This is a genomic window from Streptomyces sp. NBC_00009, assembly GCF_045040855.1.
Classification (GTDB): domain Bacteria; phylum Actinomycetota; class Actinomycetes; order Streptomycetales; family Streptomycetaceae; genus Streptomyces; species Streptomyces aureus.
Genome location: NZ_CP108312.1, coordinates 6,562,790 through 6,618,820, shown reverse-complemented (window position 1 = coordinate 6,618,820; position 56,031 = coordinate 6,562,790). Strand labels below are relative to the sequence as shown.

Here is a 56,031-nt window from a genome sequence, read left to right as displayed (position 1 = left end):
CCGGCTGTCCCGAGGCGACGTGGGCCTGGATGTGGCGGGCCACGGCGGCGCCGATGTCGACGGGCTGGCGGCGCACTTCGAGGCGGCCGGAGTCGATGCGGGAGATGTCGAGGAGCTCGGCGATGAGCCGCGTGACGCGGTTCGCGTCGGCGTCCACGGTCTCCAGCATCAGCTTCTTCTGGTCGTCGGTGAACCGCTCCCACTTCGCCAGCAAGGTCGCGGTGAAACCCTTCACCGACGTGAGGGGCGAGCGCAGCTCGTGCGCGACGGTCGCGATCAGCTCGGCGTGGCTGCGCTCGGTGCGGCGGCGGGCCTCGGTGTCACGGATGGAGACGACGACGCGGCTGACGGGGCCGGTGGGCGCGGTGCGGACATAGCGCGCGGAGACGAGGACCTCTCGCCCTCCGGGCAGCAGCAGATTGCGCTCGGGCTGTGCGAAGCGGGTGGCGAGGCCGCCGTACGGGTCGGTCAGCTGCCACCAGCGGCGGCCTTCGAGGTCCTCTAAGGGGAGCGCGCGCTCCAGGGGGTGGCCGAGGGCGTCGGCGGCGGGGACGGCGGTGATGCGGACGGCCGCCGCGTTGAAGCAGATGACGTGCCCGGTCTCGTCGGCGACGACGAGACCGTCGGGCAGGTCGTCCGGGTGGAGGCCGCTGTCGGCGAGGGTGGTGAGGTCGTCGGGGCCGCATCGGGGCGCGGGCCGACGCAGGGTGTCCCGTGCCCCCGGTGCTCTGCTCGTGCCGACGCTCATATCCCCGTATCCCGCCTCTCGGAAGGGCGCTGTGGCCTCCGAGCTCGCCACACTACTAGCTGGGGGTGACGGAGCGGCACCCTCCGGGGGCTCGCTGTGCGCGCGCGGATGCGTACAGGCAGACGGCGGCGGCCGTGGCGAGGTTCAGGCTCTCGGCCTTGCCGTGGATCGGGACCCGCACGACGGCGTCGGCCAGCTCGCGGGTCTCCTCGGGGAGCCCCCAGGCCTCGTTGCCGAAGATCCAGGCGGTGGGGGTGCCCATGGTGCCGCGGTCGAGCTCGGTGTCGAGGTCGTGCTCCCCCGCGCCGTCGGCGGCGAGGATGCGTACGCCCGCGTCCTTGAGCCCCTGTACGGCCCGCTCCACGGGTACGCCGACCGCGACCGGCAGGTGGAACAGCGAACCGACGGACGCCCGCACGGACTTGGGGTTGTACAGGTCGACGGACGCGTCGGTCAGGACGACGGCGTCGGCGCCCGCGGCGTCGGCGCAGCGCAGGACGGTGCCGGCGTTGCCGGGGTCGCGGACGTTGGCGAGGACCGCGACGAGCTTGGGGCGGGCGGCGAGGACGTCCTCGAACGGGGTGTCCAGGAAGCGGCAGACCCCGACGAGGCCCTGCGGGGTGACGGTCGTCGAGATGTCGGCGATGACGTCCTCGTCGGCGAGGTGCACCCGGGCGCCGGCGTCGCGCGCCTCCGCGACGATGTCGGTGTAGCGCTCGGCGGCGTCGAGGGTGGCGAACAGCTCGACGAGGGTGCCCGCGTGCCCGGCGGCCTCCCGCACGGCCTGCGGCCCCTCGGCCAGGAACAGCCGCTCCTTGCCCCGGAAGTTCCGCTTGGCAAGCCGCCGCGCGCCACTGACGCGGGACGACTTGGGGGAGATCAACTCGGGGCCGACCATGAACTCACCTTCGGGGGGCAGAAGTTGAACAGGGGCGGGGCGACGCGCCCCGAAAGGGGCGCGGGGAACTGCGCGAACAACCCCCACCACCCCGAAGCCGACAACGGACGCACTCGGACCCGCAAACCAAGTGGCTTGCGGGTCCGAGACATCCAGCTAAAAGCGGAGCGTCACGCAGCCTTGGGCGCGTTCACGTCGGCCGGAAGGGCCTTCTGCGCAACCTCGACGAGCGCGGCGAACGCGTTCGGGTCGTTGACGGCCAGCTCGGCGAGGATCTTGCGGTCCACCTCGATGTTGGCGGCGTTCAGACCCTGGATGAGGCGGTTGTACGTCATGCCGTTCTCGCGGGCAGCGGCGTTGATGCGCTGGATCCACAGACGGCGGAAGTCGCCCTTGCGCTTCTTGCGGTCGTTGTAGTTGTAGACCAGGGAGTGGGTGACCTGCTCCTTGGCCTTGCGGTACAGGCGCGAGCGCTGACCGCGGTAACCCTTGGCGGCCTCGAGGACTGCCCTGCGCTTCTTGTGGGCGTTCACTGCCCGCTTGACGCGTGCCACTTGTTAACTCCTTGTAGCGGGGCCGTGGTTGGACTCACACGACCCGAAAACGAATTGGTCCCGGTCCGAGCTCCGGCGCGCTGGTGCGCGCCTGAACTCACTTGCCGAGAAGCTTCTTGATCTTCTTGGCGTCGCCCGGGGCCAGCTCGACCGTGCCGGTGAGGCGGCGCGTCACGCGGGACGACTTGTGCTCGAGCAGGTGGCGCTTGCCGGCGCGCTCACGGAGCACCTTGCCGGAGCCGGTGATCTTGAAGCGCTTGCTGGCACCGCTGTGCGTCTTGTTCTTCGGCATAGCGCCGTTCTCTCCTCGTCAGTGGCGTTCCCTGCCGGTCCGGGGTGCGGACCGGCATGCGGAACGTCCAGATGTATCGGTTGGCATCCGGTCCGTACGGGCTGTACGTGGCCGGATCAGGCCTCGGCGGAAGCCTCGGCCGTGGCCTCGTCGGCAGGGGCTTCGTCGGTCGCCTCGGCCGGGGCCTCGGACTCCGGCTCCGCGGCGTCGTCGCTCGCCCGCTGCGTGCGGCCGTGCGTCGGCAGCGCCTTCTGCTCGGCCTTGCGGGCCTCCTGGGCCTCACGAGCCTCGGCCATGGCCTCGGTCTTCTTCTTGTGAGGACCAAGAACCATGATCATGTTGCGGCCGTCCTGCTTCGGGTTCGACTCGATGAACCCGAGGTCCTCGACGTCCGAAGCAAGACGCTGCAGCAGTCGGAAACCCAGCTCGGGGCGGGACTGCTCGCGACCACGGAACATGATCGTGATCTTGACCTTGTCGCCCGCCTTGAGGAACCGGACGACATGACCCTTCTTGGTGTCATAGTCGTGCGGGTCGATCTTCGGCCGGAGCTTCATCTCCTTGATGACCGTGTGCGCCTGGTTCTTGCGCGCCTCACGGGCCTTCATGGCCGACTCGTACTTGAACTTGCCGTAGTCCATGAGCTTGCAGACGGGCGGACGGGCTGTCGCCGCCACCTCGACGAGGTCGAGGTCGTACTCCTGAGCAAGCTCAAGGGCCTTGGCAAGCGGAACAATCCCGACCTGCTCGCCGCTGGGACCGACAAGTCGCACTTCGGGAACGCGAATCCGGTCGTTGATGCGGGGCTCGGCGCTGATGGATCCTCCTCGGTAGCACCACACGACGGTCTGGCGGACCGCCGCGTAACGTCTGTTTCGTAGTACCAACCGCGCCGAAACACAAAAAATGCCCCGGACGGTACACAGGCGGGGCTCCAAGGACTACCGGAGCACCGTCGCGTATGACCGCGGGGCGCACATCGGACGGCTCCATCGTCCGTACGGAACGATGGGGGCCATCTGACCGGTGACCCGCCGCCCCTGAGGAGCAGCAAGGTGGGAGATCGGAGCCTCCACTTGTGGGCCGGTCACTCAAGCCAGTGGCAAGCGTGTCCGGCCGGTCGTTACACAAGGTTAGCAGCTCTCGGGGGGTGGGCCCAACCGAGTGTGCGGGCGGCATATCGTGGGGCACATGAATGACGCCACCCCCGCTGCCGAAAACGCCGAAAACACTGATTACGACGCCCTGACCCGGGACATCGCCGAGGTCCCCGCCGTCGAGGTGATCGTGACGGTCGCGGTCAACCTGATGAGCGCCGCCGCGGTGAAGCTCGGCCTCACCGAGGAGGGCGACGCCCACAAGGACCTCGACGAGGCCCGCAAGCTCGTGCACGCCCTCGCCGGTCTGCTCGACGCGAGCACGACCGAGATCAGCTCGTTCCACGCGGCGCCGCTGCGCGACGGTCTGAAGTCACTGCAGCTGGCGTTCCGCGAGGCGTCCTTCGTGCCGGACGAGCCGGGCCAGGGCCCCGGCGAGAAGTACACGGGCCCGGTCTACGGCTGATCGTCCCGGTAGTTCACGCGCGTACGTAGAGGGGCTCGCCGGGTGGCGTGGTCCCGGCCGGCAGGAGTGCCAGGTCGAGACCCCGCACCAGGCGGGCCCTCAGTGTTTCGTCGGCGGCGATGCGCCCGGCGACGGCGCGGGCGGTCTCGGCCGGGGCGGCCGACGGGTCGAGGACGAGCGCGAGGATGCCGTCGGCGCTGCCCGGGCCCAGGTGGGCGCGCAGGACGCCGGGCTCGGCGGCGACGGCGGCGCGGATCGCCTCCGTGACGGCCGGGTCGGCGAGGGGGTCGGCGCTGGTGCGGCCCTCGTTCGCGGCGCGCAGGGCGGCGCCGCTGAGCTCGTAGGCGACCGGACCCGCGAGGTCGATGACGACGGTGTCGGCCTGCTCGTGCGCGGCGGCCTGGAGCGCCTGGTGCAGGGGTACGGCGACGGGGCGTGCCTCGGGGTCCCACAGCGCAAGGGCCGCGGTGGAGGTGAACGCGGGCAGGGCCTTGCGGTCGCCTGCCTTGAGGGTGGGCACGGCCATGTCGCTGGTCTTCTCGCGGCGCAGCCCGTTCTCGTCCTCCTCCACCTCGCCGAGTACGGCGACGACGGGGACGAGGAGCCGGGCTTCCTTGAGTGCCGCGAGGACCGGGCCGTGCGCCGTGCGGTCCTCGGCCCAGGCCGCGAGGGCCGCACTCAGCCGCGGGTCCGCGGAGCCGTCGTCGTCGGAGAAGCCGGGGTCGGGAATGTTCTTGTTCGCCACGTTCACCGACCCTACCGACCCGGCGGCGCGATCTTCTCAGCGGACCCAGAGCCTGGTCTCACGGTGCGCACAGGACGGGCGCCGAGCATCCGGGCATGCACCGGAACGGACTCGCGGCGTGGGCCGCCCTTCTCACGGGAACGCTCGTGGGGACCCTCATAGGCTGCTCGCCGGGCGGGGCGGGGCAGGCGGTTCCGGTCGCCGCCACGGCGTCGGCGGCCTCTTCCGGGGAGGCGTCCGCATCCGCACCCGACGAGGAGGTCTCCGTGGACCGTGACGACGCGCTCGCCAACGCGCTGAAGCCCCTGCTTCCGGATGGTGACGCGCGGGTCTCCGTGGCGGTGGCCGCGCTGGACGGGGCGACGGACCGCGCCGTGTACGACGGCACGTCCGCGTTCGACACCGCGAGCATCGTCAAGGTCGACATCCTCGCGGCGCTGCTGCTGCGGGCGCAGGACGCGGGGCGGGCGCTGACCTCGCAGGAGCGCGCGTACGCGACGGCGATGATCGAGAACAGTGACAACGCGTCCGCGACGGCCCTGTGGGAGGCGATCGGCGGCGCGGACGGGCTCGACGCGGCGAACCTGACGCTGGGGCTGACCGGGACGAGGGCGGGCGCGGGCGGCGAGTGGGGCCTGACGCAGACGACGGCGGCGGATCAACTGACCTTGCTGCGGGCCGTGTTCGGCACGGAGGGCGCGGAGAGTACGGAGAGCGCGGACTCGGGGCTGAGCGAGGCGTCGCGCGCGTACGTCGCCGGGCTGATGGGGCGGATCGCGTCGGATCAGCGGTGGGGTGTGTCAGCGGCGGCCGACTCCGCGTCCGTGTGTGCGCTGAAGAACGGGTGGCTGCCGCGCAGCGCGACCGGGCTGTGGGACATCAACAGCGTCGGGCGGGTGTCCGTGGGCGGGAAGCGGTATCTGGTCTCGGTGCTCTCCGACGGCAATCCGACCAAGGAGGCGGGGGTGGCACTGGTGGAGGGGATCGCGAAGGCGGCCGTCTCCGTGCTCACCGGCTGAGGCTCAGCAGGTCAGCGGAGCGTGCGACGCCCGCGCCACAGATGGACGGCGGCCGCGAGGAGCACGACGCCGAGGCCTCCCGCGACGGGGCCCGCCCAGCCGGTCGAGGCGTCGCCGTCGGGGATGTCGGGTCCCGTGCCGAAGAACTTCTCCGAGTACGTGGTCGAGCGCAGGCCCTCGGGCTTGAGGGAATCGCCCTTGCGGATCGCGGCCGCCGGGTCGACGAAGCCGAAGCCGAGGGAGTCGTCGCGGCCGCCCGAGGGGGTGTCGCGGGCGGTGTCCTCAAGGAGCTGCTTGATCTGCGCGGGCGTGAGCCCCGGGTGGGCGGCGCGGACCAGCGCGACGGCGCCGGAGACGAACGCGGAGGCGGCACTGGTGCCCCAGCCCGAGTAGTACGTGCGGTCGGGGTCGGCGATCGCGATGGCGTTGCCGGGGGCGCTGACGGTGGCGTACCAGCGGCGGGTGGAGAAGGGGGCGCGGTGGAGGTAGCGGTCGACGGCGGTGGCCGTGATCACTCCGGGGTACGCGGCCGGGTAGGAGATGTGGTCGCCCTTCTTGCCGCCGTTGCCCGCGGAGGCGACGACGACGGAGCCCTTCTTCAGGGCGTACTGGACGGCGGCGTCCTCGGTGGCTTCCGGGTGGGCGGTGGCGGAGTCGTCGCCGAGGGAGAGGTTGATGACGTCGGCGCCGTGGTCGGCGGCCCAGCGGATGCCGTCGGCGAGTGCGCTGCCCCGGCTGGAGCGGGCTTCCTTGCGGGCCGGGTCTCCGTCCTCGAGGATCACGCGGACGGGCAGGATCTTCGCCTCGGGTGCGATGCCGAGTACGCCGTCGTCGCCGCCGGGGCCGTGGCCGTGACCGGCGATGATCCCGGCCATGGCGGTGCCGTGCCGGGCCCAGGAGCGGTCGCCCCGCTTGGCTCCGAAGCCGACGAAGTCCTTGGCGGGCAGGACGTTGCCCTTGAGGTCGGGGTGGGTGTCGTCCACGCCGGTGTCGAGGACGGCGACCGTGATGCCCTTGCCCTTGGTCGTGCGCCAGGCCTCCTCGGTGTGCATGGCGTCCAGGCCCCACTGCTGGGCGCGGATGGAGTCGGCGTGGGCGGTGGTCGACGGGAGCAGCGCGAGGGCCGCGGCGGCCGTCAGCGCGGTGGCGGCGTTCCGCCAGGCGGCGGCCGTGGGGGTCAAGACGGCTCCTCGGTGGCCTTGGCGACGGCGGCGCGCAGGCTTCGTTCGACGCGGTCGGCGATGCCCTGTGCCTCGTGGCCGAGGCCGGCCTGCGCGGGGGTCGTGACGCTGCCGGACTTCATGGCCTCGGCGGCGGGCTGCGGGTCGGTGACGGTACGGGCGTCGGCGAAGCCGGAGACGGCGTAGGCGACGACGGGGGCGTCGGTGAGGACGGAGATCGTCCAGGAGGCGCGCTGGGCGTCGCCGAACCCGGCGGCGAGGGTGCCCTTGACCGCGTACGGGTGGGGCATGAGGTCGTTCCTGCGGTCGAGGCCGTCCTCGGTGAACCGGGTGCGCAGCGCCTTCATGGCCTCGGTGTCCGCCTTGGTGAACAGCAGGCCGACGGTGGTGACATGGCTGCGGGTGGCGTCGGTGTAGGTGGCGCGCAGGAGGCGCAGGCACCCGGCGGGCCTGAGCGCCCTCTGCAGCAGCGGGTCGAAGGCGTTCTCGCAGGTGCTGTCCGGGGCGACGGCGATGCGTGTCCAGGTGCGGTCGGCGCCGCCGGGTCCCGCTCCGTCGCCCTTGATGACGGGCGGGAAGAGCCGGTCGACGGGGACGCTGTGCCAGAGGGTTCCGGCGGCGGCGTACGAGCTCGGCGAGCCGAGGCTGCCGCCGCTGTCCCCGGTCAGCCAACTCCCGGTCGCCGCACCGCCGATGAGGCCGAGGCCGAGCACGGCGCACGCCGCGGCGGCCGCGACGCGGGGCCGTATCCGGGAGCCGATGGGGCGCAGGCGGGTGGTGCTGTCGTCGTACGAGGCGGGGCGGGCGGAGAACACGAAGGGGCGGCCGGCGCCGGGTCCCGGGGTGAGGTCGACGGCTCCGACCGGGCGCCTTCCGACGGGGGGCTCGCCCGGGATGCGCGGGGGCGCGGCGGGGCGGGGGACGGTGGCGTGCGGTTCGCCGGGGGCGCGCGGCGGCGTGGCGGGGCGGCCCGGGGCGGCTGCCGCGGGGGGTGTGGCGGGGCGGGGCGGGGGCGGGCCGTCGGCGCTCTGCGCGGCGGTGTCCCTGATCGGGCGCAGCCGGGTCGTGGTCTCCGTCGGGCGCTCGGGCGGCAGGGGGCCGGCTCCGGGGCGCGTGGCGGGCGCCGGCCGGTCGGACGCGGGGGCCGCAGGCGCGCCCGGCACGGGCGGGGTGTCCGGGAAGCGGGCCGAGGCCGGGGGCGGCGGAGGCGTGTGGTCCGGCGCCGGGGTGTGCGCGGGGCGCGGGGGTATCGACGCGTCCGGGCCGGCGGAGGCATCGGCCAACTCGTCACGCGGCGTGGGCGGCTGGGAGGGGCGCGGCGGGATCGGCGCGCGGCGCGCTTGCGTGCTCATGCCTCCCCGTTTCCGTCCCGTTCTCGTCCTGCGTCCGCGTCACTCTACGGGCTGACGCGGCCTCGCAGGGACCCCGTACCGCAGGTCAGGACGATCTGCCCGGATCCTCCCCCTACCCCGCGGTAATCGTGTCTGGCAGGCTTCGGTCATGACACCCCGCGCAGCCGACAGGGCCCGCTACGACCGGGCCACCGCTCATCTCGACGCCCCGGTCGCGATCGTCGATCTGGACGCGTTCGACGCCAACGCGGACGACCTGGTGAGGCGGGCGGCCGGAAAGCCGATCCGTGTCGCGAGCAAGTCGGTGCGCTGCCGGGCCCTTCTCGAACGGGTCCTGGCCAGGGACGGTTTCGCCGGGATCATGTCGTTCACGCTCGCGGAGTCCCTGTGGCTGGCGCGGTCCGGTTTCGAGGACGTGCTGCTCGCGTATCCGTCGGCGGACCGGGCCGCTTTCGCGGAGCTCGCGCACGACCCGAAGCTTGCGGCGGCGGTCACGGTGATGGTCGACGACCCGGCCCAGCTGCGGCTGATCGACGACGCGCGGGACGGCGGGCGCGAGGAGATCAGGGTCTGTCTGGAACTGGACACCTCGTGGCAGGTGCTCGGCGGCCGCGTACGGGTCGGCGCCCGCCGCTCCCCGCTCCACTCCCCCGCCCAAGTCGCCGACATGGCACGCTCCGTGGCCCGGCGGCCGGGGTTCCGGCTCGTGGGTCTGATGGCGTACGAGGGTCATGTCGCGGGTGTCGGGGACGCGGTCGCGGGGCGGCCGGTGCGGTCGCGGGCGATCCGGCTGATGCAGGCGGCGGCCCGCAAGGAGCTGGCGGTCAGGCGGGCCGAAGTGGTGCGCGCGGTGCGGACGGTGGCGCCGGACCTGGAGTTCGTGAACGGCGGCGGCACGGGCAGTGTGCAGCACACCGCGGCCGAGCGCGCGGTGACCGAGATCGCGGCGGGGTCGGGTCTCTATGTGCCGCGCCTGTTCGACAACTACACGTCGTTCACGGGCCGGCCCGCCGCCCTGTTCGCGCAGCCCGTGGTGCGCAGGCCGGGCGTCGGGATCGTGACCGTGCTCGGCGGCGGTTATCCGGCGTCGGGCGCCGCGGGAGCCGACCGGCTGCCGGTGCCGTATCTCCCGGAGGGCCTGCGCTACGACCCGCAGGAGGGCCCGGGCGAGGTGCAGACGCCGCTGCTCGGGGCGCCCGCCGACGATCTGCTGATCGGCGACAAGGTGTGGTTCCGGCACGCGAAGGCCGGCGAGCTGTGCGAGCGGTTCGACGTGCTGCGCCTGGTGGAGGGCGACGCGGTGACGGCGACCGTGCCGACGTACCGCGGCGAGGGCTACACGTTCCTCTGACCTCTGAGGACCCTGAAGACGCTATGGCGTGACGGTGGGGCCGATGCTGCTGCCCACGCCGCCGTCCGACCCGCTGTCGCCGACCGCCTTGATGCCCTTGACGATGCGGTCCATGTCGGAGAGCGGCGGTGCCTCCTTGCCTGCGTCGACGGTGATGCGGACGGTCACCAGGGACTCGGAGCCGACGCTGGAGGGGAAGACGACGGACTGGACGTAACCGCCGGGCCCCTTGGCGGTCTTCACCTTCCAACGGACGAGATAGCCGGCGCGCCCGGCGACGGCGGTCTGGCGGGCGGCGATCTGCTGGTGCGACTCGATGCCGCCGAAGGGCTGCTGGTTGATGCCGTTCTCGTCGTACGAGGCGTTCGCGGCGTCCTTGATGTCCCGTTTGGCGATGGCTTCGGGTGAGGTCTCGTCGGTCCCGGTGACGGTGCGGGAGACGACGGTGCCGTGCCGGCACAGGCCCGAGTCGCCGGGGCAGTCGTAGGTGCGCGGGGTGGTGATCAGCATGTCGTCGTCGACGACGTTCTCGGCCTTCTGCCAGCCGTCGAGGACGGGGAGCGTGATGCCGTTGAGCTGGTCGACGGCGGTGGACGCGTCCTCGGTGGGGGTGGGCTCGGCGCTGCTCGCGTTGGCGGTCGGGTCCGTGGGCGTGGGGGCGCTCGTGGTGGGTGCCGTGCGGGTCTTGGAGTCGTCGTCGCCGCGGCCGAGGAGTACGGCGCCGGTGGCGATGGAGGCGACGAGCACGATCCCGGCGGCGGCCAGGGCGATGGTCCTGGCGCGGCGGCCCGGTGCGGCAGGCGGGCGCTGCGGGCCCGTGGCCGGGAGCGGGGGCTCGACGGGCGGCCCGAAAGCCTGTGGGGCGGCCGGGGTGTTCTGCGGCTGCCGCCGGTGCTCGGTCCACGCGGCCCCGTCCCACCAGCGCTCGGTGGGCGGGGCCGTGGGGTCCGGGTACCAGCCGGGCGGGGGCGTCATGCTCATCCCGGCACTCTAAATTGCGCGGGGAAGGTCAGTACACCGAGTCCGCCTGGTCGGGCACGACGGAGCCGTCCGGGCGCAGGACCGGGCCGAAGCCGCCCTCGGGCTTGTTGTACGCGGCCGTGGAGCAGGGGTAGCTGCCGGACTTGCGCGGGAGCGGTTCGATGAACATGGGGTTCACGACCCAGCGCCCGTCGGCGTTGTCGTAGGCGCGGCACATCACCTCGTTCTTGTTGCGGTTGAGCACGAGGTGCGCGCCGGTGGCGTCGCCGACGAAGGTGACGTCGGTGTCGGCGTCTCCGCCGCCGAGGGCGATGCGCTTGCTCCAACGCTGCTTCTCCCAGGCAGACTTGCCCTTGATGTGGAAGAGGTCCTGGTTGATCCAGCAGCGCTTGCCGTCGATGTACGGGATGGCCTCGCCCTGGGTGCGTCCGACCCCGCCGCAGCCTTCGTTGTACGTGGTGATGCGGCCCTTGCTGTCGAGGACGGAACGGATGGCGATGGTGTGGGCGCGGTCGATGCCGACGCCGCCCCGGCCGCCCGACCACACCTCGGTCACGGGCTCGGACCCGGCCGACACGATGTAGACGTCGAACCCGGCCTTCTGCAGCGTGCGGATGAGGTCGCGCTGCTGCTCGTAGTAGCGCACGTATCCGGGGATGGTGTGCGTGCCGAGCGTCTGGGTCGAGCCGACGGGTGCGGCGAGGGCCTCGCGGCGGGCCTGGGCGGCGTACGACTCCAGTTCAGGGACGGTGTGTCCGGCGAACAGCTGCGGCACCCAGGCGTACTGGGGCACGGTGCGGCGGTGGTTCCACTCCCCGGCGAAGGCGGCGGCGCCGCTCATGGTCTTGCCGGACTCGCGGATGTTGAAGATCTCGTCGGTGCAGTCAGTGTCGGTGGAGGTCGGCAGGGGCGCGCCGACGGGTACGGCGGTGCCGCAGGCGGCGGTCAGGGCCTTGTCGGCGTCGTCGGTCAGCCACTTGCTGGTCTTCTTCCAGCTCGCGGGCCGCAGGATCTTGTCGTGCTTGAGCGACCAGGCGATCGTCGCGTCGGTGACATCGTTCTTGGAGACGGTGTTGTCCCAGTCGAACGCGGCGACAGGGCGGGGCCCGTGGTGGCCGTTGCAGGTCCCGCGCTCGTCGATCATGCGCTGGAGCCGGGCCCGGTTCTGCCCGTACCACGACAGCTTCTCGGAGAGCTGCGGGCAGGCCCGGTCGGTGGTGGGAGCGGACGTGGCGGCGGCCGCAGGAGAGACGAGAGCCGTGGCCACCAGGACGGTGACCACGGCTGAAGTCCACGCGGCAACATCTCTGTTACGCATGCCTGGGGACCGTACACCTACATGACGCGTCCCCTACAGAGGCGTGACGTACGCCCCCGAGATGCCGCCGTCGACGAGGAAGTCGGTGGCGTTCACGAACGAGGAGTCGTCGCTCGCGAGGAAGGCCACGGCGGCGGCGATCTCCTCGGCGTCCGCGAAGCGGCCGACGGGGATGTGCACGAGGCGGCGCGCGGCGCGCTCGGGGTCCTTGGCGAACAGCTCCTGGAGGAGCGGGGTGTTGACCGGGCCCGGGCACAGGGCGTTGACCCTGATGCCCTCGCGGGCGAACTGCACGCCGAGCTCACGCGACATGGCGAGGACGCCGCCCTTGGAGGCCGTGTACGAGATCTGGGAGGTCGCCGCGCCCATCCGTGCCACGAACGAGGCGGTGTTGATGATGGAGCCCTTGCCCTGCTGCCGCATGTAGGGGATGGCGGCCTTGCAGCACAGGAAGACGGAGGTGAGGTTGACCTCCTGGACGCGCTTCCAGGCCTCCAGGCCCGTGTCCAGGATGGAGTCGTCGTCGGGGGGCGAGATCCCGGCGTTGTTGAAGGCGATGTCGACCGAACCGTAGGTGTCGTACGCGGTCTTGAAGAGCGCCTCGACCTGTTCGGCGTCGGTGACGTCGACCTGGACGAAGGTGCCGCCGACGTCCTCGGCGGCCTTCTTGCCGGCGCTCTCGTCGATGTCGGCGCAGACCACGTTCGCACCCTCGGAGGCGAGGCGGCGGGCGGTGGCGAGGCCGATGCCGCTGCCGGCTCCGGTGATGACGGCGGTGCGGCCGGTGAGGCGGCGGCAGATGTTCTCTGACATAGGGGTTCAGGCCTCCGTGCTGATGAAGACGTTCTTGGTTTCGGTGAAGGCGGTGAGGGCGTCGGGGCCCAGCTCGCGGCCGACGCCGGACTGCTTGTAGCCGCCGAACGGGGTCGCGTAGCGGACGCTGGAGTGGGAGTTGACCGAGAGGTTCCCGGCACGCACGGCGCCCGAGACGCGCAGGGCGCGGCCCACGTCGCGGGTCCAGATGGAGCCGGAGAGGCCGTATTCGGTGGCGTTGGCGAGGCGTACGGCGTCGGCCTCGTCGTCGAAGGGCAGGACGACGGCGACCGGGCCGAAGACCTCCTCGACGGCGGCGGGCGCGTCGGGTGCCGTGTCGGTGAGGACGGTCGGCGGGAACCAGAAGCCGGGGCCTTCGGGCGCGGTGCCCCGCAGGACGGCCGCGCCCCCGTCGACGTACGAACGGACCCTGTCCAGCTGGGACTTGGAGATGAGCGGGCCCATCTGGGTCTTCTCGTCGGACGGGTCGCCGACGACGACGGACTCGATCGCGGGGGCGAGGAGTTCGAGGAAGCGGTCGTAGGCGGAGCGCTGGACGAGGATGCGGGTGCGGGCGCAGCAGTCCTGGCCCGAGTTGTCGAGGAAGGACATGGGGGTGGCCGCGGCGGCCGCCTCGATGTCGGCGTCGGCGAAGACGATGTTCGGGCTCTTGCCGCCGAGTTCGAGGGTCACGCGCTTCACCTGGCCGGCGCACTTGGCCATGATCTGTTTGCCGACGCGGGTGGAGCCGGTGAACACGATCTTGGCGACGCCGGGGTGCTCGACGAGTGCGGCTCCCGCCACGTCTCCCGCGCCGGGAAGGACCTGGAAGAGGTACTCGGGAAGCCCGGCCTCCAGGGCGAGTTCGGCGAGGCGGAGCGCGGTGAGCGGGGTCGTCTCGGCAGGCTTGAGGATCACCGCGTTCCCGGCGGCGAGCGCCGGGGCCGTGCCCCACGCGGCGATCGGCATGGGGAAGTTCCAGGGCGCGATGACACCGACGACGCCGAGGGGTTCGAGGATCGTGATGTCGAGGCCGCCGGCGACGGGGATCTGGCGGCCGGTGAGGCGCTCCACTCCCCCGGCCGCGTAGTCGAGCAGGTCGCGGACGTTGCCGGCCTCCCAGCGGGCGTTGCCGATGGTGTGTCCGGCCTCGCGCACCTCGAGGCGGGCGAGTTCCTCGACGTGCTCGTCGACGACGGCGGCGAAGCGGCGCAGGAGGCGGGCCCGGTCGGCGGGGGCCGCGGCCGCCCAGCCGCGCTGTGCCCGGTGGGCCCGCAGGACCGCGGCGTCGACCTGGTCGCGGGAGGTCGCGTGGATCGTGGCGATGACTTCTTCGGTCGCCGGGTTGAGGATGTCGTGCACGCTAAAGCCTTTCGCCCTAGAGCCTTTCGAACGACCTGCGGAGTTCCCAGTCGGTGACGGCGGCGTCGAACGCGTCCAGTTCGACCCGCGCCATGTTGCGGTAGTGCGCGACGACCTCGTCGCCGAACGCGGCCTTGGCGATGGGGCTGTTCTCCCACAGCTCGGCGGCCTCGCGCAGCGTCGTGGGAACGTGCTCGTACTCGCCGGTGTAGGCGTTTCCGGTGCATTCCTCGGGCAGTTCGAGCTTCTGCTCGATGCCGTACAGGCCGGCTGCCACGAGTCCGGCGACCGCGAGGTGCGGGTTCACGTCGCCGCCGGGCAGGCGGTTCTCGAAGCGCATCGAGCGGCCGTGGCCGACGACGCGGAGCGCGCAGGTGCGGTTGTCGTAGCCCCACGCAGCGGCGGTCGGCGCGAAGGAGCCCGGCTGGAACCGCTTGTACGAGTTGATGTTGGGCGCGTAGAGCAGCGAGAAGTCGCGCAGTGCGGCGAGCTGGCCCGCGAGGAAGTGCCGCATCACCGGTGACATCCCGCCGGGGTCGTCCGCGGTGCCCGCCATGACGTTGGTGCCGGGCTCGTCGATGGACTGGAGCGAGAGGTGGATGTGACAGGAGTTGCCCTCGCGCTCGTTGAACTTGGCCATGAAGGTGAGCGAGACACCCTCCTGGGCCGCGATCTCCTTGGCGCCGGTCTTGTAGATGGCGTGCTGGTCGCAGGTGACGAGGGCTTCGTCGTAACGGAACACGATCTCGTGCTGGCCGGGGTTGCACTCGCCCTTGGCCGATTCGACGATCAGTCCCGCGGCCGCCATGTCGTTGCGGATGCGGCGCAGAAGCGGCTCGATGCGGCCGGTGCCGAGGACCGAGTAGTCGATGTTGTACTGGTTTGCCGGGGTCAGGTTCTTGTAGCCCGCGTCCCAGGCCTGCTCGTAGGTGTCCTTGAAGACGATGAACTCGAGTTCCGTGCCGACGTGGGCGGTGTAGCCGAGTTCGGCGAGCCGGTCGAGCTGGCGGCGCAGGATCTGCCGGGGCGCGGCCACGACGGGCGAGGCGTCGTTCCACGCTAGGTCCGCGATGAGCATCGCGGTGCCGTCGTTCCAGGGGACGCGGCGCAGGGTGGAGAGGTCGGCGTGCATGGCGAAGTCGCCGTAGCCGCGGTCCCAGGAGGACATCTCGTATCCGTCGACCGTGTTCATCTCGGTGTCGACGGCGAGGAGGTAGTTGCAGCCCTCCGTGCCGTGGGCGAGGACCTCGTCGAGGAAGAAGCGGGCGGCGAACCGCTTGCCCTGGAGCCGCCCTTGCATATCGGGGAAGGCCAGGACGACAGTGTCGATCTCTCCGCTCTCGACGAGGGACGTGAGCTCCTCGACGCCGAGCGGGGGTGTGCGGTCTGCCACGGGAAGGCCTCCTTCGGGCTTCTTCGGTCAGCCGGAAGCCATAAGGTATTGCGGAGAACCATTGCTTGGGAAGGGGGTACGGCCATATGTCGCACACCGATGGCGACGACCGGCTCACGCCGGTGCTGCGGCCCGTGCGGGCGGGCAACGGATTCGAGGAGGCCCTGGAGCAGATCCTCCAGGTCGTCCGGCTCGGCCTGGTGCCGGGAGGTGAACGCCTGCCCTCCGAGCGGGAGTTGGCGGACCGGCTCGGCATCAGCAGGGTGACGCTGCGGGAGGTCCTGAAGGTGCTCCAGGACCAGGGCCTGGTCGAGTCGCGGCGCGGGCGCTACGGCGGCACGTTCGTGGTGGCGCGCACGGACGCGCCGAGCGAGGACGAGCTGCGCCGCCGCCTCAAGGACGTGGACGTCGAGGACGCGCTGCGCTTCCGGGAGGTCCTGGAGGTCGGGGCGGCGGGACTGTGCGCCGCGCACGGCCTCACGGACGAACAGGCGGGCCGGCTGCGCGACGCCCTGGCCCGCACCCATGACGCGCCGCTCGCCGACTACCGGCGCCTCGACACCCTCCTCCACCTCACGCTTGCCGAGCTGTGCGGGTCACCCTCGCTCACGGCGCAGTACGCGGCGGTGCGCGCGACGGTGAACGAGCTCCTCGACTGCATCCCGCTGTTGGTACGGAACCTGGAGCATTCGCAGCGCCAGCACACGGCCCTGGTGGAGGCGGTGCTCGACGGGGACGCGGACGGGGCGCGGGAGATGATGCGCGAGCACTGCGCCGGCACGGCCGCTCTCCTGCGGGGCTTCCTGACCTGAGCCCGTGATTAACCGGCGCGTAACGCAGGGGTCTTGATTTCTTCGCGCGCTCCCCGCAAAGGTATGGATCCACTCCATTGAGCATCCACCGTACGACGGGGAGCCGCGCCATGACCTTGGACACCCAGAACACCCGCCCCACCGGTGATACGGGGGACGACTATCTGGAACGCAGAACGCTGCGCCGCGGCAGCGCGGGCTGGCTGCTCCTGACCGGGCTCGGCGTCGCGTACGTCGTCTCCGGCGACTACTCGGGCTGGAACTTCGGCCTGGCGCAGGGCGGCTTCGGCGGCCTCGGGATCGCGATGGCCCTGATGGGCGTCATGTACGCGTGCATGGTGTTCTCCCTGGCCGAGCTGTCCTCGGTGCTGCCCACCGCGGGCGGCGGCTACGGTTTCGCGCGCCGAGCCCTCGGCCCCTGGGGCGGCTTCCTCACCGGCACGGCGATCCTCATCGAGTACGTCCTCGCGCCGGCCGCCATCTCCATCTTCATCGGCGACTACGTCGAGTCGCTCGGCCTGTTCGGCCTGACCTCCGGCTGGCCGGTCTACCTGGCCTGCTTCCTCGTCTTCATCGGCATCCACCTGTGGGGCGTGGGAGAGGCGCTGCGCTTCAGCTTCGTCGTCACCGGCATCGCGGTCGCGGCGCTGCTCGTCTTCGCGGTCGCCGCGTTCACCGACTTCGACGCGTCGAAGCTCAACGACATCCCCGTGGACACGGGCGCGTTCGGCGCCAACTCCTGGCTCCCCATGGGCCTGTTGGGGATCTGGGCGGCGTTCCCGTTCGGCATGTGGTTCTTCCTGGGCGTGGAGGGCGTGCCGCTCGCCGCCGAGGAGACCAAGGACCCGGCGCGCACCCTGCCCCGCGCCATCCGCTGGTCCATGGCGATCCTCGCGGTGCTCGCCGTCCTGACGTTCCTCGCCGCGTCGGGGGCGCGCGGCTCCGCCGCGATCCAGGAGGCGGGCAACCCGCTCGTCGAGGCGCTGCAGCCCGGCGGCAGGGCGACGGCGCTGAGCCGCATCGTGAACTACGCGGGGCTCGCGGGCCTGGTCGCGTCGTTCTTCTCCCTCATCTACGCGGGCTCGCGCCAGCTCTTCGCGCTCTCCCGCGCGGGCTACCTCCCCCGCTTCCTGTCGCTCACCAGCCGGCGCAAGGCGCCCTACCTCGGCCTGCTCGTGCCGGGCGCGATCGGCTTCGCGCTGGCGGCCGCGACGGGAGACGGTGCCCGCATGCTGAACGTCGCGGTGTTCGGCGCGACGATCTCGTACGCTCTGATGTCCCTGTCGCACATCGTGCTGCGGCGCCGGGAACCGGGCCTCGAGCGGCCGTACCGCACTCCGGGCGGCGTGCTCACGTCCTCCGTGGCGCTGGTCCTCGCGTGCGCGGCGCTGGTCGCCACCTTCCTGGTGGACGTGACGGCGGCGCTGATCGCGCTCGGGGTGTACGCGGTGGCGATCGGGTACTTCGGGGCCTACAGCCGCAGGCATCTGGTGGCGCGGGCCCCCGAGGAGGAGTTCGCGGCGCTCGCGGCGGCAGAGGCCGAACTGGAACGGGACTGACCATGGCGAGGGAGCACGGGCACATGATGGGCAGGCCGCTGATCGGGGTCAGCACCTACTTGGAGGCGAAGGCGAGCTGGGGCGTGTGGGAGTTGCCCGCCGCACTGCTGCCCGCCGGGTACCCGCGGCTCGTGCAGGCCGCAGGCGGCCTCGCCGCGATGGTGCCGCCGGACGACCCCACGTACGCGCCCTCGGTGGTCGCCCGGCTCGACGGGCTCGTCGTCGCGGGCGGGCCCGACGTGGAACCGGGCCGGTACGGCGCCGCGCGCGAGGACCGCACCGGGCCGCCCGCGGTCGAGCGGGACGCGTGGGAACTCGCCCTGATCCGCGCCGCGTTGGCGTCCGGCAAGCCGCTGCTCGGCATCTGCCGGGGCATGCAGCTCCTGAACGTGGCCCTCGGCGGCACGCTCACCCAGCACATCGAGGGGCACGTCAAGGACATCGGCGTCTTCGGGACGCACGCGGTGACGCCCGTGCCCGGGACGCGGTACGGCGAGCTGGTGCCCGAGGAGTCGGACGTGCCGACGTACCACCATCAGGCGGTCGACCGGCTCGGCCGGGGTCTGGTCGCGTCGGCCCACGCGGCGGACGGCACGGTCGAGGCGGTCGAACTCCAGAGCCTCACCTGGGTACTCGGCGTGCAGTGGCACCCCGAGATGGGCGAGGACGCACGCGTCATGGGCGGCCTGATCCGCGCGGCGGCGCGGGGCGGCTCCTGACGTCACGGGCGACGCTCAGGCCGGCCCGCGCGTGAGAGCGAGCAGCTCCCTGGCCGGCCCCACCGGCCGGTGCCCGGTCGGCCAGACCGCGCGCAGGTCCCTGCGCAGCCGTACGCCTTCGAGCGGGATCTCGACGAGCCTGCGCGCGGCGAGTTCTTCACCGACGGCGAGCTCGCTCAGGACGGAGGGGCCCGCCCCGCTCACCGCCGCCGCCTTCACCGCGGTCGTCGACGACAGCTCGATGAGGGGGCGCGCCAGGCCGCCGAGCGCGGCGTCGAGGACCTGCCGGGTGCCCGAGCCGCGCTCGCGCAGGATGAGCGGGGTCGCCGCCAGCTCGTCGGCCGACAGTGGCTTCCTGCGCCGGGCCCACGGGTGTCCGGGGGCGGTGACCACGATGAGCCGGTCATGGGCGATGACCGTGGCGTCCAGGCCCGCGGGCACCGCGAGGCCCTCGACGAAGCCGAGGTCCGCGTCGCCGGACAGGAGGCGCTCCGCGACCGCCGCCGAGTTGCCCGCGTGGAGCGACACCGCCGTGTCGGGGCGCTCCGCGCGCAGCGCGAGCAGCCAGTTCGGCAGCAGGTACTCGGCGATCGTCATGCTGGCGGCGACCCGCAGCCGCGAGTCACGGCGGTCGCGCAGCGCCTGTGCCCCGGCGTCGAAGGCCGCCGCCGCCTCGACGATCCGCCGCGCCCAGTCCGTGACGAGCGCGCCCGCGTCGGTGAGCCGTGAGCCGCGCGGTGACCGGTCGACCAGGGCCACCCCGAGCTGGCGTTCCATGGAGCGGATGCGGCTGCTGGCCGCGGGCTGCGTGATGCCCGTCTCGCGCGCGGCGCGACCCAGACTGCCGAGCCGCGCCACGGCGAGAAGGAGTTCCAGGGCGCCGAGGTCCGGGACCCGGTGAGCAAGGCCCGCCCCTGCCGTCGAACCGTCCGCCGCACCCGCCGTATCGCCACTCATAAATCCAGCTTATGCCCTCATAGGGGCATGGTCCCTGGTGGGGGGCACGGCCTGCCGGGACCGTGGGGTCATGGTCACCGCCGCCCAGCCGCTCACAGCCGCCCGCACGCCGTCCCTTCGATGTCCCGCCGTCCGCCAGCTCGGTCCCAACTGGTACGCGTCCGTGATGGGTACCGCGATCATCGCGAACGCGGGCGCCGCGCTCCCCGTACACGTTCCGGGCCTGCGGGCCCTGTGCACCGCGATGTGGGCGCTCTCCCTCGTGGCGCTCCTCGCCCTCCTCACGGCCCGCGCCCTGCACTGGACGCACCACAGCGACCGCGCCAAGGAACATCTGCTCGACCCGGCCGTGGCCCCCTTCTACGGCTGCCTCGCGATGGCACTGCTCGCCGTCGGCGGCGGCACGATGCTCGTCGGCCAGGACTGGATCGGGACGCAGGCGGCCGTCGCCCTGGACACGGTGCTGTTCACGGCGGGGACGGTGATCGGGCTCGTGGCTGCGGTGGCCGTCCCGTACCTGATGGTGGCCAAGCACCGGATCCAGCCGGGTCAGGCGTCCCCCGTGTGGCTGCTCCCCGTCGTGGCGCCCATGGTGTCCGCGGCCGTCGGCCCGCTCCTGGTGGCGCATCTCCCGTCGGGCCAGTGGCAGCAGACGATGCTCCTCGCCTGTGTCGCCATGTTCGGGCTCAGCCTGATCGCCACCGCCGTGATGCTTCCGGTGATCTTCGCGCGCCTGGTGACGGCGGGACCGCTGCCGCTGATGCTCACGCCCGCGCTGTTCCTCGTGCTCGGTCCCCTCGGCCAGTCGACGACCGCCGTCAACAAGTTCGCGGACACCGCGCCGGGCGTCCTGCCGGCCCCGTACGCCCAGGGGTTCAGCGTCTTCGCCGTCCTGTACGGCGTCCCCGTGATGGGGTTCGCGCTGCTGTGGCTGGCGCTCGCGGCGGCGCTCGTGGTGCGGGCCCGCCGCCGCGGCATGCGGTTCTCGATGACGTGGTGGGCGTTCACCTTCCCCATCGGCACCTGTGTCACCGGCGCGGAGGGCCTCGCCAAGCACACGGGGCTCGCGGCGTACGACGTGCTCGCGGTCGTCCTGTATGCCGTGCTCGTCGCCGCCTGGGCCTTCGCCGCCGTGCCCACGGTCCGCGGCCTGATCAGCGGAGAGCTGCTCGCAGCGCCGAGCGCAGCACAGCCGGCGCCTGCGTCAACGACGGCCCGTACCACGTGAGATGACGCCCGCTGACGAGCGCGGCGGGCACCGGGAACTGCTCGGGCCCGTCGTCGCGCGTGAAGCGGTACGGCTCGTCGGGCAGCACCACCAGGTCGATGTCCGCCGACCGCAGTTCGTCGGCGGCCAGGCGCGGGTAGCGCTCGCCGTGGTCCGCGTACACGTTGTCCACGCCGAGCCGGGCGAGCACGTCACCGGCGAAGGTGTCCCTGCCGAGCACCATCCAGGGGCGCCGCCACACCGGCACCGCCGCCCGCAGCCGCCGGGTGGGGGGCTCCAGTCCGTCCCAGGCCGCCGAGGCCTCGTCCAGCCAGCGGGGCCGGCGGGGAGAGCCGCAGGCCCTGAGGACCCGCTCCAGCTCACTCAGCGCGCCCGGCAGATCGCGGATCTCGGTGACGAGGACCTCGAGTCCCGCGGCGCGCAGGGCCGCGAGGTCGGGCGCGCGGTTCTCCTCCTCGTTGGCGATCACCAAGTCGGGGGCGAGGGCGATGATCCGTTCGACGTCGGGGTTCTTCGTGCCGCCGATCCGCACGAGACCGCTGCCGAGGTCCGCCGGGTGTGTGCACCAGTCCGTGGCACCGACGAGGGCTCCGGGCAGCGTGACGGCGACCGCCTCGGTCAGCGAGGGGACGAGGGAGACGACGCGCGGGCCGCGGGGCACGGTCACCGCCCGGGTTCGTCCCGCGCCTCGATGTGTTCGGCGACCGCGACGACGAGCACGCGCGCGTCCGCGGCGGTGGCCCGCCAGCGATGCCGTACGCCACCGGTCAGGTACAGGCTGTCACCGTGGCCCAGCCGATAGGCCCTGCCCTCCGCCTCGACCTCGACAGCGCCTTCGGTGACGTACATGAGCACGTCGTTGCGGAGCTGGAACTCGCGACCCGGGTCGTGGTCGCCGATGAACTCCTCGGCGTGCAGCTGGTGATGGCCACGGACGAGGGAGCGCACGACCGATTCGGGAGACGCGTCCTCGGCGACCGTGGTGTCGTCCGCGCGCACCAGGTCCACGGTGTGGGCGGGGTCGGCGGCGGCCAGGAGCTCGACCGCCGTGGTGCCGAGCGCGTCGGCCACCTTCTCCAGGGAGCGCCGGCTCGGCCGGGCGCGTTCGTTCTCGACCTGGCTCAGGAACGGGACGGACAGGCCGCTGCGCTCGGCCACGGTGGCAAGGGTGAGCTCCTGGGCCCGGCGCCTGCGCCGCACGGCCGCGCCCACCCGAAGAGTCTCCTTGTGTTCGTCCATCCCTCCGGCTCCCTCCCGCGCGTCGTCACCTGCTCGGCTCCTTGCACCCTACGCAGGTTCGCCGGACGGTTTCACGTGAGCGGCGGAACGCGCGTGGGCGGCCGGTGCTGAACACCGGCCGCCCACGCGCGTTGGTACTGCTTCGGAACGTACTCGGGAACTACAGCGGAGCCATCCGGTCCGCGACGCCCTTGTGCGTCTTCAGCCACGCGTCCACGGCCTCTTCCTCATGGCCCTGACCGCGCTTCTTGATCTCCGCCTCGAGGCTGCCCAGCTCGCTCTCGCTCATCTTGAAGTCCTTGAACCACTTCGTGAGCTGCGGGTACTTCGAGGGGAAGCTCTTGTTGGCGATGGTGCGGATCGTGTTGCCCTCACCGAAAGCCTTCTTCGGGTCGGCGAGCTTGTTGAGCTTGTACTCGCTGTACGCCCAGTGCGGCGACCAGAGCACGACGGCGACCGGCTGCTTCTTGGCGTACGCGCGCTTCAGCTCGGCGAGCATCGCGGGCGTGGAGCCGTCGACGACCTTGTACTCCTTGTCCAGGCCGTAGCCCGGCAGAACGTTCTTCTTCAGCAGGTTCATCTCGCCGGTGCCCGGCTCGATGCCGATGATCTTGCCGTCGAAGGTGGAGCCCTTGCCCTTGAGGTCCTCGAGGGACTTGACGCCCTTCACGTAGGACGGCACGGCGACCTCGAGGGACGTCGGGCTGTACCAGGAACCCAGGTCCGTCAGGTTGTCCTTGTGCTTGTCCCAGTAGTTCTTCTGGGCATAGGGCAGCCAGGCGTCGAAGTTGACGTCCAGGTCGCCGGAGCCGAGCCCCGTGTAGACGGGGCCGACGTCCATCTGCTTCAGGTTGAGCTTGTAGCCGCGGTCGCCGAGGACCCGCTTCCACAGGTAGGTGACCGCGACGTCCTCGTCCCAGGGGAACCAGGCGACGTTCACCGGTCGGGCGGCCTCGCCCTTGCCGCCGGCCGTCGACGACTTCTTGACCGGGGCCAGCTTGTCGACGACGCCGGGGTTGGACTTCAGCCAGGTCTTGACGGCGTCCTGCTGCTTGCCCTTGCCGGCCTTGTTGATCTCGGCCTCGAGGCTCGTGAGCTGCTTCTCGGTCATCTTGAAGTTCTTGAGCCACGCGCCGACCTGCGGGTTGTCGGCGGCGAAGCCCTTGCGGGCCAGCGTGTGCACGCCGTCACCCTTGCCCCAGGCACCCTTCGGGTCCTTGAGCTTCTTCAGCTTGTAGTCGCTGTACGCCCAGTGCGGGGACCAGAGCGTCGTGACGATCGGCTGCTTCTTGGCGTACGCGCGCTTCAGCTGCGCCAGCATCGCCGGCGTGGAGCTGTCGACGACCTTGTACTCCTTGTCGAGGCCGTACTCCTTGAGGACCTTGTCCTTGAGGATCCCCATCATTCCGGCGCTGGACTCGATGCCGGTGATCTTGCCGCCGAACGTGCCGCTCTTGCCCTTGAGGTCCTCGAGCGAGTCGATGCCCTTCATGTAGGCCGGCACCGAGAGCTCCAGGGACGTCTGGTCGTACCAGGCGCCCATGTCGTCGAGCTGCTTGCCGTACTTCTTCCAGTACTGCGCGTGCGTGGTCGGCAGCCAGGAGTCGGTCTCGAAGTCGATCTGGCCGGAGGCCAGCGACGTGTACAGCGGCCCCGCTTCGAGCTGCTTGGCCTGCACGTCGAAGCCGCGCTGCTCCAGGATCTCCTTCCACAGGAAGGTGGAGGCGACGCCCTCGTCCCACGGGATGTAGCCGATGGAGATCTTCTTGCCCTGGCCGACGTTCGACGCGTCGGCCACCGGCGCCTGGCTCTTCGAGCCGCCGAAGATGCCCATGCCGCCCGCGACGAGCGCGAGGATGACGACACCGACGACCGCGACCGCGGCCTGCGGACGATAGTTCCAGACCGTCAGACCGTGCGCGGCGCGCACCTTGGCGAGCGCGCGGCGGCCCATCGGGGACGACTGGGTGCCGAGCGCGCCGGTCATGCGGTCGAGGTAGATCGCGAGGATCACGATGGCGACGCCGGACTCGGAGCCGAGACCGATGTTCAGCTGGCCGATGGCCTCGTTCACGTCGGCGCCGAGGCCCTCGGAGCCGACCATGCCCGCGATGGCGGCCATGGACAGGCCCAGCATGATGACCTGGTTGACACCGGCCATGATCGACGGGAGCGCGAGCGGCAGCTGGACGCGGAACAGCGTGTTGCGCGGGGTGTCACCGAACGCGTCGGCGGCCTCGACCAGTTCCTTGTCGACCTGCCGGATGCCCAGCTCCGTCATGCGGACGCCGGGGGCCAGGGCGAAGATCAGGGTCGCGACGATGCCGGCGGGGGCGCCCGAGCCGAAGAACAGGATGGCCGGGATGAGGTAGATCATCGCGGGCAGCGTCTGCATGAAGTCCAGAACCGGGCGCACGACCGCGCTGACCCGGTTGGAGCGGGCCGCCCAGATGCCGACCGGCACCGAGATGACCAGCGCGATGATCGTCGCCACGAGGACGAGCGACAGCGTCATCATCGCGTGGTCCCACAGTTCGAGGGAGTCGATGAACGCGAATCCCACGAAGGTCAGGACACCGGCCACCGTGCCGCGCAGCCAGAAGGCGATCACCGCGAAGATGCCCGCGAGGATCAGCGGCTGCGGGGCCTGGAGGACCCAGTTGATGCCGTCGTAGGCACCGTTGAAGACGTTCTTGAAGAAGTCGAAGAGCCACGCGGCGTTGCTGAGCAGCCACTCGACGACGTCGTTGACCCAGTCACCGAAGGGAATCCTAGGCACCGGTGCTCACCTTCTTCACCGGCTCGTCGCCCTCGCCACGCGGCGTGGGGACGGCGTCCTTCGGAGTCTTCGTCATGGAGGCCTGCGCGGTGGGCTTCATCGGCTCACCGAGGACGGCGAGGAGCCGTTCCCTCGTCACGACGCCTGTGAGCTTGCCGCTCTCGTCGGTCACGGCGACGGCGACGCCGTCCGTGGAGCACGGCGTGAACAGCTCGATCACCGGGGTGTCCTCGGTGACCGTCGCGGGCGCGTCGGCCGGGTCGTACCCCGTCTCGGGGGCTGTCATGATGGCGCCCGCGGTCAGCACGCGGGAGCGGTCCACGTCCTGGATGAACGAGGCGACGTAGTCGTTGGCCGGCGTGACGAGGATGTCCTCGGCGCTGCCGATCTGGACGATGCGGCCGTCGCGCATGACGGCGATGCGGTCGCCCAGGCGCATGGCCTCGTTCAGGTCGTGGGTGATGAAGACGATGGTCTTCTTCAGGGTCTTCTGGAGCTCGAGGAGCTGGTCCTGCATGTCGCGGCGGATCAGCGGGTCGAGCGCGCTGAACGACTCGTCCATGAGGAGCAGGTCCGCGTCGGTGGCGAGTGCGCGGGCCAGGCCCACGCGCTGCTGCATACCGCCGGAGAGCTCGTCGGGCCAGGACTTCTCCCAGCCGGCGAGACCGGCCAGGCGCAGCGCCTCGACGGCGCGCTTCTCGCGCTCCTTGCGCGGGATGCCCTGGACCTCGAGGCCGTACGCGGCGTTCTCGAGCACGCTGCGGTGGGGGAAGAGCGCGAAGTGCTGGAAGACCATGCTGATCTTCTTGGAGCGCACGGCCCGCAGGTCGCGGGGGCTGAGCGCGGTCAGATCCTGGCCGTCGAAGCGGACGTGCCCGGCCGTGGGCTCGAGCAGTCCGTTCAGCATGCGCAGAAGCGTGGACTTGCCGGAGCCCGACAGACCCATCACGACGAAGATCTGGCCCGGCTCGACGGTGAAGGAAGCGTCGATCACGGCAGCGGTGGTGCCGCCGGCGCGCAGTTCCTCACGGTCTGCTCCGTGGCGGAGTTTCTCCACCGCTTCATCGGGTCGTCTGCCGAACACCTTGTACAGGTCTTCGGCTTGCAGCGTGGACACATACACCTCTCGGGTAGAAGCATGACGGCCCGCCTCCCCCGCCGGCGGGCCGTAGAGCGATGCGAGGTCCGCTCGCAGACCGGAAACACATCCATTAGTTGAATGAGGGACCGGGTTCGCTCCGGGGGCGCGCCTGCCCTCACTTATGCAGATCAAACGCAAGAGTGTTCCAGTTCACATCGCGTTCACTTCCGGAACCGGATCCGCCACATCCTCGCGAGGCGGTGGCTGTCGGTGCCGTGCGGCAGGATGTGGGACGTGACCCAGCGAACCGATCGCCTGATGCTGCTCGACACCGCGTCCCTGTACTTCCGTGCCTACTTCGGGGTCCCCGACTCCGTGAAGGCCCCGGACGGGACGCCGGTCAACGCGGTGCGCGGCCTGCTCGAATTCATCACCCGGCTCGTGCACGACCACCACCCCGACTCGCTGGTGGCCTGCATGGACGCGGACTGGCGCCCCCAGTGGCGGGTCGACCTGATCCCCTCGTACAAGGCGCATCGCGTCGCGCAGGAGACCGAGACCGGTCCCGACGAGGAGGAGATCCCGGACACCCTCTCCCCCCAGGTCCCGATCATCGAGGACGTGCTCGACGCGGTGGGCATCGCGCGCGTGGGCGTCGAGGGGTACGAGGCGGACGACGTGATCGGCACGTTCACCGGGCGGGCCACCGGTCCGGTCGACATCGTCACCGGCGACCGTGACCTCTACCAGCTCGTCGACGACGCGCGCGAGCGCCGCGTCCTGTACCCCCTCAAGGGCGTCGGCACCCTCCAGGTCACCGACGAGGAACTGCTGCGCGAGAAGTACGGCGTCGACGGCTCCGGTTACGTGGATCTGGCCCTCCTGCGCGGCGACCCGAGCGACGGCCTGCCGGGCGTGCCCGGCATCGGCGAGAAGACGGCCGCGAAGCTGCTCGCGCAGTTCGGGGACCTGGCCGGGATCATGGCCGCCGTCGACGACCCGAAGTCGAAGCTGACGCCCTCGCAGCGCAAGCGCCTGGACGAGTCGCGGCCGTACATCGCTGTCGCACCGACGGTCGTACGGGTCGCCGGGGACGTGCCCCTGCCGGACGTGGACACGGCGCTGCCGCGCGAAGCGCGCGATCCCGCGGCCCTCGACAAGCTCGCGGAGCGCTGGGGCTTGGGCGGATCTTTGCAGCGGCTGCTCACCACCCTGGAGCGCCGAGTGTTAACTTAGGTAAACCTAAGTAACCAGTGATCTTCAGGGGAGGCCGCCATGGCGGAACGTCCGGAACGCAGGAAGCCGACGGCACACCGGGGCGAGGTCCTGCGCACCGAGCGGCTCACCCCGCACATGCAGCGCGTGGTCCTCGGCGGGGACGGCCTCGCCGCGTTCGCCGCGGGCGGCTGCACCGACCACTACGTGAAGCTGCAGTTCCCCCTCGACGGCGTCACCTACCCCGAGCCGTTCGACCTCGGGCGGATCCGCGAGGAGCTGCCGCGCGAGCAGTGGCCCGTGACGCGTACGTACACCGTGCGCGCCTGGGACCCGGTGGCGCGCGAGCTGACGCTCGACTTCGTGGTGCACGGCGACGAGGGCATCGCCGGTCCGTGGGCGCGGGACGTGCAGCCGGGCGCGAGCGTGCATCTGGCCGGTCCCGGCGGCGCCTACACCCCGGACTCAACTGCCGACTGGCATCTGCTCGCCGGTGACGAGAGCGCCCTGCCCGCGATCGCGGCCGCCCTGGAGGCGCTGCCCGGGGGCGCCGTGGCCCACGCCTTCGTGGAGGTCTCCGACGCAGCCGAGGAGCAGAAGATCAACTCCGCCGCGCAGGTCGTCTGGCTGCACCGCGGCGACCGGCCGGTGGGCGAGGCCCTGGTGAAGGCCGTGCGCGGGCTCGCGTTCCCGGCCGGCCGGGTGCACGCCTTCGTACACGGCGAGGCGGGCTTCGTGAAGGAGCTGCGCCGCCATCTGCGCACCGAGCGGGAGATCCCGCGCGAGGACCTCTCGATCTCCGGGTACTGGCGCCTCGGCCACAACGAGGACGGCTGGCAGGCCTCGAAGCGGGAGTGGAACGCGCAGGTGGAGGCGGAGCAGGAGACGGCGTAGGGCCGTCTCCCGCTCCCCCTGGGGCGCCCCCCTCAGAGGGAGCGCCTCCCCTGGGGCGTCGTGCTCAGACGGATCGCTGGTACGAGCGGAAGGTGCGGGTCGACAGCCACACCGCCGCGACAGCCAGTACGAGCAGTGCCCCGCCGCGGGTCAGCACGTCACTCCAGTCCGGGTGGTCGGACATCGCCGAACGGCCCGCGACCATCGCCCAGTTGAGCGGGTTGAAGTCGGCTATGTGCCGCATCCACGACGGCATCTGCGACGGCGCCATGAACGCGGAGGACAGGAAGGTCAGCGGGAGCAGCAGGAACGTGTTGATCCCGATGATCGACTCCCGCTCCCTGACCAGCATGCCCAGCGCGTTCGACAGCGCGCCGAACACCGTGCCGAGGAGCACCGCGGCGGCGACGAGGATGAGCACTCCGCCGGCCCCGCCCGGCAGTTCGGCCCCGCCGAGGAGGCCGAGCAGCACGATGACGACGGACTGGAGCGCGGTGACGAGACCGTTGCTCACCACATTGCCGTTCATCAGGGCCCCACGGCTCACCGGCGTGGTGAGGAACCGGTTGAGCGTGCCGCGCTGGATCTCGTCGAGCGTCGCCATGCCCGCCCACATGTTGGAGCTGAGCGCGCTCATCACGACGACGCCGGGGATGAGGTAGTCGAGATAGGTCGTGGTCCCGAATCCGCCCAGCTCGACGACCTTCTTGAACAGGTTGCCGAACAGGAACAGCCAGACCACCGGCTGGATCAGGGTGATCAGCAGATACGCGGGCTGGCGCAGGAACACCATGAGCTGACGCTGCGTCATGTACCAGGTCTGCGGGATCGCGGTACTCATCGGGCACCTCCGGCGGGGGCGAGAGCGTCGGCGACGGACGCGTCGAGGGTGGCGGCCTGCGCCTCGGAGTAGCGGCGGCCGGCATAGCGGAGATAGACGTCGTCGAGCGAGGGGCGGGCGACGGTGGCGGCGGTGACCGCTACGCCCGCCCGCTCCAGCGCGCCGAGCAGGGCGGGCACGGCGGCGGCCCCGTCGTCGGCGCGGACACTGACGCGCCGGCCGTCGAACTGGGTCTCGCGCACGCCCGGCAGCGCGGCGAGCGCGCCCTCCAGCAGCGCGCGGCCCGTGTCCGGGACGGGGGCGCGCAGCTCCAAGTGGACGGCGTCCCCGCGCAGTTCACCCTTGAGGCCGTCGGGGGTGCCCTCGACGACGACATGGCCGCGGTCGACGACGGCGATGCGCTCGGCGAGCCGGTCGGCCTCTTCGAGGTAGTGCGTGGTGAGCAGGATGGACAGGCCCTCGTCGCCGGCGAGGCGCGCGATCTCGTCCCACATCGCAGTGCGGGCCTCCGGGTCGAGGCCGGTGGTGGGCTCGTCGAGGAAGAGCACCTCGGGCCGGTGGACGAGGCCGAGCGCCACGTCGAGGCGGCGCTGCATGCCGCCCGAGTAGCCCTTGACCTGGCGTCCGGCGGCGTCGGAGAGGCGGAAACGGTCGAGGAGTTCGGTGACTCGCCGGTTCAGGTCCGCTCCGCGCAGACCGTAGAGCCTGCCCTGGAGCTGGAGGTTCTCGCGGCCGGTGGCGACGGGGTCGGCGCCGGACTTCTGGGCGACGACACCGATGGCGCGGCGCACCCGGTCGGGGTGCCGCAGCACGTCGTGGCCCGCGACGGTGGCGGTCCCGGAGTCGGGACGGGCGAGGGTGGTGAGGATCTTGACGGTGGTGGACTTGCCTGCGCCGTTCGGGCCGAGCAGGCCGAAGACGGTGCCGGGTTCCACGCTGATGTCCATGCCGCTGAGCGCGGTGACATCGCCGGGATAGGTCTTGACGAGTTGACGCGCCTGCACTGCGGGCGCACGGGTACTCATGACGACGGCTCTCCTGTGTGAGCGGACGACGGTGGATCCGCTCGCGGGTGTGAGTGGATGACGGCCGATCCACGTGAAGAGCGCCGGGCTATCCTGGGTGTGCCGCACCTCGATCGCCTGGCTCGCCGCACGGTGGGTCGGTCCGGGGTTCGAGACCCTGGCGGGACTGCTGCAACAGTCCTGCCGGGGTCTGTTTGTCTCTCTCGGATTGCTTCTCTCTGGGTCTCTCTCCTCTTCCTGCGGTTGAGCCCCACCGGTTTGCGGGTGGGCCACTGGTTCACGAGTGGGCCACTGGTTCACGAGTGGGCCACCGGCTTACGGGTGATCACCGGTCGGGGCGGGTTTCCTCCAACTCGGCGAATTCCGGCGGGATTTCACCGGTCTCCTGGAACGTCCGCCACTGTTCGACGCCGTCGAGCGTGCCCTCCTTGACCTCCCGCAGGAAGCCCCGGATCCACTCGGCCTGCGCCTCGACCATGTGCAGCTGGTACTCGGTCTCCACGAGGAAGATCCGCGGCAGCGTCTCGTACAGCTTCATGAGTCCGCCGCGCGCGCTCGCCGCCTGGACCTCGAGCGAGGCGAGCCGCTCCTCCAGCAGTCGCGTCACCTCGTCGGGGTGTATGACCCCCATGAGGGAGAGCGCCGTCTCGAAGATCGGGTACTCACGCGCGGGCACGGCGAGCAGGTCGGAGAGCCACTCGAGCGCTTCCTCCCGGCCGTCGTCGGTGATCCCGTAGAGCGTGCGCTCCGGCCGGTTCCCCTGCCGCTGCACGTCCGCGACCTCGACGAAGCCGTGCTTCTCCAGGTTCTGGACGACCGTGTAGAGCGAGCCGTAGTTGATCTTCGTGGTGGTGTCCTTGCCGCGCCGGCGCAGGGTCTGCGCGATCTCGTACGGGTGCATGGGCTTCTCCATGAGCAGCACCATCACCGCGAGGGCCAGCGGATTGCCCAGCTTGCGCCGCTTCGTGGCCACGGACCTCACCTCACCTCATACCCGACACCCCGTATCCGAATATCCGTAGCCGAACATATCGCGATAGACCACCGGCGTCAACACACGATGTATCGCGAATGAGGCGGGTATGCAAGGGGTGCGGACTTCGGCGCGGGGATGTGGTGGGGGCGGCCGCGGCAGGTTCAGGTCGTGGCCGCGTCACGCCTCCGGTCGGCGGTCGCCCTGCACGCGCGCGTGGAGGTGGCAGTCGTGCCAGCCGTCCGCGTGCAGGAGCGCGCTGCGCTTCGTGCCCTCCAGGGCGAACCCCGACTTGAGGGCGACCCGGCAGGACGCCATGTTGCCGACGGCGTGCTGGAGTTCGAGGCGGTGGAAGCCGATCTCGTCGAGCGCCCAGCGGGACAGCGCGGCGACGGCGCGCGGGGCGATACCGGCGCCCCGCGCCGCGGGCAGGACCCAGTACGCGACCTCGGCCAGCCCCTCGTGCAGAGACAGGGAGCGCAGCCCCGTGCGGCCCACCACCTCGCCGGTGTCCGCCGTGGCGAGGGCCCAGCTGGCCCTCTGCTCGCCGTCCCAGGCGTCCCGCCACTCCTTCATCCAGCCGCGCGCCTCGTCCTCGGACTCCGCGACCCGCGCGTGCCAGTGCTGGATCGTCGGGTCGCGGAACGCCGCGTACACGGCGGGCACGTCGTCGTCCCGCCAGGGCCTGAGGACGAGGCCGCCCTCGGCCTCGATGGTGGGCTGGGGGCCGCGGGCGAGCGTGCCGGTGGCCAGGACCTGCGGAATCGTGATCGGCATGGGCCCCATCCTGCCCCCGGCGGCCCGCCTCCGTCCGTGGTTCCTGGGGACCGGCGGCCGCCCGTAGGCTGGGCCGCGATGAGACGTAAGAGGCGCATTCCGCCCTCCCCGCTGCCGCAGCGCTACGGCATCGACGCCTTCCGGGTCATGCTGCCGCTCGACGGCGCCTGGAGCACGGTGCGCGACCATCTCGTGGAGCGGCTCGCGGCCGGGCCCGCGGTGATCGACGCGATGCTGCGCGAGGGGCGGATCGTGGGCGCGGACGGGGCCGCCGTGACCGCGGACGCGCCGTATGTGCCGGGCGCCTGGGTGTGGTTCCACCGCGAACTGGCGCCCGAGGTGCCAGTGCCGTTCCCCATCGGGATCGTGTACCGGGACGAGCACATCGTCGTCGCCGACAAGCCGCACTTCCTGGCGACGACGCCGCGCGGCAGCCATGTCACCGAGACCGCGCTGGCGCGCCTGCGACGGGAGTTGGACCTGCCCGCGCTCGGGCCGGCGCACCGGCTCGACCGGCTCACCGCGGGCCTCGTCCTGTTCGTCGTCCGGTCCGAGGAACGCGGCGCGTACCAGATGCTGTTCGGCGACAAGCTCGTGCGCAAGGAGTACGAGGCGGTGGCCGCCCACGACCCGGGAATCGCCCTGCCGAGGACCGTGCGCAGCCGGATCGAGAAGGAGCGCGGGGTGCTTGCCGCGCGCGAAGTGCCGGGCGGGGAGCCGAATGCGGAGAGCCGGATCGAGCTCGTCGAGCGGCGCGGCGGGCTCGGCCGCTACCGGCTGGTCCCCCACACCGGCCGCACCCACCAGCTGCGGGTGCACATGAACGCGCTCGGCCTGCCGATCCTCGGCGACCCGATCTACCCGGTGATCGCCGACGAGGTGGCGCCGGACGACTTCCGCCGCCCGCTCCAACTCCTCGCCCGGACCCTGGAGTTCAGGGATCCCGTGACGGGCCAGGAGCACCGCTTCGAGAGCGGGCGGATGCTCGAGGCCTGGTCGGCGTACGAGGAGTGGGCGGGCGGCGGGCCGACGGCGCCCGCGCACCCCTCGTAACACCTGGGTCAGGCCCGGTCAGTAGCCGCGCCACCAGCGCAGGAAGCGCCGCCAGGCGCCCTGCGGCGGTGCGGCGGGCTCCGGGTACACGGCGGGCGGCTGCTGCGGTTCCGGGGCAGGCGCCGGAACGGGGGCGGGCGCCGGCGGGGCGTGCGTCGACACCTGCCATTCGTCGCGCGGCTCCGGGACCGGCCGGATGCCGGGCTTGGCGACGACGTCCTGCGGCGGGCGCGGCTCGAACTTCACCGGCAGCTCCACCAGGTGCTGCGAGAGGATCGAGGAGCGCCAGCGCAACTCGTGCTCGTGCACCGAGAGTTCGACGTCGGGAAGGCGCATCAGGAGCGCGTCGACGCCGATGTCGGCGATGGCGCGGCCGATGTCCTGTCCGGGGCACTCGTGCGGTCCGCCGCCGAAGGCGAGGTGCGAGCGGTTGCCCTGCATGTTGGCGGACAGGTCGGGGCGTACGACGGGGTCGACGTTGCCGGGCGCGATGCCGAAGATCAGGCCGTCGCCCCGGCGGATGTGCCGGCCGCCGAGCTCGGTGTCCTCCTTGGCGAAGTAGCCGACCATGGCGCTGAACGGCGGCTCGTCCCACAGGGACTGCTCGACCGCCTCGGGCACGGTCATCTGGCCGCCGTTGAGCTGGGCTCGGAAGCGCGGGTCGGTGAGGACCACGCGCAGCACGTTCGCGATGAGGTTGGCCGTGGCCTCGTAGGCGGCGATCAGGACGAGGCGCAGGTGCTGGGCGACCTCGTCGTCGTCGAGGGCGGCGGGCTGGGCGATGAGGTGACTGGTGAAGTCGGCCTCGGGGTGGGCACGGCGGCGGGCGGTGAGCCTGGTGAGGACGCCCATGATGTATTCGTTGCTGGCGATGGCGGTCTCGGTGCCCTTGATCATGTCGCGGGCGGCCTGCACCATCCGCTCGTTGTACTCCTCGGGCATGCCGAAGATCCGGCACATCACCATCATCGGCAGATGCTCGGCGAACTGGCTGACGACGTCCGCCTCGCCGATCTCGCAGATCTTGTTGACCAGCTCGTTCGAGGCGCGGTTGATGAAGCGCCGCAGGCCCCGGGCCTCGATGGTGCCGATCGCCCCGGTGACCGCGCCGCGCAGCCGCTGGTGGTCGGCGCCCTCGGCGAAGCTGCAGATGGGCTGCCAGCTGAAGACGGGCGCGAGGGGGTTGGTGGGGGTGACACTGCCGTCGAGGACGGCGTTCCAGTGGCGCGCGTCGCGGTTGAACTGGGAGGTCGAGCGGACCATGTGCAGGTTCTCGCTGTGCCCGAGGACCGCCCACATCGGCACGTCGTCGTGGATCAGGACGGGGGCGACGGGGCCGTGTTCGGCGCGCAGCTTCTCGTACACGGCCGCGATGTCGTCGTCCGCCTCGGGGCCGTAGAGCCGGCGCAGGCCGCCGGGGCCCAGGGCGTGGGCCGGGCAGCCGGGCGGTGGACTGAGCGCGGCCTCGTCCGTGCCGGCGTGTGAGTGGGAGGGAGTCGTCACGGTGATCGCTCCGGTGGTGTGGAAAGTCTGTGTGGAAAAGGCTGTGTTGAAGAGGAGGGCGGCCGGCACCGGCCGGGTCAGACGCGGGCGAGCGCCAGTTCGTGCAGATAGCGCATCAGCGTCATCAGGACGTCCCGGCTGGAGGCGCGGCGCCGGGCGTCGCACTCGAGGATCGGGACGTCCGGGTCGAGGTCGAGGGCCTGGCGCAGTTCGTCGGCGGGGTAGCGCGGGCCGTCGGGGAAGGCGTTGTTGGCGATGACGAACGGCACGCCGCGCTCCTCCAGACGCCCGATCACGTCGAAGCTGACTTCGAGGCGGCGGGTGTCGATGAGCACGACGGCGCCGAGCGCGCCCTCGAACAGGCCGTTCCACAGGAACCAGAAGCGCTCCTGGCCCGGGGTGCCGAAGAGGTAGAGCACCAGCTCGTCCGTGATGCTGATGCGTCCGAAGTCCATGGCGACCGTGGTGGCGGTCTTCGTCTCGGAGCCGTAGTTGTCGTCGACTCCGATGCCCGCCTGGGTCATGGTCTCTTCGGTGGTGAGCGGCCTGATCTCGCTGACGGATCCCACCATCGTGGTCTTGCCCACGCCGAATCCGCCGACGATGACGACCTTCACGGCGGCCGAGACCGTGTCGGGCAGGTGGTCCTCGCTCCGGGGCCCCGGAATACGGGGTCCGTCCCGGAGCGTGTCAGAGCTTTTGAAGTCCATGCATCACCGCTTCGAGGAGGGAACGGTCGGCGACGGCGCCGCGGATGACGGGGGCGCGCGCCTGAACCAGTTCGGCCGCGAGGAGTTCGCCGAGCAGCACGGTGACCACGCTGAACGGCAGACTGAGGTAGGCCGAGATCTCGGCCGTGGACAGGGGTGACTTGCACAGCCGTAACAGGGCTGCCTGTTCGGGCGGCGCCGCGGGCGGGGGGTCGGCGCGTGCGATGATCAGGGTGACCAGGTCGAGCGGCGCGCGCTCGGCCCCCTCGCCGCCGCCCGTGATGGTGTACAGGCGTTCGGGGTTGGCGCCCTTGCCGTCCGGCCCGCGGCGTTCGCGCTGCGGCGGCTCCGCCCGGGAGGGTTGCGGGGGATGTGTCATACGGTCTGCCCGTTGCGCCGGGGCGGACTGGTGAGGTGTGCGCCGATGCGTACGACGAGGTCGCGCATGCGGTTGCTGATGAGTCCGGCGTCCACGTGGGCGTCGGCGAGGACCGCGAGGTACGCGCCCTTGCCCGCGGCCATGAGGTAGAAGAACCCTCCGCTGACCTCGATGATGACCATGCTCATCCGGCCGTCGCTGTCCGGGATCTCGCTGGCCACCGCGGTGGCCAGGCTCTGGAGTCCGGCGCAGGCGGCGGCGATGCGGTCGGCGGCGTCGGGGTCGCCGCCGTAGCGGGCGATGCGCAGGCCGTCCGCGGAGAGCACCACGACCTGCCGGGTCTGGGGCACGCCGTCGGCGAGCTCCTTGAGCATCCAGTCGAAGTTTGCCCTTTGCTGGATCACTGACGGTCTCCCTCGTCGACCTGCTGATTGGTTCCGGTGGGCTCGCCCGACGCGTCGCCCTGCCCGTCACCCTTGAGCCCGTTCATGAACGCCTCGACCCACAGGCCCGGTTCGGGCTGGTCCGGCTTCTCGGGTTCGGCCTCGGAGGCCGGCACCGGGATGGGCGTCCACTGCGGGGGCTGGTCCGCGCGGGGCGCCGCCCCGCTGCCGTTCTCGGGCGCCCTGGGCGTCACGATGATCTGCTGGTCGATGACCTTCGTGTCGACCTTCCTGCGGCGCTGCGGCAGTCCGTTGGCGCGCCACTCGGTGACGACGGGGACGTCGTCCTCCATGGCGGCCATCAGCGGCGCGGAGGGGCGGGGTCCCGTGGTGGGGCGGCGCAGCTTCTTCTTGCGGGGCTCCTCCACGATGGGCTCGCCGTCGTTGTTGACGCGAGGCACACCGGAGGCGCCGATGCCGTGCGCGAGGCCGGGCGCGGGGTCGGTCGTGATCATGATCCGCGGCACGATGAGGACGGCGCGGACGCCGCCGTACGCGGACTGGCGCAGCGCGATCTGCATGTCGTACATCTGCGAGAGCCGGCCGACGACGGCCATGCCGAGGCGGGGGTTCTCGCCGAGGTCGTTGAGGTCGATACCGGCCTTGGCGCGGGCGAGCATCTCCTCGGCGCGGCCGCGGGCCTCCTCGCTGAGGCTGACGCCGCCGTCCTCGATCTCGATGGCGATGCCGGTCTGCACCTCGACCGCGGTGACGTGCACCTTGGTCTGCGGCGGCGAGTAGCGCGTCGCGTTGTCCATGAGTTCGGCGAGCGCGTGGATGAGCGGCTCGACGGAGATGCCCCGGATGGCGACCTTGGCGATCGAGTGCAGCTCGATGCGGGGGTATTCGAGGATGCGCGACATGGCGCCGCGCAGCACGCTGTAGAGCGGCACCGGCCGGGGCCACTGGCGGCCGGGGCGGGCGCCGCCGAGGACGGTGATGGAGTCGGCGAGCCGGCCGATCAGCGCGGTGCCGTGGTCGATGCGCAGGAGGTCGTCGAAGACCTCGGGGTTGCGGCCGTGGTCCTCCTCCATCTCGCGCAGTTCGGCGTTCTGCTTGTGCACGATGGACTGGACGCGGCGCGCGATGGAGACGAAGGCGCGCTGCGCGGCGTCGCGCATGTTCTCCTCGCGGTCGATGAGGTCGAGCACCTCGGCCATCAACCTGCGCTGGGCGTATGGGAGTTGGGAGTGCGCGGGGTCGCTCTCGACGACGACCTTGACGGCTTCCGAGGCCGTGTCGCCGGAGCGCAGCCGGTACAGGGACTCGGGCAGCAGATACCTGGCCATCCACTGGGCCTCGTCGTCACGGGCGGCGAGGCTGCGTTCCAGGTGCGCAACGTGGCGGGCGGACTGGGCGCGCTCCCACTTGATCGTGCGGCCGCGGCGTACCGCCTCGGCGGCCACCAGGATCAGCAGGAGCGTGGCGAGGCCACCGCACAGGGCGACGGCGAGCCGCGCGGGCTGCGCCACCACCGCGACGGCGGCTCCGGTCGCCGCGGCCATGGCCACGGCGGGCAGCAACAGCACGCGTGTGTAGGGGATTTCTCGGCCACCGGGAGGCGATTGAACACTCACCATGTATGCCCTCTGAACGGTCGGATCGGGGAAATGTGTGGTTACGGGGGACGTACTGACGTGCGCGTGGGGGGATGAACTCGAACCATCTGCAAGATTGGGAACAAACGCACGAATATGTGCCAACTCGGTGCGCTGCGGGCGAGCTTAGTCCCGCGGGATCACCGCCGTGTCATATTCCGCAAGCACCTGAAATGGCCGGACGGGAGGAATACACTCGGCTCCATTTACACGCTCAGCGGCGGCTCGCACACATGGAGTGATCACATCCGCCTGTGCGAAATCCCCGTCACGGAAGGGCTGTTGGGCCCTCGGCGCGTGACGTGTGTGAGGTCAGGGGCCCGCGATGCGCGGGGCCGCGTCCGCGGTCGTCGCGGCGAGGACCGGGGCGGCGACCGGTACGGAACGTTCGGGATCGCGGCAGTGCACGAGAATGACGCCTTCGGTCAGCCCGAAGAACAGATCGGCACGCGGGGAGAGTTCACCCTTGGCGAGCCCACGCCCTGGAAGACGGCGGCAGCAACTGCCCGTAGATGTCTGTGCGTTCGGCGCGGGCGGCACGGACGGCATGGGCGGCATGGGCGGCATGGGCGGCATGGAATCGCGTACGGCCGGTGCCCCCGCGCCCGTCAGGGGCGCGGGGAACGGCGCGACCGGTCACCACCGGCCGCGCCCTAGCCGACGGACGAGTACGCCACCACACCGCGCCGCAACGCGTCCACCGCCTTGCGGGCGTTCTTGGCGACCGTGGCCCCGTCCCCCTCGCCGGAGACGGACGGCGCCGCGGCCGCGATCTGGCCCAGCACGTCGATGACCTGCTTGCACCAGCGCACGAAGTCACCGGCGGGCATGTCCGCCTCGCGCAGCACCTCGTCGAGGCCCTTGCCGGACGCCCACTGGTGCGCGGCCCAGGCGAAGCCCAGATCGGGCTCGCGCTGGCCGACGCCCTCGGTCTGGCTGATCTTGAACTCTTCCTCCAGGGCGTCGAGCCGGCCCCAGATGCGGACCATCTCGCCGAGCGCCGCCTTGGCCTTGCCGGACGGCAGCTTGGGCGCGAGCGCGTCGTCGGCGGCGCGGGCCTCGAACACCAACGCCGATACGCACGCGGCCAGTTCGGCCGGGCTGAGGCCTTCCCAGACCCCGTCGCGCAGGCACTCGCTGGCGAGCAGATCGAGCTCGCCGTAGAGGCGCGCCAGGCGCTTGCCATTCTGCGTGACCTCGTCGCCGCGCAGATAGTCCATCTCGGTCAGCAGGGCCACGATGCGGTCGAAGGTGCGGGCGATCGTGTTCGTCCGGCCCTCGATGCGGCGCTCCAGCTGCTGCGTGTCGCGCCGCAGCCGGTAGTAGCGCTCGGCCCAGCGGGCGTGGTCCTCGCGCTCGTCGCAGCCGTGACAGGGGTGGGCGCGCAGCTCGGCGCGCAGCCGCGTGATCTCACGGTCGTCGGCCGCCGCCGCACGGTTCTTGCGGTGCCGGTCGGGCACGATGTGGCCGGCCTTGGTGCGCAGCGCGGACGCGAGGTCCCGCCGCGACTGGGGCGAGCGCGCGTTGAACGACTTGGGGATCCGCATCCGCTCCAGCGCCTCGACGGGCACCGGGAAGTCGATCGACGCGAGCCGCTTGACCTGGCGTTCGGCGGTCAGGACCAGCGGGCGCGGGCCGTCGTGCTGCTCGAAGCCACGGTGTCCGTTCGACCGGCCGGCCGGGATGCCGGGGTCGAGGACGAGCGCGAGCCCGGCGAACTTGCCGGAGGGGACGTGGATGACGTCGCCCGGCTTGAGCTTCTCCAGGGCGGCGGCCGCCGCGGCGCGCCGCTGGGCCGCGCCCTGCTTGGCGAGGTCCGTCTCACGGTCCTTGAGCTCGCGGCGCAGCCGCGCGTACTCCTCGAAGTCCCCCAAGTGGCAGGTCATGGAGGCCTTGTAGCCGTCCAGGCCCTCCTCGTTGCGCTGGACCTGACGGGAGATTCCGACGACCGACTTGTCGGCCTGGAACTGCGCGAAGGACGTCTCGAGCAGCTCGCGCGAGCGGTGCCGGCCGAACTGCTCGACCAGATTCACCGCCATGTTGTACGACGGCTTGAAGCTGGAGCGCAGCGGGTACGTGCGCGTGCCCGCGAGTCCCGCCAGGTGCTCGGGGCTGAAGCCGCGCTGCCACAGGACGACCGCGTGGCCCTCGACGTCGATGCCGCGCCGGCCGGCCCGGCCGGTGAGCTGGGTGTACTCGCCGGGCGTGATGTCGGCGTGCTGCTCGCCGTTCCACTTGACGAGCTTCTCCAGCACGACGGACCTGGCCGGCATGTTGATGCCGAGCGCCAGGGTCTCCGTCGCGAAGACGGCCTTCACGAGACCGCGTACGAACAGCTCCTCGACGACCTCCTTGAACGTCGGCAGCATGCCCGCGTGGTGGGCGGCGATGCCGCGCTCCAGGCCTTCGAGCCACTCGAAGTAGCCGAGGACGTGCAGGTCCTCGTCGGGGATCGCGGCCGTGCGCTCCTCGACGATCTCGCGGACGCGGGCGCGGGCCTCGTCGTTGTTGAGCCGCAGGCCCGCGTACAGGCACTGCTGTACGGCGGCCTCGCAGGCGGCGCGGCTGAAGATGAACGTGATCGCGGGCAGCAGCCCCTCGCTGTCGAGGCGCTCGATGACCTCGGGGCGGCCGGGCGTCCAGATCCGGGAGCGCTGTCTGCGCTCGCGCTCGCGGTCCGCCTCGCGCACCATCTTGCCCTTGCGGCGGTCGCGCGGGTTGTACGAGCGGCTGGCCTCCATGCGGGCCATCCGCGTCAGGTCCGGGTTGACGGCCTTCTTTCGGCCCTCGCCCTCCTCGAAGAGGTCGTACATCCGGCGCCCGGCGAGCACGTGCTGGAAAAGGGGTACGGGCCGGTGCTCGGAGACGATCACTTCGGTGTCGCCGCGCACGGTGTCGAGCCAGTCGCCGAACTCCTCCGCGTTCGACACGGTCGCCGAGAGGGAGACCAGGGTGACGGACTCCGGGAGGTGGATGATCACCTCTTCCCAGACGGCGCCTCGGAAGCGGTCGGAGAGGTAGTGCACCTCGTCCATGACCACGTAGCCGAGGCCGAGGAGGGTCTGCGAGCCCGCGTACAGCATGTTCCGCAGGACCTCGGTGGTCATGACGACCACCGGAGCGTCCGCGTTCACGCTGTTGTCGCCGGTCAGCAGGCCGACCTTGTCGGCGCCGTACCGCTTGGCGAGGTCGGCGTACTTCTGGTTCGACAACGCCTTGATGGGTGTCGTGTAGAAGCACTTCTTGCCCTGCTGGAGGGCCAGGTGGACGGCGAACTCGCCGACGATCGTCTTGCCGGAGCCGGTGGGCGCGGCCACCAGAACGCCCTTGCCCGTCTCGAGAGCCTGACACGCCTCGATCTGGAAGGGGTCGAGGCCGAAGTCGTACATCTCGCGGAAATCGGCGAGCGCGGTGGCCTGCTCGGCAGCGCGCTTACGTGCTGCCGCGTACCGCTCGGCCGGTGAGAGGTCCTCTGTCATCGTGCTTTCGAGACTACCGGCCACCACTGACAACGGACGATCTTTATTGTGATCGGCCACTTCCGGGGGTCAAGGGCCCAGGATCCGCACGGCCTGCGGCACGCACTCGGCGGTCAGGGGCAGCGCCCCGAGCGGCTCCCCGTCGGCATATCCGGTGACGCCCTCGGCGGCCAGTTCGATCTTCTTCGCGCGATGGACGGTGACCACGGGGTGGTCGAGGTGGGTCCCCTTGTACACACGCGGGAAGACCTTGAGCAGCGTCGCCCGCGAGCAGCCCCCGACGACCGTGATGTCGAAGAGCCCGTCCGTCATGTCGGCGCCCGCACAGATCTGCATGCCACCGCCGTACGACGTCCCGTTCCCCACGGCGACGAGCGTGGCCTCGACCTCCAGCACGGGGCCGTCGTCCAGGGTGATCCGGTACGGGACGGGCTTGAACGCGGCGAGCTCGGCGACGATCGCGAGGTCGTACTTGAAACGGCCGCCGGGCCAGCGCATCCGGTTGCCCCGGTCGTTGACCCGGGAGTCGAAACCCGAGGCCAGGACGGTGCCGAACCAGTGTCCGTCGGCCCGCCCCAGGTCGAGCTCGCGTATCCGCGATCCCTTGAGGGCGTCGGCGACGAGGGCGCCTGCCGCCGCCGGGTCCCGTACGGGCAGTCCGAGGGAGCGGGCGAAGTCGTTTCCTGTCCCGACGGCGATCACGCCGAGCGGGGTGCGGGTGCCCGCGACGGCCTGGAGCGCGAGGTTGGCCATGCCGTCCCCGCCGACGGCTATGAGCGCTCCGGTGCCGTCGTGGACCGCGCCGCGCGCGCGTGTGAGCGCGTCGTCGGCGTCCTCCCCCACGACCGTACGTACGGAGAAACCGGCCGCCCGCAACGCGAAAGCGGCCGGCTGCGCCGCATGGGCGCCCCGGCCGCGTCCGGCGGTGGGATTGACGAAGAGGGTGATCTCGCTGGTCACGGGCGGACCTTACAAGATCGTGCGACGTTGTCAGGTCACGTCGTCATAACCGTTGACCCGGTCATGGTCCGAGCTCGCCTGCTCAGGCAGCGCACGGCTGGCGGAGACGGGCTCGGGGGTGAGGTCCAGGTCCGAGGCCTCGTCGTCCGCGGGCTCCTCGGCAGCACGTCGCGCTCGGCGCCTGTCATTGGCCAACGCGATTCCTACAGCACCGAAGTAGAGCACCCAGATCGGCCCGGCCAGTGCCAGCATGGAGATGGGGTCGGTGCTGGGGGTGGCAATCGCCGCGAAGAGCGTGATGCTCATGATCATCACGCGCCACCAGCCGGCCAGCTTCTTGCCCGAGAGGATGCCTCCGAAGTTGAGCATCACCAGCAACAGGGGCAGTTCGAAGGCGAGGCCGAAGACGAGGATCATCCGCATGATGAGCTGCAGCAGGTCATCCAGGGGCAGCTGGTTGTCGCTTCCGATGATCGAGAAATCGAGCATCACCTTGGCCATCTTCGGCAGCGACCAGTAGGCGAAGTAGGCACCCATCATGAACAGCGGGAAGCCCGCCCCTACGAAGGCGAGCGAGTACTTCTTCTCGTGCCGGTGCAGACCCGGCGCGATGAAACCCCACAACTGGTAGAGCCAGACCGGAGACGCGAGCGCCACCCCGGACGCCATCGAGACGGTCAGAGCCAGCGTGAACGGGCTCAGGAGACCGTTCTGAACGATTCGCGCGCACGTGGTCTTGCTGGACTCCTGCGCCAGATCCGCGAAGCTGCGATCACAGCCGACCGCCTGAAGGATCGGGTCCGTGAAGAACTGCATGATGTCTTTGTAGAAGAAGGCGGCGATGATCGTGGTGACAACAACCGCGATCAGGCTCTTCACAAGCCGATTACGCAGCTCACGCAGATGCTCCGCGAGCGGCATCCGCCCCTCGGGATCCTTCTCCGTCTTGCGGGCAGACTTGAGCAACCCACGTCCTCATCTCGTGCGACAGGCCGCCTTCGCGGGGCGGCCCGGGATCAGCGCTGCGAAGCCTGGTCGGTCGGCTCGGTGACCGGGCGCGCGTTGGTCACGTCGCCGGGTGCGGCCTTGATGGTGCGCTGAGCCGGGGTCTGCTCGTCGTTCTTCGGCGGGTCCGTGGGCGCGGTCTGCTGACCGTCGGACTTCATCGCCTTGGCCTCGCTCTTGAGGATGCGGGCCGACTTGCCCAGCGAGCGCGCCATGTCGGGAAGCTTCTTCGCACCGAACAGCAGGACGATGACGACGAGGATCAGAATGATCTCAGGAGCGCCGATCTTTCCGAACATAAGCGTTTACCTTCTCACCGAGGCGGCAGGGGCGGGGCTGCCGGTACAGGTCGGACTGATGTCCGACCACCGTGCTGGCAGCGATCGTATCCCGCGGGGGTGAACAGGGGGCAATCCCTCTGCGTACTCCCAGTTGCGGTCCGCGCCTCGCTCGACGGGCCGCGCCTCGCAGCGTACCCGCCCGTCCCCGCAACCGGACAGGGCACAGGGGTAAAGCGCTTACCAGCATGTCTCCCCCGTCACATTGGGCGGGACCTGCGATCAGAGAAGCTCGCGGCTCGTGCGGGCCGTGCCGGTCGCCGCCCGCTCCAGATCCTCCGCCGCGCGGTTGATCTGCTGTGTGGTGTCGGCGACTTGGCGCCCGAGGCGCTGCGCCTCGACAAAGACCTTGACCGCGAGTACGCCGAGCACGGCGAGTCCCACGAACCCCACAGCAATCGACAGCATCGCCCAGAACATGCGCCGAGCCTAGACGGCCTGGTGGAGGCGGAGCGTGCTCACCCCTCCGCCGGTGAGGAGTTCGATGATGCGCTCCCCGGCCGGCTTGCGTACGGCGGCGCCGCACTCGGGGCAGGTGAACGAGTAGAAGGTGGTGCGGCGGGTGGCGCCGATGGCCAGGCGCAGGGCGCCCGCGGAGAGTTCGAACCGCTCACGGCAGTCGGGGCAGGCGGCCTTGAACAGCACCGGACCCACCACTGCGGACAATCCACCCATTTCGACCATCCCAGACTTTTCGGAGACTCTTCAGAACTTCTCGAACTTCTGGCTCCCCCGGGCCGCACCGCGGTCAACGGCACGCCCACCCTTCTCACCCCGGCCACGCGCGTGAGGTCGTCACAGACCCGCCCGCGGCCAACGGCCCTACCCCTGCCCGTCGTAAGCGGCCAGCGCCTCCCCGGCGGCCTGCCGCGCACTCTCGGCGAGCCCGAGCGGCGAGACGATGCGTCCGTCGCGGCCGAGCCGGAGCGCGAGCCGGCGCAGCGACGACGGGTCCGGCGTGCGCAGCGTGATCCGCAGGCCGCCGTCCGCCAACTCCTCGGCGCTGTCGTGCGGGTAGTACTCCGCGACCCAGCGTCCGCCGGGCCCGACCTCGACCACGACCTCGGGGTCCTCGGCCGCGGGCTGCACGAGCCCCTCGGACAGGTCCCGCAGTTCGATCTCCGGCGGCGCGGACGGCTCGTCCAGGATCCGGATCTCGGCGACCCGGTCGAGGCGGAAGGTGCGCCGCGCCTCGGAGCGCCGGCACCAGGCCTCCACGTAGGTGTGGCCGACGCTCACCAGGCGGATGGGGTCGATCTCCCGCTCGGTGAGCTCGTCGCGGGCCGGGGAGTAGTAGCGGATCCACAGTCGGCGCCGCTCCGAGATCGCCCGGTCGACGTCGGCGAAGACGCCGCCCTCGGACTCGAACGTCACCGAGAGCCGGGCGCTCGCCCCGGCCGCCTCGCCGGCCGCGGCCTCCAGCTTCGCGGTGGCCCGAAGGAGCGCGAGCCGGTCGCTCTCCCTGAGGCCGGGCAGCGTGGACACGGCGCGCGCGGCGACGAGCAGCGCCGTCGCCTCGTCGGCGGCGAGCCGCAGCGGCGCGGCCGCGTCTGCGCTGAGGGCGCTCGGGTTGCGCCACCAGATGCGGTCGCCGTCCGTGTCGATGTCGAGGAGGTCGCCCCCACGGAAGCTCGTCCCGCACAGCGGCAGGATGTCGAGGTCCGAGATCAGCTCGTCCTCGGTGATCCCGAAGGCGCGGGCGACATCCTCGACGCGCGCTCCGGGGCGCTCCCGCAGATACGTCACGAGGGACAGCATCCGCCGGGTCTGGTCGATGGCGTTCGTGGCCATTGGTCCTCGTTCCCCTCAGCCCTTGGCCACGGCACGCAGCCGGTCGACGACCTCGGCCCGCAGCTCGGCGGGTTCGAGCACGACCACGTCGGGCCCGAACTCGACCAGCCAGGCGTCGAGCCCGTGCCCGTAAGGAATCTCCAGCTCGTCCCAGCCGTCGCCGAGGTCGCGCACGGCGGAGGCCTTGGCGCGCAGCGGATAGCCGGAGCCGGTGCGCAGCCTGATGAGGGCCGTGCGGTCGGCGGTCTCGCCGGCCCAGCTCGCGACGGTCTCGCGGACGGTCACGACATCGGGCACGTCGGCGGTGAAGCGGCCGGCCCGGGAGCGGACCTTGCCGGTGATGCGGGAGAGCCGGAAGACGCGTTCGGCGCCGCGGTCGCGGTCCCAGCCGGCGAGGTACCAGTGGCCGCGCCAGCACTCGAGCGCCCACGGCTCGACATGCCGCTGCTCGGGCCGCGCGGCGGTGGCCTTGCGGTAGTCGAAGACGACGGGGCGGCGGTCGCGGCAGGCCAGCATCAGCGGCTCGAACGATGCCTCGTGCGCGGGGATACGGGGTTCGAGGGCCGAGTGCGCCTCGTACGGGTCGACGTCCTCGGGGAGTCCTGCGGCCCGCAGCTTCTGCAGGGCTCCGCTGGCGGCGCCGGCGAGGCGGGCCTGCTGCCAGACCTTCGCGGCGAGGCCCAGCGCGGCGGCCTCCTCGGCGTCGAGGGTGACGGGCGGCAGCCGGTTGCTGTCGCGGCGGGCGAGATAGCCGATCTCCCCGTCGAGGCTCTCCACGGTCGCGATGACCAGGCCGAGCTCCCGCAGGTCGTCCTTGTCCCGCTCGAACATCCGGTTGAAGCTGTCGTCGGAGTTGGCTTCCAGGTAGGCCTCGATGGAACCGCGCAGCTCACGCTTGCTGAGCGGGCGTCCCGTCCCGAGCAGACACAGCGCCAGATTCATCAGCCGCTCGGCCTTCGCAATGGCCATCGACGCCCTACGTCCTCTCTTCGAGAGCCCCCTGGCTCTCCCCCATCCGAACGTCGACCGTACCGCTCCGGGGTGTCGTGGCAAAAGCCGAGGGCCCATGCCAGGAGGCATGGGCCCAGGGATGACCACTTGCGGTCGAAGCCTGATCAGACCGCGACCAGGTCGCAGACGAAGATCAGCGTCTCGCCGGGGGCGATCACGCCGCCGCCGGCGCCACGCTCGCCGTAGGCGAGGTGGGCGGGGATGGTCAGCCGGCGGCGGCCGCCGACCTTCATGCCCTGGATGCCCTTGTCCCAGCCGGTGATGACCTGGCCGGCGCCGAGCTGGAACTCCAGCGGGTTGCCGCGGTTCCAGGAGGCGTCGAACTCCTCGCCGGTGGAGAAGGCCACGCCCACATAGTGGACCTTGACGTAGTCGCCGGGCTTGGCGACGGCGCCGTCACCCTCCCAGATCTCCTTGATCTCCAGGTCAGCCGGCGGCTGGCCCTCGGGGAAGTCGATCTCGGGCTTCTCGATGCTCACGTCTCTTGCTCCTGCTGCTAAACGGTTGGGCAACCCGGACAGTCTTGCATCCCGCAGGGTCAGGACGTGGCCAGGATGTCGACGACGAACACGAGCGTCGAGTTGGCCGGGAGCGTGTCGCCCTTGGCCTGCTTCCCGTACGCCTGGTCGGCCGGGATCACCAGCAGGACGCGGTCGCCCACGTGCTTGCCGACGAGACCCTTGTCCCAGCCCGGGATGACCTGGCCCTGGCCGATGATCGTGGTGAAGGGCTGGCCGGTGTTCCACGAGGAGTCGAAGAGCGTGGCCTTCGGCTTGCCCTCGTTGATCTTCCAGGCGGCACCGCTGTACTGCATGGTGACCGTCTTGCCGCTCTTGACCTCGGTGCCCTTGCCCTGGATCAGGACCTGGTCGACCAGCTTCTTCGGCGGGTCGTTCTTCGGCACGGAGATCGTCGCGGGCTCCGGCTTGTCGGCCTTGATCTGCGGCAGGTTCGACGGGATGGACGCCTGCGTGCCCGTCGCCATCTTCGGGGTGACCTTGCCCACGTCGATCGCGAAGACCAGCGTGTCGGTGCCGGTGACGCCCGCCTGCTGGTTGCCCTGGCTGCCGAAGCCGGCGGCGGGCGGCGCCACGACGAGGACGCGGCTGCCTTCCTTCTGACCGACCAGGGCGTCCGCGAACGCCGGGATGACGGACTTCGAGCCCGCGGTGATCAGCTGCGGGCTGCCGCCCTGCTGGTAGGAGCTGCCGAGGTCCTTGCCGCTCTTCCAGACCTTGCCGGTGAAGTTCATCGACACCAGGTCGTCCTTCTTGACCACGGCGCCGTCACCCTGCGACAGCGTGTGCACGACGAACTTGCCGCTCGGCTCGGCCTTCGGCACGGTGATCTTCGCCTGCTTGCCCACATCGCCGCTGATCTCCGGCATGGGCGACGCCGAGTCGACGGGCTTGGGCGCGGCCGCCTCGGCCTTGGGCGAGGAGGACGCCGAATCCGCCTTGTCCGTGTCGCTCTTCTTGTTGTCATCACCCCCGCACGCCGTCGCGGTCAGCGCCAGAGCCGGGACGATGAGCAGAGCAGCAAGTCGGCGTCGCACAGTGATCCTCAGGTTGCGGGTTACGTGAGTACGGTTCAGCCACTCTAGGCCCTTACGTCACTTACCCGGGGTACCGCACACACACCAAAGAGCCCCGTACGTAGATCACGTACGGGGCCCCGGGTCGACGTGGGCGGGTCGTCCTACATTCCGGCGATCAGCTTCTCCACCCGGTCGTCCACCGACCGGAAGGGGTCCTTGCACAGCACCGTCCGCTGCGCCTGGTCGTTCAGCTTCAGGTGCACCCAGTCGACCGTGAAGTCACGGCGCTGTTCCTGGGCCCTGCGGATGAAGTCGCCCCGCAGCCGCGCGCGCGTGGTCTGCGGCGGCACCGACTTGCCCTCGAAGATCTTGAGGTCGTTGCAGATGCGGGCCGCCTGTCCCTTCCTCTCCAGAAGGTAGTAGAGGCCCCTGCGGCGGTGGATGTCGTGATACGCGAGGTCTATCTGCGCGACCCGCGGATGCGACATGGTCATGTTGTGCTTGGCCCGGTACCGCTCGATGAGCTTGTACTTCATCACCCAGTCGATCTCGGTGCCGATCCGGTCGAGGTCCTCGGCCTCGATCGAGTCGAGAACGCGGCCCCACAGTTCGAGGACCTGCTCGACGGTGCCGGTGCGGATCCCGCGGCGCTCGCAGAAGTCCACGGCCTTCTCGTAGTACTCGCGCTGCACCTCGAGGGCGGATGCCTCACGGCCGCTGGCCAGACGCACCTTGCGCCGGCCGGTGATGTCGTGGCTGACCTCGCGGATGGCCCGGATCGGGTTCTCCAGTGTGAGGTCACGCATCACCGTGCCGGCCTCGATCATGCGGAGCACGAGGTCGGTGGCGCCCACCTTGAGGAGCATCGTCGTCTCGGACATGTTCGAGTCGCCGACGATGACGTGCAGGCGCCGGTAGCGCTCGGCGTCCGCGTGCGGTTCGTCGCGGGTGTTGATGATGGGGCGGGAACGCGTGGTCGCGGAGGACACGCCCTCCCAGATGTGCTCGGCACGCTGGCTCACGCAGTACACGGCGCCGCGCGGAGTCTGCAGCACCTTGCCCGCGCCACACAGCAGTTGCCGTGTGACCAGGAACGGAATGAGGATGTCCGCGAGTCGCGAGAACTCCCCGTGCCGGGCCACCAGATAGTTCTCGTGGCAGCCGTAGGAGTTTCCCGCCGAGTCGGTGTTGTTCTTGAAGAGATAGACGTCGCCCGCGATTCCCTCCTCGTGCAGGCGGCGTTCGGCGTCGACGAGCAGGCCTTCCAGAATGCGCTCGCCCGCTTTGTCGTGCGTGACCAACTCGGTCACGTTGTCACATTCGGGAGTTGCGTATTCCGGATGTGACCCGACATCGAGATAGAGGCGGGCGCCGTTCCGCAGAAAGACATTGCTGCTGCGGCCCCATGACACGACACGGCGGAAGAGGTACCGCGCCACCTCGTCAGGAGACAGGCGGCGCTGTCCCCTAAACGTACATGTGACGCCGTACTCGTTCTCCAGCCCGAAAATGCGGCGGTCCATGAGTGAACATTACGCCTGATGCCCTGTACTGAAACCGGGTTCGACAGCACCGTTTCGATCATTTTCCGATGAGCCCGCGACACGCCCGGCGCCACGGGGAGCTGCGAGGACCCGTCCGGTGGCGAGGAGTACGAGCAGCGCGGCCACCCCCGCCGCTCCGGGAACGGCGAAGCCCCACACCGTGCCGCCCCACTCGACGACCGGTCCGGCGGCGGCGGTTCCGATCGACGTACCCACCGTGAACGTCGTCACGAGCCACGAGAACGCCTCCGTCACCGTGCCCCGCGGCGCGTGCCGGTCGACGATGATGAACGCGCAGGCGATCGACGGGGCGAGGAACACACCGGCGAGCGCCGTCAGCGCGGTCATCGCCACCACTCCCGGCATCAGCACCAACGGCACGTAGAAGAGGGCCAGCAGGGCCACCAGCCACCGCAGCCGCCGCTCGGGGGCGCCGGCCCACTGCCGCGCCCCGTACACCGAGCCACCGGCCAGCGCGCCGAGCCCGAGCGCCGCCATCAGCCAGCCGTACGTCACGTCGCCGCCGTGCCCGTCCGCGTACGAGACGCCCGCCACCGTGATCGAGCCCAGCGCCGTCCCGATGAACAGGAACGCCCCGAGGAGCGCGAGGAGCCCGGGCGAGCGCAGGGCGCCCAGCCAGTGCGCCTCACGCGGCGCCGAGCGCCACGCGCGCGACGGTTGCGACACCACCACCGACAGCGCACCGAGTACACCGACGACGTTCAGAACGATGAGCGCGGCCTGCGCCGACCACAGCGAAACGCACACGGTGACGAGCAACGGCCCGACGGTGAACATGACTTCCTGCGCCACGGCGTCCATGGCGTACGCGGTGTGCACCTGGTCCTCGCGCGGCAGCACGTTCGGCCACAGCGCGCGCAGCCCGCCCTCGAGGGGCGGGGTGAACAGTCCCGCCGCGCCCACAGCGACGTACGCGAGTGCCGGTGACCCGGTCCCGGCGAAGGCGAAGACGGTCATGGCCAGGGCCGACGCCAGTGCTGCCGGGAGCTGCACTCGCGGCTGTCCCCGCAGGTCCACGAGCCGGCCGAGCAGCGGCTGCCCCACCGCGTTGGAGACGCCGTACACCGCGGCGAGCGCGCCGGCCAGGCTGTACGTGCCGCCCTCGGCGCGCACGAACAGCACGATCGCGATGGCGGCCGTCGCGTTCGGCAGCCGCCCCACCAGGGTGCCCGCCAGCAGCCGCGCCGCGTGCCGCGCCTTGAGGATCTCCGCATATCCCGCGGCCATCGCCCGCCCTCTCGCCGCCCCGAGGCGCCCTAGGTTTTACGTATAACTTCGAGGGTCATACGTACCATGTCCGCAGGCCACGGGTCCACCCGAAGGCCCCGCCGCACACCCCACGGAGGCATGAGTGACGACCGGGTCAGACGAGACGGCCCCCGCGCGTCCCACCAGCCGCGACGTCGCCCGCGCCGCCGGAGTCTCCCAGGCCGCCGTCTCCCTCGTACTCGGCGACAAATGGCGCGGCCGCGTCGCGGAAGCCACCGCCGAACGCGTCCGCGCCGCCGCCCGCGACCTCGGCTACCGCCCCAACCTCGCCGCCCGCAACCTGCGCCTCGGCCGCACCCGCACGGCCCTCCTCGTGGTCCCCGCCCTCACCAACGAGTTCTTCGCCGGCGTCTACACCGGGGCCGCCCGCGTCGCCGCGGAGCACGGCTTCGGCGTTGTGCTCTACCCCTCCCCCGAAGGCATCGGCCCCGCACCCGACCCCTTCGACTCCGCACGCGCGGCCCTCGACGGCGTCCTCGCCTCCTCCATGGCCTCCGACGCGGTCACCGCCATCCGCGGCGGCGGACTCCCCCTCGTCATGCTGGACAGCGACCCCGACGACACGGCGGGCACCGGCGGCGCGGCCACCGTCAACCTCGACATCGCCGACGGGATGCGCCAGGTGACGGACCATCTGCTGGCCCTCGGTCACCGCCGGTTCCTGCACCTCGCGTCCGCCGTGCCCTCCTGGACGTTCGACGTACGCGCCCATGAACTCGCCGCCCGCACCGCCCACGTGCCTGATGTACACGTCCGCACCGTGCGCTCAGCCCTGACGGTCGAGGCCGCCACCACCGCCGCGCGGGCCGCGCTGACCGCCCCCGGCCCGCGCCCCACCGCGGTCGTCTGCGACGACGACAAGCTCGCCACCGGCGCCTACAAGGCCGCCCGCAGACTGGGCCTGCGCATCCCCGACGACCTCTCCGTCACCGGCTTCGACGACCTCGCGCTCGCCACCGCCGTCGAGCCCGAGCTCACCACTGTCCGGCTCCCCGCGGAACTCTTCGGCGAACGGGGCATGGCCGCGCTCCTCGCCGTCCTGGACGGCCGAGCCCCGGAAACCACCGCGCTCCCCGTCGAGTTGGTCGTCCGCGGCTCCACGGCCGCGCCCGCGAGCTGACCCACGAACGAACGGTGCCCCGACCGCGGCTGCGGTCGGGGCACCGGACACACCGGCGGGAAGAACCCGCTCACTCCTCGTCGTCGGACTCCGCGTCACTCTTGTCGGTCGGCTCCGCGGACGCGTCCGCACCGGCCTCGAGCAGCCGCACCAACTGCGGCCCGACGATGCGCTTGAACTTCCGCTGCTGCGGGCGCGTACGGTCAAGGACCGCCACCTCGAGCCGCTCCGCGGGGATCTCCCGCTCGCTGCCGTTGGTGTCCCGCGACAGGGCCTGCACCGCGAGCTTCAGCGCCTCGGCGAGTGTCATCCCGTCACGGTGGCGCTGATCCAGATAGGTGCTGATCTGCTCCGCGTTACCCCCGACCGCCACCGAGCCGTGCTCGTCGACGATCGAACCGTCGTGCGGAAGGCGGTAGATCTGGTCACTCTCGGGCGCGACCCCGACCTCGGCGACCACCAGCTCCACCTCGTACGGCTTCTCGGCCTGGCTCGAGAAGATGGTGCCCAGCGTCTGCGCGTACACGTTCGCCAGGCCACGCGCCGTCACATCGTCACGGTCGTAGGTGTAGCCCCGCAGATCCGCGTAGCGCACACCGCCGATCCGCAGATTCTCGTACTCGTTGTACTTGCCGGCGGCCGCGAAGCCGATCCGGTCGTAGATCTCGCTGAACTTGTGCAGCGCACGGGACGGGTTCTCGCCGACGAACACGATGCCATCGGCGTACTGCAGCACAACCAGGCTGCGACCGCGGGCGATGCCCTTGCGGGCGTACTCCGCCCGGTCGGCCATGGCCTGCTGGGGTGAGACATAGAACGGCGTCGACACCGGCTGTCCGTCCCTTTCTGTCAGTGACTCAGTGACTCAAGTCTCGGGCGAATGGCGCTTCGGGCATGACGGATGCGTACCGGTCAGAGAAGCGCGGCCCGCGGGCCGTCGGGCTGCTCGAGCCGGCGCTCGAGGATGGAACGGGCGATCTGCGCACCCTCCTCGTCGGTGAGCCTGCGGAACCCGTCGTCCGTGATCACGGTGACGATCGGGTAGATCCGGCGCGCCACGTCGGGACCGCCGGTCGCCGAGTCGTCGTCCGCCGCGTCGTACAGGGCCTGCACGACGAGCGTCGTGGCCTCCGCCTCCGTCAGATCGTCGCGGTAGAGCTTCTTCATTGCCCCACGCGCGAAGATCGACCCGGAGCCGGTCGCCGCGTACCCGTGCTCCTCGCTCCGCCCGCCCGTGACGTCGTACGAGAAGATGCGGCCCTTGCCGCGGTCCACGTCGTACCCCGCGAACAGCGGCACCACGGCCAGGCCCTGCATAGCCATGCCGAGGTTCGACCGGATCATGGTCGAGAGCCGGTTCGCCTTGCCCTCCAGCGACAGCTGGGCGCCTTCGACCTTCTCGAAGTGCTCCAGCTCCAGCTGGAAGAGCTTCACCATCTCCACGGCCAGACCGGCCGTGCCGGCGATACCCACCGCCGAGTACTCGTCCGCCGGAAAGACCTTCTCGATGTCGCGCTGAGCGATCATGTTGCCCATGGTGGCCCGGCGGTCACCGGCGAGGACCACACCGCCGGGGAACGTGGCGGACACGATCGTCGTGCCGTGCGGCGCCTCGATCGCGCCCTTCACCGGCAACGCACGGTTCCCGGGCAGGATTTCCGGCTGATGCACGGACAGGAAGTCCACGAAGGACGAGGATCCAGGCGTCAGGAAGGCTGCTGGTAGACGCCCGGTGCTACGAGTGTTGGCTTCCACGCGATTCCTTCCACGTAGGCGGCGGCGCGACGGATGACGTCGGGACGAATGTCCCAACTTGCCGATGGCCGAATTGCAGTTGAAGCACAGTACGTCAGGGACCCTACCCGCGGAACGGCGGTGATCCACATCCGTGGCCGGGTGCTTGCGACGGCTTCGGTCGACGACCCGCCCGCCCCCGGCACCCCGGCCACGCCACCTTCAGTTCAAAGGTGGAACGAGCTACTCGCCGCCCTTTTGAACGAAGCTCCGCACGAAGTCCTCGGCGTTCTCCTCGAGGACGTCGTCGATCTCGTCCAGCACGGAGTCCACGTCGTCACTCAGCTTCTCCTGGCGTTCCTTGAGGTCCTCGGAAGCCTGCGCGTCCTGCGCCTGCTCCTCGACCTCCTCGGTGGAACGCGTCGCCTTCTGCTGTCCGCCGCCGGTGTCCTTGGTCGCCATCTACCTCACCCCGCTCGGTTCGACGTTCTTGATCAGACCCTACAAGCCGGGTCCGACATCGGCCCCGCACTTCGTCCAACGTGCGAGGCCCACCTCTGTGATTCCCCTGCCGCCGGCTTTTCAGCCTCCGGACAGCACCCGGACCAGATCTTCGGCCGTGCGGCACCGGTCGAGCAGCTCCTTCACGTGATTACGCGTTCCGCGAAGGGGTTCGAGGGTTGGGACCCGCTGCAGAGAGTCACGGCCGGGCAGATCGAAGATCACCGAGTCCCAGGAGGCCGCGGCGACGTCGTCCGCGTACTGCTCCAGGCAGCGCCCGCGGAAGTACGCCCTGGTGTCCTCCGGAGGCTTCGTACGGGCCCTCTCGACCTCCGACTCGTCCAGGAGCCGCTTCATCCTGCCGCGGGCCACGAGACGGTTGTACAGGCCCTTCTCGGCCCTTACGTCGGCGTACTGGAGGTCGACGAGGTGGAGCCGCGCTGCGTCCCAGTCGAGGTTGTCGCGGCGGCGGTAGCCCTCCATGAGCTGCCGCTTCGCGACCCAGTCGAGTTCTCCGGCCAGGCTCATCGGATCGCTCTCCAGGCGGCCGAGCACGTCCTCCCAGCGGGTCAGGACGTCCTTGGTCTGCTCGTCGGCGTCCGCCCCGTAGCGCTCCTCGACGTACTTCCTGGCCAGCTCGAAGTACTCCATCTGGAGCTGCACCGCGGTGAGCGTGCGGCCGCTGCGGAGTGTGACCAGGTGTTGCAGGCTGGGATCGTGGGAGACCTGGTGGAGGGTGCGCACGGGCTGGTCGACGGCCAGGTCGACGGCGATGAAGCCGTCCTCGATCATGGAGAGGACCAGGGCCGTCGTGCCCAGCTTGAGATAGGTCGAGATCTCGGAGAGGTTCGCGTCGCCGATGATCACGTGCAGGCGGCGGTACTTCTCCGCGTCCGCGTGCGGCTCGTCCCTGGTGTTGATGATGGGGCGCTTGAGGGTCGTCTCGAGGCCGACCTCGACCTCGAAGTAGTCCGCGCGCTGGCTGAGCTGGAAGCCGTGCTCGTGGCCGTCCTGGCCGATGCCGACGCGGCCGGCGCCGGTGACGACCTGGCGGGAGACGAAGAAGGGCGTCAGGTGGCGCACGATGTCCGAGAAGGGGGTCTCCCGCTTCATCAGGTAGTTCTCGTGCGTGCCGTAGGAGGCACCCTTGTTGTCGGTGTTGTTCTTGTAGAGGTGGATCGGCTGGGCCCCGGGGAGCTGGGCGGCGCGCTCGGCGGCCTCGGCCATGATGCGCTCGCCGGCCTTGTCCCACAGGACGGCGTCCCGCGGGTTGGTGACCTCGGGGGCGCTGTATTCGGGGTGTGCGTGGTCGACGTACAGGCGGGCACCGTTGGTGAGGATGACATTGGCCAGGCCGATGTCCTCGTCGGTGAGCTGGCTGGAGTCGGCGACCTCCCGGGCGAGGTCGAAGCCTCGCGCGTCCCGCAGCGGATTCTCCTCCTCGAAGTCCCAGCGGGCGCGGCGCGCCCGGTGCATCGCCGCCGCGTAGGCGTTGACGATCTGGGACGAGGTGAGCATGGCATTGGCGTTGGGGTGGCCGGGGACGGAGATCCCGTACTCCGTCTCGATGCCCATTACTCGCCGTACAGTCATGCGGCCCTCCTTGCCCGGCGGCGCCCCCGTTCGGGGGCGGCGCTCAAGTACCGCTGGTTCTCCGGTGCGCGTGCGGTGCCCGTCCCCGCGCTGCGCGACTCGGCGGTACCGAAGAGCCTAGAACGCCTATGCGCTGGTGGGGAGATCATTACCGTCATTGCTGTTGCTGAGCCTGCGAGCCGGCCGTTGCCGGGAAACCGGAAAGTCGGCCGGAATTGTTGCCTGGAAAACAGTCGGCTGCGGGTACCCGGTAGAGGCACCCGCAGCCGCCCTGCGTTTTACAGGTACTGCCCGGTGTTCGCCACCGTGTCGATGGAGCGTCCGGTGTCCGCGCCCTGCTTTCCGGTGACGAGCGTACGGATGTAAACGATCCGTTCGCCCTTCTTACCGGAGATGCGAGCCCAGTCGTCCGGGTTGGTGGTGTTCGGCAGGTCCTCGTTCTCCTTGAACTCGTCCACGCAAGCCTGGAGGAGGTGGGAGACCCTGAGGCCCTTCTGGTTGTGCTCGAGGAAGGCCTTGATGGCGGCCTTCTTGGCGCGTCCGACGATGTTCTCGATCATGGCGCCCGAATTGAAGTCCTTGAAGTACAGGACTTCCTTGTCACCGTTGGCGTACGTGACCTCGAGGAAGCGGTTCTCCTCGCTTTCCGCGTACATCTGCTCCACGGCGGTCTGGATCATGCCGTGGACGGTGCTCTCGCGGTCGCCGCCGTGCTCCCCGAGGTCGTCGGAGTGGAGCGGGAGGCGGGCCTTGAGGTACTTGGCGAAGATGTC

At 70.8% G+C, this 56,031-nt stretch carries 56 protein-coding genes and 1 pseudogene (2 of these 57 only partly in view); 11 read left to right on the top strand and 46 right to left on the bottom strand.

Annotated elements, in window-relative coordinates:
• The 5 genes from OHA58_RS29920 to infC all read right to left on the bottom strand — a co-directional run.
• Positions 1–748 carry the 5' portion of an ATP-binding protein gene (locus OHA58_RS29920; RefSeq protein ID WP_405482637.1) on the bottom strand. Its footprint begins 407 nt before the window's first position, so 748 of the gene's 1,155 nt are visible here — the first part of the coding sequence; its start codon is at positions 746–748; the stop codon falls past the left edge of the window.
• A 55-nt stretch (positions 749–803) separates the two neighbouring features.
• Positions 804–1,646: a TrmH family RNA methyltransferase gene (locus OHA58_RS29915; protein ID WP_405482636.1), complete on the bottom strand. Its 843-nt coding sequence runs from the start codon at positions 1,644–1,646 to the stop codon at positions 804–806.
• Between the two features lie 170 nt (positions 1,647–1,816).
• On the bottom strand, positions 1,817–2,200 hold the full coding sequence (gene rplT / locus OHA58_RS29910) for a 50S ribosomal protein L20 (RefSeq protein ID WP_266566360.1): 384 nt from the start codon (positions 2,198–2,200) through the stop codon (positions 1,817–1,819).
• 97 nt (positions 2,201–2,297) lie between these two features.
• Positions 2,298–2,492 carry a 50S ribosomal protein L35 gene (rpmI, locus tag OHA58_RS29905; protein WP_100597076.1) on the bottom strand — a complete coding sequence of 65 codons (195 nt, stop codon included), beginning with the start codon at positions 2,490–2,492 and terminating at the stop codon, positions 2,298–2,300.
• Positions 2,493–2,608: 116 nt separating this feature from the next.
• Positions 2,609–3,334, bottom strand: a complete 726-nt coding sequence (gene infC, locus OHA58_RS29900) for a translation initiation factor IF-3 (protein ID WP_383003886.1) — start codon at positions 3,332–3,334, stop codon at positions 2,609–2,611.
• Positions 3,335–3,683: 349 nt separating this feature from the next.
• Here infC and OHA58_RS29895 point away from each other — a divergent pair, with 349 nt between their 5' ends.
• Positions 3,684–4,055 carry a DUF1844 domain-containing protein gene (locus OHA58_RS29895; protein ID WP_266566358.1) on the top strand — a complete coding sequence of 124 codons (372 nt, stop codon included), beginning with the start codon at positions 3,684–3,686 and terminating at the stop codon, positions 4,053–4,055.
• A 13-nt stretch (positions 4,056–4,068) separates the two neighbouring features.
• Here OHA58_RS29895 and OHA58_RS29890 read toward each other — a convergent pair whose 3' ends face one another.
• A complete protein-coding gene (locus tag OHA58_RS29890; RefSeq protein ID WP_405482635.1) occupies positions 4,069–4,800 on the bottom strand; it encodes an SseB family protein in 732 nt (243 codons plus the stop codon).
• A 95-nt stretch (positions 4,801–4,895) separates the two neighbouring features.
• Between OHA58_RS29890 and OHA58_RS29885 the strand changes: the two genes are divergently transcribed.
• A complete protein-coding gene (locus OHA58_RS29885) occupies positions 4,896–5,819 on the top strand; it encodes a serine hydrolase (RefSeq protein WP_405482634.1) in 924 nt (307 codons plus the stop codon).
• 11 nt (positions 5,820–5,830) lie between these two features.
• Here the strand turns inward: OHA58_RS29885 and mycP are convergent, their stop codons facing one another.
• Together mycP and OHA58_RS29875 are read right to left on the bottom strand one after the other, a co-directional pair.
• Positions 5,831–7,000, bottom strand: a complete 1,170-nt coding sequence (gene mycP / locus OHA58_RS29880; RefSeq protein ID WP_405482633.1) for a type VII secretion-associated serine protease mycosin — start codon at positions 6,998–7,000, stop codon at positions 5,831–5,833.
• Positions 6,997–8,352 carry a hypothetical protein gene (locus OHA58_RS29875; protein WP_405482631.1) on the bottom strand — a complete coding sequence of 452 codons (1,356 nt, stop codon included), beginning with the start codon at positions 8,350–8,352 and terminating at the stop codon, positions 6,997–6,999. Before OHA58_RS29875 ends, mycP begins: the two co-directional genes overlap by 4 nt.
• A gap of 148 nt (positions 8,353–8,500) precedes the next feature.
• Here OHA58_RS29875 and OHA58_RS29870 point away from each other — a divergent pair, with 148 nt between their 5' ends.
• Complete coding sequence (locus OHA58_RS29870) at positions 8,501–9,703, top strand: amino acid deaminase/aldolase (RefSeq protein WP_405482630.1); 1,203 nt, start codon at positions 8,501–8,503, stop codon at positions 9,701–9,703.
• A gap of 21 nt (positions 9,704–9,724) precedes the next feature.
• Here OHA58_RS29870 and OHA58_RS29865 read toward each other — a convergent pair whose 3' ends face one another.
• From OHA58_RS29865 to OHA58_RS29845, 5 genes are read right to left on the bottom strand one after another with little or no spacing between them, the layout of a single operon-like run.
• Complete coding sequence (locus tag OHA58_RS29865; protein WP_405482629.1) at positions 9,725–10,684, bottom strand: DUF2510 domain-containing protein; 960 nt, start codon at positions 10,682–10,684, stop codon at positions 9,725–9,727.
• Between the two features lie 28 nt (positions 10,685–10,712).
• Positions 10,713–12,002, bottom strand: coding sequence for a haloacid dehalogenase-like hydrolase (locus OHA58_RS29860; RefSeq protein WP_405482628.1), 1,290 nt, complete (start codon positions 12,000–12,002; stop codon positions 10,713–10,715).
• A gap of 33 nt (positions 12,003–12,035) precedes the next feature.
• On the bottom strand, positions 12,036–12,815 hold the full coding sequence (locus tag OHA58_RS29855) for a 3-oxoacyl-ACP reductase (protein ID WP_405482627.1): 780 nt from the start codon (positions 12,813–12,815) through the stop codon (positions 12,036–12,038).
• 6 nt (positions 12,816–12,821) lie between these two features.
• On the bottom strand, positions 12,822–14,177 hold the full coding sequence (locus tag OHA58_RS29850) for an aldehyde dehydrogenase family protein (RefSeq protein WP_405482626.1): 1,356 nt from the start codon (positions 14,175–14,177) through the stop codon (positions 12,822–12,824).
• A 16-nt stretch (positions 14,178–14,193) separates the two neighbouring features.
• Positions 14,194–15,570: a glutamine synthetase family protein gene (locus tag OHA58_RS29845; protein WP_405482624.1), complete on the bottom strand. Its 1,377-nt coding sequence runs from the start codon at positions 15,568–15,570 to the stop codon at positions 14,194–14,196.
• Positions 15,571–15,656: 86 nt separating this feature from the next.
• Between OHA58_RS29845 and OHA58_RS29840 the strand changes: the two genes are divergently transcribed.
• The 3 genes from OHA58_RS29840 to OHA58_RS29830 all read left to right on the top strand — a co-directional run bounded on the left by OHA58_RS29840 (position 15,657) and on the right by OHA58_RS29830 (position 18,660).
• A complete protein-coding gene (locus OHA58_RS29840) occupies positions 15,657–16,382 on the top strand; it encodes a FadR/GntR family transcriptional regulator (protein ID WP_405482623.1) in 726 nt (241 codons plus the stop codon).
• 110 nt (positions 16,383–16,492) lie between these two features.
• Entirely contained in the window at positions 16,493–17,941 is a 1,449-nt protein-coding gene (gene eat / locus OHA58_RS29835) for an ethanolamine permease (RefSeq protein WP_405482621.1), read from the top strand.
• A 26-nt stretch (positions 17,942–17,967) separates the two neighbouring features.
• Positions 17,968–18,660, top strand: a complete 693-nt coding sequence (locus tag OHA58_RS29830; RefSeq protein WP_405485247.1) for a gamma-glutamyl-gamma-aminobutyrate hydrolase family protein — start codon at positions 17,968–17,970, stop codon at positions 18,658–18,660.
• Between the two features lie 15 nt (positions 18,661–18,675).
• On the opposite strand, the gene OHA58_RS29825 is transcribed toward OHA58_RS29830, so the two are convergent.
• Entirely contained in the window at positions 18,676–19,617 is a 942-nt protein-coding gene (locus OHA58_RS29825) for a LysR family transcriptional regulator (RefSeq protein ID WP_405482620.1), read from the bottom strand.
• Positions 19,618–19,687: 70 nt separating this feature from the next.
• On the opposite strand from OHA58_RS29825, the gene OHA58_RS29820 reads away from it, so the two are divergent.
• Positions 19,688–20,845, top strand: a complete 1,158-nt coding sequence (locus tag OHA58_RS29820; RefSeq protein ID WP_405482619.1) for a TDT family transporter — start codon at positions 19,688–19,690, stop codon at positions 20,843–20,845.
• Here the strand turns inward: OHA58_RS29820 and OHA58_RS29815 are convergent.
• From OHA58_RS29815 to OHA58_RS29800, 4 genes are all read right to left on the bottom strand, one after another.
• Complete coding sequence (locus OHA58_RS29815; protein ID WP_405482618.1) at positions 20,772–21,512, bottom strand: helical backbone metal receptor; 741 nt, start codon at positions 21,510–21,512, stop codon at positions 20,772–20,774. The two genes, OHA58_RS29820 and OHA58_RS29815, sit on opposite strands and share 74 nt — an antisense overlap.
• Positions 21,509–22,084 carry a helix-turn-helix domain-containing protein gene (locus OHA58_RS29810; RefSeq protein WP_405482617.1) on the bottom strand — a complete coding sequence of 192 codons (576 nt, stop codon included), beginning with the start codon at positions 22,082–22,084 and terminating at the stop codon, positions 21,509–21,511. The genes OHA58_RS29815 and OHA58_RS29810 overlap by 4 nt, the downstream gene beginning before the upstream one ends.
• Positions 22,085–22,244: 160 nt before the next feature.
• Entirely contained in the window at positions 22,245–24,863 is a 2,619-nt protein-coding gene (locus tag OHA58_RS29805; protein WP_405482616.1) for an ABC transporter permease/substrate binding protein, read from the bottom strand.
• Positions 24,856–25,980: a glycine betaine/L-proline ABC transporter ATP-binding protein gene (locus tag OHA58_RS29800; RefSeq protein ID WP_405482615.1), complete on the bottom strand. Its 1,125-nt coding sequence runs from the start codon at positions 25,978–25,980 to the stop codon at positions 24,856–24,858. The genes OHA58_RS29805 and OHA58_RS29800 overlap by 8 nt, the downstream gene beginning before the upstream one ends.
• Before the next feature lie 249 nt (positions 25,981–26,229).
• On the opposite strand from OHA58_RS29800, the gene OHA58_RS29795 reads away from it, so the two are divergent.
• Together OHA58_RS29795 and OHA58_RS29790 are read left to right on the top strand one after the other, a co-directional pair.
• Positions 26,230–27,180: a 5'-3' exonuclease H3TH domain-containing protein gene (locus OHA58_RS29795; protein ID WP_405482613.1), complete on the top strand. Its 951-nt coding sequence runs from the start codon at positions 26,230–26,232 to the stop codon at positions 27,178–27,180.
• A 39-nt stretch (positions 27,181–27,219) separates the two neighbouring features.
• The gene (locus OHA58_RS29790; protein WP_405482612.1) at positions 27,220–28,053 is read left to right on the top strand and encodes a siderophore-interacting protein; all 834 of its coding nucleotides are present in this window, start codon (positions 27,220–27,222) and stop codon (positions 28,051–28,053) included.
• 64 nt (positions 28,054–28,117) lie between these two features.
• On the opposite strand, the gene OHA58_RS29785 is transcribed toward OHA58_RS29790, so the two are convergent.
• The 4 genes from OHA58_RS29785 to OHA58_RS29770 all read right to left on the bottom strand — a co-directional run bounded on the left by OHA58_RS29785 (position 28,118) and on the right by OHA58_RS29770 (position 31,669).
• The gene (locus tag OHA58_RS29785; protein WP_405482611.1) at positions 28,118–28,894 is read right to left on the bottom strand and encodes an ABC transporter permease; all 777 of its coding nucleotides are present in this window, start codon (positions 28,892–28,894) and stop codon (positions 28,118–28,120) included.
• A complete protein-coding gene (locus tag OHA58_RS29780) occupies positions 28,891–29,919 on the bottom strand; it encodes an ATP-binding cassette domain-containing protein (protein WP_405482610.1) in 1,029 nt (342 codons plus the stop codon). Before OHA58_RS29780 ends, OHA58_RS29785 begins: the two co-directional genes overlap by 4 nt.
• A 325-nt stretch (positions 29,920–30,244) precedes the next feature.
• Positions 30,245–30,892, bottom strand: coding sequence for a PadR family transcriptional regulator (locus OHA58_RS29775; protein ID WP_389526634.1), 648 nt, complete (start codon positions 30,890–30,892; stop codon positions 30,245–30,247).
• A 180-nt stretch (positions 30,893–31,072) separates the two neighbouring features.
• Positions 31,073–31,669, bottom strand: coding sequence for a GNAT family N-acetyltransferase (locus tag OHA58_RS29770; RefSeq protein ID WP_405482609.1), 597 nt, complete (start codon positions 31,667–31,669; stop codon positions 31,073–31,075).
• A gap of 78 nt (positions 31,670–31,747) precedes the next feature.
• Between OHA58_RS29770 and OHA58_RS29765 the strand changes: the two genes are divergently transcribed.
• A complete protein-coding gene (locus OHA58_RS29765) occupies positions 31,748–32,722 on the top strand; it encodes an RluA family pseudouridine synthase (protein WP_405482608.1) in 975 nt (324 codons plus the stop codon).
• 18 nt (positions 32,723–32,740) lie between these two features.
• Here OHA58_RS29765 and OHA58_RS29760 read toward each other — a convergent pair whose 3' ends face one another.
• The 18 genes from OHA58_RS29760 to OHA58_RS29675 all read right to left on the bottom strand — a co-directional run bounded on the left by OHA58_RS29760 (position 32,741) and on the right by OHA58_RS29675 (position 50,268).
• A complete protein-coding gene (locus OHA58_RS29760) occupies positions 32,741–34,225 on the bottom strand; it encodes a cytochrome P450 (protein ID WP_405482607.1) in 1,485 nt (494 codons plus the stop codon).
• Positions 34,226–34,302: 77 nt separating this feature from the next.
• Positions 34,303–34,935 (bottom strand): ATP/GTP-binding protein, encoded by a 633-nt coding sequence (locus OHA58_RS29755; protein WP_356272487.1) that lies wholly within the window; start codon positions 34,933–34,935, stop codon positions 34,303–34,305.
• Positions 34,916–35,314, bottom strand: a complete 399-nt coding sequence (locus OHA58_RS29750; RefSeq protein WP_405482605.1) for a DUF742 domain-containing protein — start codon at positions 35,312–35,314, stop codon at positions 34,916–34,918. The genes OHA58_RS29755 and OHA58_RS29750 overlap by 20 nt, the downstream gene beginning before the upstream one ends.
• Positions 35,311–35,718: a roadblock/LC7 domain-containing protein gene (locus OHA58_RS29745; protein WP_100597102.1), complete on the bottom strand. Its 408-nt coding sequence runs from the start codon at positions 35,716–35,718 to the stop codon at positions 35,311–35,313. The genes OHA58_RS29750 and OHA58_RS29745 overlap by 4 nt, the downstream gene beginning before the upstream one ends.
• Positions 35,715–37,337, bottom strand: a complete 1,623-nt coding sequence (locus tag OHA58_RS29740) for a sensor histidine kinase (RefSeq protein ID WP_405482604.1) — start codon at positions 37,335–37,337, stop codon at positions 35,715–35,717. The genes OHA58_RS29745 and OHA58_RS29740 overlap by 4 nt, the downstream gene beginning before the upstream one ends.
• 330 nt (positions 37,338–37,667) lie before the next feature.
• Entirely contained in the window at positions 37,668–37,922 is a 255-nt protein-coding gene (locus OHA58_RS29735) for a hypothetical protein (protein ID WP_405482602.1), read from the bottom strand.
• Between the two features lie 86 nt (positions 37,923–38,008).
• Complete coding sequence (locus OHA58_RS29730) at positions 38,009–40,834, bottom strand: DEAD/DEAH box helicase (RefSeq protein WP_405482600.1); 2,826 nt, start codon at positions 40,832–40,834, stop codon at positions 38,009–38,011.
• A 69-nt stretch (positions 40,835–40,903) separates the two neighbouring features.
• On the bottom strand, positions 40,904–41,794 hold the full coding sequence (locus tag OHA58_RS29725; protein ID WP_405482598.1) for a diacylglycerol kinase: 891 nt from the start codon (positions 41,792–41,794) through the stop codon (positions 40,904–40,906).
• Positions 41,795–41,824: 30 nt separating this feature from the next.
• Positions 41,825–42,760, bottom strand: coding sequence for a twin-arginine translocase subunit TatC (tatC, locus tag OHA58_RS29720; RefSeq protein ID WP_405482596.1), 936 nt, complete (start codon positions 42,758–42,760; stop codon positions 41,825–41,827).
• A 50-nt stretch (positions 42,761–42,810) separates the two neighbouring features.
• A complete protein-coding gene (gene tatA / locus OHA58_RS29715) occupies positions 42,811–43,098 on the bottom strand; it encodes a Sec-independent protein translocase subunit TatA (RefSeq protein WP_405482595.1) in 288 nt (95 codons plus the stop codon).
• A gap of 261 nt (positions 43,099–43,359) precedes the next feature.
• Positions 43,360–43,557, bottom strand: a complete 198-nt coding sequence (locus OHA58_RS29710) for a hypothetical protein (RefSeq protein WP_405482594.1) — start codon at positions 43,555–43,557, stop codon at positions 43,360–43,362.
• A 9-nt stretch (positions 43,558–43,566) separates the two neighbouring features.
• Complete coding sequence (locus tag OHA58_RS29705; RefSeq protein ID WP_405482593.1) at positions 43,567–43,812, bottom strand: hypothetical protein; 246 nt, start codon at positions 43,810–43,812, stop codon at positions 43,567–43,569.
• 147 nt (positions 43,813–43,959) lie between these two features.
• Positions 43,960–44,928, bottom strand: coding sequence for a YafY family protein (locus OHA58_RS29700; protein ID WP_266566289.1), 969 nt, complete (start codon positions 44,926–44,928; stop codon positions 43,960–43,962).
• 15 nt (positions 44,929–44,943) lie between these two features.
• Positions 44,944–45,897: a YafY family protein gene (locus OHA58_RS29695; RefSeq protein ID WP_266668610.1), complete on the bottom strand. Its 954-nt coding sequence runs from the start codon at positions 45,895–45,897 to the stop codon at positions 44,944–44,946.
• Positions 45,898–46,043: 146 nt separating this feature from the next.
• Positions 46,044–46,418 carry an FKBP-type peptidyl-prolyl cis-trans isomerase gene (locus OHA58_RS29690; protein ID WP_356272513.1) on the bottom strand — a complete coding sequence of 125 codons (375 nt, stop codon included), beginning with the start codon at positions 46,416–46,418 and terminating at the stop codon, positions 46,044–46,046.
• A 59-nt stretch (positions 46,419–46,477) separates the two neighbouring features.
• Complete coding sequence (locus tag OHA58_RS29685) at positions 46,478–47,494, bottom strand: FKBP-type peptidyl-prolyl cis-trans isomerase (protein ID WP_405482591.1); 1,017 nt, start codon at positions 47,492–47,494, stop codon at positions 46,478–46,480.
• 143 nt (positions 47,495–47,637) lie between these two features.
• Entirely contained in the window at positions 47,638–48,999 is a 1,362-nt protein-coding gene (pafA, locus tag OHA58_RS29680; protein WP_030606492.1) for a Pup--protein ligase, read from the bottom strand.
• Positions 49,000–49,008: 9 nt separating this feature from the next.
• A complete protein-coding gene (locus OHA58_RS29675; RefSeq protein ID WP_405482589.1) occupies positions 49,009–50,268 on the bottom strand; it encodes an MFS transporter in 1,260 nt (419 codons plus the stop codon).
• Positions 50,269–50,392: 124 nt separating this feature from the next.
• Here OHA58_RS29675 and OHA58_RS29670 point away from each other — a divergent pair, with 124 nt between their 5' ends.
• Positions 50,393–51,430, top strand: coding sequence for a LacI family DNA-binding transcriptional regulator (locus OHA58_RS29670; RefSeq protein ID WP_405482588.1), 1,038 nt, complete (start codon positions 50,393–50,395; stop codon positions 51,428–51,430).
• 70 nt (positions 51,431–51,500) lie between these two features.
• Here the strand turns inward: OHA58_RS29670 and prcA are convergent, their stop codons facing one another.
• The 6 genes and pseudogenes from prcA to arc form a co-directional block, all read right to left on the bottom strand.
• Entirely contained in the window at positions 51,501–52,259 is a 759-nt protein-coding gene (gene prcA, locus OHA58_RS29665) for a proteasome subunit alpha (protein ID WP_405482587.1), read from the bottom strand.
• An 83-nt stretch (positions 52,260–52,342) separates the two neighbouring features.
• Entirely contained in the window at positions 52,343–53,185 is an 843-nt protein-coding gene (gene prcB, locus OHA58_RS29660) for a proteasome subunit beta (protein ID WP_405482586.1), read from the bottom strand.
• A pseudogene (locus OHA58_RS29655) lies at positions 53,137–53,332 on the bottom strand (endonuclease domain-containing protein); the annotation flags it as partial. The gene prcB and the pseudogene OHA58_RS29655, both read right to left, overlap by 49 nt.
• 75 nt (positions 53,333–53,407) lie before the next feature.
• Positions 53,408–53,626, bottom strand: coding sequence for a ubiquitin-like protein Pup (locus tag OHA58_RS29650; RefSeq protein ID WP_011027899.1), 219 nt, complete (start codon positions 53,624–53,626; stop codon positions 53,408–53,410).
• Positions 53,627–53,746: 120 nt separating this feature from the next.
• Entirely contained in the window at positions 53,747–55,258 is a 1,512-nt protein-coding gene (dop, locus tag OHA58_RS29645) for a depupylase/deamidase Dop (protein WP_405482584.1), read from the bottom strand.
• Positions 55,259–55,536: 278 nt separating this feature from the next.
• On the bottom strand, positions 55,537–56,031 hold the 3' portion of the coding sequence (gene arc, locus OHA58_RS29640; protein ID WP_405482582.1) for a proteasome ATPase. It continues 1,272 nt past the right edge of the window; only the last 495 of its 1,767 coding nucleotides appear in the window; its start codon lies beyond the right edge, outside the window; its stop codon occupies positions 55,537–55,539.

Bases quoted from the DNA above. Each gene is read 5' to 3' on its own strand.
- OHA58_RS29750 (WP_405482605.1), bottom strand. From the start codon at position 35,314: ATGACACATCCCCCGCAACCCTCCCGGGCGGAGCCGCCGCAGCGCGAA.
- OHA58_RS29885 (WP_405482634.1), top strand. From the start codon at position 4,896: ATGCACCGGAACGGACTCGCGGCGTGGGCCGCCCTTCTCACGGGAACG.
- OHA58_RS29875 (WP_405482631.1), bottom strand. From the start codon at position 8,352: ATGAGCACGCAAGCGCGCCGCGCGCCGATCCCGCCGCGCCCCTCCCAG.
- OHA58_RS29730 (WP_405482600.1), bottom strand. From the start codon at position 40,834: ATGACAGAGGACCTCTCACCGGCCGAGCGGTACGCGGCAGCACGTAAG.
- OHA58_RS29790 (WP_405482612.1), top strand. From the start codon at position 27,220: ATGGCGGAACGTCCGGAACGCAGGAAGCCGACGGCACACCGGGGCGAG.
- OHA58_RS29915 (WP_405482636.1), bottom strand. From the start codon at position 1,646: ATGGTCGGCCCCGAGTTGATCTCCCCCAAGTCGTCCCGCGTCAGTGGC.
- OHA58_RS29780 (WP_405482610.1), bottom strand. From the start codon at position 29,919: ATGAGTACCCGTGCGCCCGCAGTGCAGGCGCGTCAACTCGTCAAGACC.
- OHA58_RS29675 (WP_405482589.1), bottom strand. From the start codon at position 50,268: ATGGCCGCGGGATATGCGGAGATCCTCAAGGCGCGGCACGCGGCGCGG.
- OHA58_RS29870 (WP_405482630.1), top strand. From the start codon at position 8,501: ATGACACCCCGCGCAGCCGACAGGGCCCGCTACGACCGGGCCACCGCT.
- OHA58_RS29710 (WP_405482594.1), bottom strand. From the start codon at position 43,557: ATGTTCTGGGCGATGCTGTCGATTGCTGTGGGGTTCGTGGGACTCGCC.
- OHA58_RS29765 (WP_405482608.1), top strand. From the start codon at position 31,748: ATGAGACGTAAGAGGCGCATTCCGCCCTCCCCGCTGCCGCAGCGCTAC.
- OHA58_RS29770 (WP_405482609.1), bottom strand. From the start codon at position 31,669: ATGCCGATCACGATTCCGCAGGTCCTGGCCACCGGCACGCTCGCCCGC.
- OHA58_RS29825 (WP_405482620.1), bottom strand. From the start codon at position 19,617: ATGAGTGGCGATACGGCGGGTGCGGCGGACGGTTCGACGGCAGGGGCG.
- OHA58_RS29860 (WP_405482628.1), bottom strand. From the start codon at position 12,002: ATGCGTAACAGAGATGTTGCCGCGTGGACTTCAGCCGTGGTCACCGTC.
- pafA (WP_030606492.1), bottom strand. From the start codon at position 48,999: ATGGACCGCCGCATTTTCGGGCTGGAGAACGAGTACGGCGTCACATGT.
- OHA58_RS29895 (WP_266566358.1), top strand. From the start codon at position 3,684: ATGAATGACGCCACCCCCGCTGCCGAAAACGCCGAAAACACTGATTAC.
- eat (WP_405482621.1), top strand. From the start codon at position 16,493: ATGACCTTGGACACCCAGAACACCCGCCCCACCGGTGATACGGGGGAC.
- dop (WP_405482584.1), bottom strand. From the start codon at position 55,258: ATGACTGTACGGCGAGTAATGGGCATCGAGACGGAGTACGGGATCTCC.
- rpmI (WP_100597076.1), bottom strand. From the start codon at position 2,492: ATGCCGAAGAACAAGACGCACAGCGGTGCCAGCAAGCGCTTCAAGATC.
- tatA (WP_405482595.1), bottom strand. From the start codon at position 43,098: ATGTTCGGAAAGATCGGCGCTCCTGAGATCATTCTGATCCTCGTCGTC.
- OHA58_RS29705 (WP_405482593.1), bottom strand. From the start codon at position 43,812: ATGGGTGGATTGTCCGCAGTGGTGGGTCCGGTGCTGTTCAAGGCCGCC.
- OHA58_RS29820 (WP_405482619.1), top strand. From the start codon at position 19,688: ATGGTCACCGCCGCCCAGCCGCTCACAGCCGCCCGCACGCCGTCCCTT.
- OHA58_RS29865 (WP_405482629.1), bottom strand. From the start codon at position 10,684: ATGAGCATGACGCCCCCGCCCGGCTGGTACCCGGACCCCACGGCCCCG.
- OHA58_RS29650 (WP_011027899.1), bottom strand. From the start codon at position 53,626: ATGGCGACCAAGGACACCGGCGGCGGACAGCAGAAGGCGACGCGTTCC.
- OHA58_RS29810 (WP_405482617.1), bottom strand. From the start codon at position 22,084: ATGGACGAACACAAGGAGACTCTTCGGGTGGGCGCGGCCGTGCGGCGC.
- OHA58_RS29795 (WP_405482613.1), top strand. From the start codon at position 26,230: ATGTGGGACGTGACCCAGCGAACCGATCGCCTGATGCTGCTCGACACC.
- OHA58_RS29830 (WP_405485247.1), top strand. From the start codon at position 17,968: ATGGGCAGGCCGCTGATCGGGGTCAGCACCTACTTGGAGGCGAAGGCG.
- OHA58_RS29735 (WP_405482602.1), bottom strand. From the start codon at position 37,922: ATGCCGCCCATGCCGCCCATGCCGTCCGTGCCGCCCGCGCCGAACGCA.
- OHA58_RS29855 (WP_405482627.1), bottom strand. From the start codon at position 12,815: ATGTCAGAGAACATCTGCCGCCGCCTCACCGGCCGCACCGCCGTCATC.
- OHA58_RS29740 (WP_405482604.1), bottom strand. From the start codon at position 37,337: ATGGTGAGTGTTCAATCGCCTCCCGGTGGCCGAGAAATCCCCTACACA.
- OHA58_RS29755 (WP_356272487.1), bottom strand. From the start codon at position 34,935: ATGGACTTCAAAAGCTCTGACACGCTCCGGGACGGACCCCGTATTCCG.
- OHA58_RS29700 (WP_266566289.1), bottom strand. From the start codon at position 44,928: ATGGCCACGAACGCCATCGACCAGACCCGGCGGATGCTGTCCCTCGTG.
- OHA58_RS29695 (WP_266668610.1), bottom strand. From the start codon at position 45,897: ATGGCCATTGCGAAGGCCGAGCGGCTGATGAATCTGGCGCTGTGTCTG.
- OHA58_RS29840 (WP_405482623.1), top strand. From the start codon at position 15,657: ATGTCGCACACCGATGGCGACGACCGGCTCACGCCGGTGCTGCGGCCC.
- OHA58_RS29785 (WP_405482611.1), bottom strand. From the start codon at position 28,894: ATGAGTACCGCGATCCCGCAGACCTGGTACATGACGCAGCGTCAGCTC.